At 59.5% G+C, this 57,671-nt stretch carries 41 protein-coding genes and 1 pseudogene (1 of these 42 running past the window's edge); 11 read left to right on the top strand and 31 right to left on the bottom strand.

What is annotated here, in order from left to right; genetic code table 11:
* From hldE to msbA, 4 genes are all read right to left on the bottom strand, one after another.
* Nucleotides 1-86, bottom strand: partial view of a bifunctional D-glycero-beta-D-manno-heptose-7-phosphate kinase/D-glycero-beta-D-manno-heptose 1-phosphate adenylyltransferase HldE gene (gene hldE, locus KGB25_RS18830; protein WP_008040393.1) — the start only. It extends 1,339 nt beyond the left edge of the window; the window shows 86 of its 1,425 coding nt (coding positions 1-86); it begins with the start codon at nt 84-86; the stop codon falls past the left edge of the window.
* 102 nt (nt 87-188) lie between these two features.
* On the bottom strand, nt 189-794 hold the full coding sequence (gene cysC, locus KGB25_RS18825) for an adenylyl-sulfate kinase (RefSeq protein WP_192226909.1): 606 nt from the start codon (nt 792-794) through the stop codon (nt 189-191).
* Entirely contained in the window at nt 787-1,491 is a 705-nt protein-coding gene (locus KGB25_RS18820; RefSeq protein WP_223436207.1) for a sulfotransferase family 2 domain-containing protein, read from the bottom strand. The genes cysC and KGB25_RS18820 overlap by 8 nt, the downstream gene beginning before the upstream one ends.
* 185 nt (nt 1,492-1,676) lie before the next feature.
* Entirely contained in the window at nt 1,677-3,476 is a 1,800-nt protein-coding gene (msbA, locus tag KGB25_RS18815; RefSeq protein ID WP_008040387.1) for a lipid A export permease/ATP-binding protein MsbA, read from the bottom strand.
* A 115-nt stretch (nt 3,477-3,591) separates the two neighbouring features.
* On the opposite strand from msbA, the gene KGB25_RS18810 reads away from it, so the two are divergent.
* Nucleotides 3,592-4,233, top strand: coding sequence for a hypothetical protein (locus KGB25_RS18810; RefSeq protein WP_008040384.1), 642 nt, complete (start codon nt 3,592-3,594; stop codon nt 4,231-4,233).
* 42 nt (nt 4,234-4,275) lie between these two features.
* On the opposite strand, the gene KGB25_RS18805 is transcribed toward KGB25_RS18810, so the two are convergent.
* The 17 genes from KGB25_RS18805 to KGB25_RS18725 all read right to left on the bottom strand — a co-directional run bounded on the left by KGB25_RS18805 (nt 4,276) and on the right by KGB25_RS18725 (nt 23,519).
* Nucleotides 4,276-5,427 carry an O-antigen ligase family protein gene (locus KGB25_RS18805; RefSeq protein WP_008040383.1) on the bottom strand — a complete coding sequence of 384 codons (1,152 nt, stop codon included), beginning with the start codon at nt 5,425-5,427 and terminating at the stop codon, nt 4,276-4,278.
* A 4-nt stretch (nt 5,428-5,431) separates the two neighbouring features.
* The gene (locus KGB25_RS18800; protein ID WP_008040375.1) at nt 5,432-6,199 is read right to left on the bottom strand and encodes a hypothetical protein; all 768 of its coding nucleotides are present in this window, start codon (nt 6,197-6,199) and stop codon (nt 5,432-5,434) included.
* Between the two features lie 38 nt (nt 6,200-6,237).
* Nucleotides 6,238-7,194 (bottom strand): glycosyltransferase, encoded by a 957-nt coding sequence (locus KGB25_RS18795; protein ID WP_008027864.1) that lies wholly within the window; start codon nt 7,192-7,194, stop codon nt 6,238-6,240.
* Complete coding sequence (locus KGB25_RS18790) at nt 7,191-8,621, bottom strand: PIG-L deacetylase family protein (protein ID WP_192226905.1); 1,431 nt, start codon at nt 8,619-8,621, stop codon at nt 7,191-7,193. The genes KGB25_RS18795 and KGB25_RS18790 overlap by 4 nt, the downstream gene beginning before the upstream one ends.
* A gap of 8 nt (nt 8,622-8,629) precedes the next feature.
* Nucleotides 8,630-9,526, bottom strand: coding sequence for an antimicrobial resistance protein Mig-14 (locus KGB25_RS18785; RefSeq protein WP_192226904.1), 897 nt, complete (start codon nt 9,524-9,526; stop codon nt 8,630-8,632).
* Complete coding sequence (locus tag KGB25_RS18780) at nt 9,526-10,656, bottom strand: glycosyltransferase (RefSeq protein WP_223436205.1); 1,131 nt, start codon at nt 10,654-10,656, stop codon at nt 9,526-9,528. Before KGB25_RS18780 ends, KGB25_RS18785 begins: the two co-directional genes overlap by 1 nt.
* Nucleotides 10,640-12,397 (bottom strand): carbamoyltransferase, encoded by a 1,758-nt coding sequence (locus tag KGB25_RS18775; RefSeq protein ID WP_008040362.1) that lies wholly within the window; start codon nt 12,395-12,397, stop codon nt 10,640-10,642. The genes KGB25_RS18780 and KGB25_RS18775 overlap by 17 nt, the downstream gene beginning before the upstream one ends.
* Nucleotides 12,398-12,571: 174 nt before the next feature.
* A complete protein-coding gene (locus KGB25_RS18770; RefSeq protein WP_223436203.1) occupies nt 12,572-12,907 on the bottom strand; it encodes a YceK/YidQ family lipoprotein in 336 nt (111 codons plus the stop codon).
* A gap of 237 nt (nt 12,908-13,144) precedes the next feature.
* On the bottom strand, nt 13,145-14,596 hold the full coding sequence (locus tag KGB25_RS18765; RefSeq protein WP_223436201.1) for a lipopolysaccharide kinase InaA family protein: 1,452 nt from the start codon (nt 14,594-14,596) through the stop codon (nt 13,145-13,147).
* The gene (locus KGB25_RS18760) at nt 14,596-15,348 is read right to left on the bottom strand and encodes a lipopolysaccharide kinase InaA family protein (protein WP_008040359.1); all 753 of its coding nucleotides are present in this window, start codon (nt 15,346-15,348) and stop codon (nt 14,596-14,598) included. Before KGB25_RS18760 ends, KGB25_RS18765 begins: the two co-directional genes overlap by 1 nt.
* On the bottom strand, nt 15,345-16,079 hold the full coding sequence (locus KGB25_RS18755; protein WP_008040356.1) for a lipopolysaccharide kinase InaA family protein: 735 nt from the start codon (nt 16,077-16,079) through the stop codon (nt 15,345-15,347). The genes KGB25_RS18760 and KGB25_RS18755 overlap by 4 nt, the downstream gene beginning before the upstream one ends.
* A complete protein-coding gene (rfaP, locus tag KGB25_RS18750) occupies nt 16,079-16,885 on the bottom strand; it encodes a lipopolysaccharide core heptose(I) kinase RfaP (protein ID WP_008040354.1) in 807 nt (268 codons plus the stop codon). The genes KGB25_RS18755 and rfaP overlap by 1 nt, the downstream gene beginning before the upstream one ends.
* Nucleotides 16,882-18,006 carry a glycosyltransferase family 4 protein gene (locus KGB25_RS18745; protein WP_008027854.1) on the bottom strand — a complete coding sequence of 375 codons (1,125 nt, stop codon included), beginning with the start codon at nt 18,004-18,006 and terminating at the stop codon, nt 16,882-16,884. Before KGB25_RS18745 ends, rfaP begins: the two co-directional genes overlap by 4 nt.
* A complete protein-coding gene (gene waaC / locus KGB25_RS18740; protein ID WP_223436200.1) occupies nt 18,006-19,067 on the bottom strand; it encodes a lipopolysaccharide heptosyltransferase I in 1,062 nt (353 codons plus the stop codon). Before waaC ends, KGB25_RS18745 begins: the two co-directional genes overlap by 1 nt.
* A gap of 1 nt (nt 19,068) precedes the next feature.
* Nucleotides 19,069-20,103, bottom strand: coding sequence for a lipopolysaccharide heptosyltransferase II (gene waaF / locus KGB25_RS18735; protein ID WP_008040346.1), 1,035 nt, complete (start codon nt 20,101-20,103; stop codon nt 19,069-19,071).
* Between the two features lie 282 nt (nt 20,104-20,385).
* Nucleotides 20,386-23,325, bottom strand: coding sequence for a bifunctional [glutamate--ammonia ligase]-adenylyl-L-tyrosine phosphorylase/[glutamate--ammonia-ligase] adenylyltransferase (gene glnE, locus KGB25_RS18730; protein ID WP_223436198.1), 2,940 nt, complete (start codon nt 23,323-23,325; stop codon nt 20,386-20,388).
* Complete coding sequence (locus tag KGB25_RS18725; RefSeq protein WP_223436196.1) at nt 23,322-23,519, bottom strand: hypothetical protein; 198 nt, start codon at nt 23,517-23,519, stop codon at nt 23,322-23,324. Before KGB25_RS18725 ends, glnE begins: the two co-directional genes overlap by 4 nt.
* Nucleotides 23,520-23,709: 190 nt before the next feature.
* On the opposite strand from KGB25_RS18725, the gene aceE reads away from it, so the two are divergent.
* From aceE to msrA, 5 genes are all read left to right on the top strand, one after another.
* On the top strand, nt 23,710-26,355 hold the full coding sequence (gene aceE, locus KGB25_RS18720) for a pyruvate dehydrogenase (acetyl-transferring), homodimeric type (RefSeq protein ID WP_008027850.1): 2,646 nt from the start codon (nt 23,710-23,712) through the stop codon (nt 26,353-26,355).
* An 11-nt stretch (nt 26,356-26,366) separates the two neighbouring features.
* Nucleotides 26,367-28,319, top strand: a complete 1,953-nt coding sequence (gene aceF / locus KGB25_RS18715) for a dihydrolipoyllysine-residue acetyltransferase (protein WP_207284710.1) — start codon at nt 26,367-26,369, stop codon at nt 28,317-28,319.
* Nucleotides 28,320-28,590: 271 nt separating this feature from the next.
* Nucleotides 28,591-29,985 (top strand): alkaline phosphatase D family protein, encoded by a 1,395-nt coding sequence (locus KGB25_RS18710; protein ID WP_223436193.1) that lies wholly within the window; start codon nt 28,591-28,593, stop codon nt 29,983-29,985.
* Between the two features lie 404 nt (nt 29,986-30,389).
* Complete coding sequence (locus KGB25_RS18705) at nt 30,390-33,083, top strand: GGDEF and EAL domain-containing protein (protein ID WP_207284708.1); 2,694 nt, start codon at nt 30,390-30,392, stop codon at nt 33,081-33,083.
* A 192-nt stretch (nt 33,084-33,275) separates the two neighbouring features.
* Nucleotides 33,276-33,923: a peptide-methionine (S)-S-oxide reductase MsrA gene (gene msrA / locus KGB25_RS18700; RefSeq protein ID WP_008040336.1), complete on the top strand. Its 648-nt coding sequence runs from the start codon at nt 33,276-33,278 to the stop codon at nt 33,921-33,923.
* Between the two features lie 286 nt (nt 33,924-34,209).
* Here msrA and KGB25_RS18695 read toward each other — a convergent pair whose 3' ends face one another.
* The 7 genes from KGB25_RS18695 to putP all read right to left on the bottom strand — a co-directional run bounded on the left by KGB25_RS18695 (nt 34,210) and on the right by putP (nt 45,667).
* The gene (locus KGB25_RS18695; RefSeq protein ID WP_008025084.1) at nt 34,210-35,046 is read right to left on the bottom strand and encodes a 23S rRNA (adenine(2030)-N(6))-methyltransferase RlmJ; all 837 of its coding nucleotides are present in this window, start codon (nt 35,044-35,046) and stop codon (nt 34,210-34,212) included.
* 117 nt (nt 35,047-35,163) lie between these two features.
* Nucleotides 35,164-35,487 (bottom strand): hypothetical protein, encoded by a 324-nt coding sequence (locus KGB25_RS18690; RefSeq protein ID WP_223436192.1) that lies wholly within the window; start codon nt 35,485-35,487, stop codon nt 35,164-35,166.
* Nucleotides 35,488-35,979: 492 nt separating this feature from the next.
* A complete protein-coding gene (locus KGB25_RS18685; RefSeq protein WP_263286276.1) occupies nt 35,980-36,396 on the bottom strand; it encodes a hypothetical protein in 417 nt (138 codons plus the stop codon).
* Entirely contained in the window at nt 36,396-41,195 is a 4,800-nt protein-coding gene (locus KGB25_RS18680; protein ID WP_223436191.1) for an RHS repeat-associated core domain-containing protein, read from the bottom strand. Before KGB25_RS18680 ends, KGB25_RS18685 begins: the two co-directional genes overlap by 1 nt.
* Nucleotides 41,195-41,932: a DUF4123 domain-containing protein gene (locus tag KGB25_RS18675; protein ID WP_223436188.1), complete on the bottom strand. Its 738-nt coding sequence runs from the start codon at nt 41,930-41,932 to the stop codon at nt 41,195-41,197. Before KGB25_RS18675 ends, KGB25_RS18680 begins: the two co-directional genes overlap by 1 nt.
* Entirely contained in the window at nt 41,922-43,838 is a 1,917-nt protein-coding gene (locus KGB25_RS18670) for a type VI secretion system tip protein VgrG (RefSeq protein WP_223436187.1), read from the bottom strand. Before KGB25_RS18670 ends, KGB25_RS18675 begins: the two co-directional genes overlap by 11 nt.
* A gap of 344 nt (nt 43,839-44,182) precedes the next feature.
* The gene (gene putP, locus KGB25_RS18665; protein WP_008042044.1) at nt 44,183-45,667 is read right to left on the bottom strand and encodes a sodium/proline symporter PutP; all 1,485 of its coding nucleotides are present in this window, start codon (nt 45,665-45,667) and stop codon (nt 44,183-44,185) included.
* 463 nt (nt 45,668-46,130) lie between these two features.
* Between putP and putA the strand changes: the two genes are divergently transcribed.
* The 3 genes from putA to KGB25_RS18650 all read left to right on the top strand — a co-directional run bounded on the left by putA (nt 46,131) and on the right by KGB25_RS18650 (nt 53,093).
* On the top strand, nt 46,131-50,084 hold the full coding sequence (putA, locus tag KGB25_RS18660) for a trifunctional transcriptional regulator/proline dehydrogenase/L-glutamate gamma-semialdehyde dehydrogenase (RefSeq protein WP_008025099.1): 3,954 nt from the start codon (nt 46,131-46,133) through the stop codon (nt 50,082-50,084).
* 258 nt (nt 50,085-50,342) lie between these two features.
* Nucleotides 50,343-52,145 (top strand): acyl-CoA dehydrogenase, encoded by a 1,803-nt coding sequence (locus KGB25_RS18655; RefSeq protein WP_223436184.1) that lies wholly within the window; start codon nt 50,343-50,345, stop codon nt 52,143-52,145.
* A gap of 198 nt (nt 52,146-52,343) precedes the next feature.
* On the top strand, nt 52,344-53,093 hold the full coding sequence (locus KGB25_RS18650) for a hypothetical protein (protein ID WP_223436182.1): 750 nt from the start codon (nt 52,344-52,346) through the stop codon (nt 53,091-53,093).
* Nucleotides 53,094-53,165: 72 nt separating this feature from the next.
* Here the strand turns inward: KGB25_RS18650 and KGB25_RS18645 are convergent, their stop codons facing one another.
* The 3 genes from KGB25_RS18645 to KGB25_RS18635 form a co-directional block, all read right to left on the bottom strand.
* Nucleotides 53,166-55,100, bottom strand: coding sequence for a methyl-accepting chemotaxis protein (locus KGB25_RS18645; protein ID WP_223436180.1), 1,935 nt, complete (start codon nt 55,098-55,100; stop codon nt 53,166-53,168).
* A 100-nt stretch (nt 55,101-55,200) separates the two neighbouring features.
* Nucleotides 55,201-55,503 (bottom strand): cell division protein ZapA, encoded by a 303-nt coding sequence (locus KGB25_RS18640; RefSeq protein ID WP_008025105.1) that lies wholly within the window; start codon nt 55,501-55,503, stop codon nt 55,201-55,203.
* Complete coding sequence (locus KGB25_RS18635) at nt 55,500-55,709, bottom strand: hypothetical protein (RefSeq protein WP_008025106.1); 210 nt, start codon at nt 55,707-55,709, stop codon at nt 55,500-55,502. Before KGB25_RS18635 ends, KGB25_RS18640 begins: the two co-directional genes overlap by 4 nt.
* A gap of 221 nt (nt 55,710-55,930) precedes the next feature.
* Here KGB25_RS18635 and KGB25_RS30630 point away from each other — a divergent pair.
* Nucleotides 55,931-56,767 (top strand): annotated as a pseudogene (locus KGB25_RS30630) (MCP four helix bundle domain-containing protein); the annotation flags it as partial.
* Nucleotides 56,750-57,622 carry a methyl-accepting chemotaxis protein gene (locus KGB25_RS30625; RefSeq protein WP_404943242.1) on the top strand — a complete coding sequence of 291 codons (873 nt, stop codon included), beginning with the start codon at nt 56,750-56,752 and terminating at the stop codon, nt 57,620-57,622. The pseudogene KGB25_RS30630 and the gene KGB25_RS30625, both read left to right, overlap by 18 nt.
* Nucleotides 57,623-57,671: the final 49 nt, after the last annotated feature.

Below are 57,671 nucleotides of genomic sequence, written 5' to 3'. Positions count from 1 at the left end.
GTACCACCATGCCAGTAACGGTCGAGCATGACATCGCCGACCACCAAGACAGGGGCTTGATCGAATCGCGGCATGGACAACTTCATGGAGCAACCCACATACAGAATGAACAGGGGCGGGATATTAACACAGGGTTGGCGTGGGCTTGTGTGACGGCTGCAACGGGATGATTTTGCAGGGTTTATTGCTCATTTATTGAGCAATAAACCCGATAACCGCCGGCAAGCGTCTGCCATCTCCAGCGTTTGCGTGTCGATTTCACACTCGGCGCACAACGGTGCCTCGTAGGGACTGTCGATCCCCGTGAAATCCTTGATCCGTCCTTGCCGGGCCGCCCGGTACAAGCCTTTTGGGTCGCGCTGCGCGCATACCGCGAACGAGGTGCTCACATACACCTCGATAAAATCGCCCTCGGCGAACAGGCGCCGCGCCGCTTCACGCTCGGCCCGAAACGGCGAAATCGCCGCAACAATCACGATCAGGCCGGCATCGACCATCAGCCTCGCCACCTCGGCCATGCGCCGGATATTTTCCCGACGACACTCAGCCCCCATCCCCAGGTCACGGCACAGACCGGCGCGCAGATTGTCACCATCGAGCACAAAGGTATGCCGCCCGAGCTCATTGAGTTGCAGCTCAAGGGCATTGGCCAGCGTTGACTTGCCCGCGCCGGACAACCCCGTCAGCCAGAGGCAGCGCGGCCGCTGCGATTTGATTGCGGCACGGTCGTTGATCGACAGCGACAACGCATAAGGCCTGATCCCGGGGACTGACATCGACAGCGCCTCATTCATAACCGAGCATCTCGTAATCGCGCTGGTACACCCGCCGTACCAACCGGCGGGTGCGCACCGAGCAGAAGTCACGGGCAGGCGCCGTGCGCCGCTGCTGCGAGCTGTTGATGTGCGGCAGCGGTACCGCGTCGCCCACCTGCTCGCACACCCGCTGAAAGTCGCGCTCCAGATGCTCCTGATAGCCAATGAAATCCAGCGCCAGGTGCCCGAAGGAATCGGTGAGAAAATCTGTTTGCGCAGCGAAATGCAGCTGCCGCTGGATCGTTTCCGGGTGCAGCCAGCGAGCGACGAAATCGTCGAAATCGCGGTAGTGGCTGACCAGTTTTTGCGCGGGCCGGTCGCGCAGGCTCAGCTCGTTGCCCCGCAGAAATGCGTAGGCCGAGTACGCCCTTTCCAGCGGATCGCGAACAAAAGCAAACTTGAAACTGCCGGCAAACTGCTCGGGAAATTGCTGTTCGTACCAGTACAAAGGCAAGTGCCCCGGGCTCCAACCATCGAACAGCGCCGCACAGACGCTGCTCCCGGCGCATTTGGGGACGTGAATGAACAGACAGGAACGCTGTGTGAAAGGCTGGGGATAACACAGGTTGGCCGACATCGACCGATTGACCACCTGACGGTCCACGACCGACAGACGCCCCAGCAAGAATTGCCGTTGCGCCTTGGGCAACAGCTTCCAGAGATAACGTTGCAACATTGCAGCACCCGCGCGAAGGGGATGGCCCCCTCGATTGAAGTCAAAGTTCGTTCAGGAACCTTAACAAGCGCGTTGCCGAGATTTATTCAGGTTTGGTCAAGAAAGGTAAAGGTCTGGATACAATTCACCGGACGCATTGCACGTCGATGAGCGCGAGGGTGAGCCAGGCTCACCCTCGCGTCGGGTCAGGCGATGTTTTCTGCCGGTGCATCGAGCCCCATCGCATGCAGGCGCGAGTAGTAGCCGTTTTGCGCCAGAAGCTGGGCGTGTGTGCCGCGCTCGACAATTTCCCCATGGTCCATGACCAGGATCAGATCGGCCTTCTCGATGGTCGACAAGCGGTGAGCGATCACCAGCGTGGTGCGACCTTTCATGACCTGATCCAGCGCCGCCTGAATGTGCCGCTCGGATTCGGTATCGAGCGCCGAGGTCGCCTCGTCGAGAATCAGCAACGGTGCGTTCTTCAACAAGGCCCGGGCAATCGCCAGACGCTGACGCTGACCACCGGACAGCAACACGCCGTTTTCGCCGACCTGAGTGTCCAGGCCTTGCGGCATTTGCGAGATGAAGTCCATCGCATAAGCGTCCGCGGCGGCCTTTTCGATGTCTTCACGCGGCGCACCGGCGAGGTCGCCGTAGGCAATGTTGTTGGCGATGGAGTCGTTGAACAGGGTCACATGCTGCGTCACTTGCGCCACATGGCGACGCAGATTACGCAGACGGTAATCTTCGATTTCAACGTCATCGAGCAGGATTTCGCCGGTTTCATGGTGATAGAAACGCGGAATCAGACTGGCCAGGGTCGACTTGCCGCTGCCGGAACGCCCCACCAACGCGATCATTTGCCCCGGCGCCGCGGTGAAGCTGATGTTCTTCAGCACTTCACGGTCGGTACCTGGGTAGGTGAAGCTCAGGTTACGCACTTCCAGGTGACCGCTGACGCGATCGCGCTCGACGGTGCCGGTGTCGATCTCAGGCTCGACGTCCAGTTGCTCGAAAATGCTTTCGGCACCGGCGACGCCTTTCTGGATGGTCGAACTGACTTCCGACAACTGGCGAATCGGTTTCGGCAACAGGCCGGCGGCGGTGATGTAAGCCACCAGGTCACCTGCGGTGGCATCGCCGCGCAGGAACAACACGAGGAACATCAGCACTGCCATGGCGGTGTAGATCACCAACTGCAGCATCGGCGTGTAGACCGCGCCGGTCTTGGTCATGCGCAATTGCTTGTCGGTGTTGCCCTGACTGGCTTCGGCAAAGCGCCGCTCTTCATAGCTTTCACCGCCGAAGCTGCGCACCACGCGATAGCCCTGAATGGTTTCGGACGCCACGTGTGTCACGTCGCCCATCGCCACCTGGATCTTCTTGCTTTGCTTGCGGAATTTCTTGCTGGCGCTGCTGACCATGATCGCGATGATCGGCAGGATCGCCAGCATCACCAGGGTCAGTTGCCAGTTCATCCACAACAGGTAGGCAAACAGGAACACCACGGTCAGGCCTTCGCGAATGACCACTTTGATGGCATCCGTGGCAGCACCGGTGACCATGGTCACGTTAAAGGTGATACGCGAAATCAGGTGCCCGGAGTTATGGGTGTCGAAATAGCGGTTGGGCAAAACCAGCAATTTGTTGAACAGCTCGACGCGCAGGTCATGGACCAGACCGAGGGAGACCTTGGCCAGGTAATAGTTGCCCAGGAACGACCCCAGGCCTTGCCATGCCGCGATCAGGATGATCAGCAGCGGCACGGCCATCAGCAACTGCAAGTCTTTTAGGTAGGGAACATTCGGGAACAGCACCGCTTCGGGGTTGCTCAAGCCGTCGACGAAGTATTTGAGAATCCCGGCCAGCATCGGCTGTGTCGAGGCAAAAATCACGAAGCCAATGATACTGATGGCAAACAGGCCCCAGTACGGGCGCACATACGACAGCAGGCGCAGGTAAATCTTCAAGCTCGACGGCGCAGGCGAATCAGGGCTAGTCATGAGAACCCGTTGTATGAGAAAAGAGCCCGCGAGTGTAACACAGGCCATTTTAGTCGCTGAGCTGCGGTAATATGGCCGGCTATCCATGCCTCACGGCGTCGACCCCGGAGTATTGATGCAAGCGCTTGACCACACCCGATACCTCGCCCTGCGCGAGGGTGCACAAGTCCTTGAAGCGGATGGTTCGGGAGACAAGGTGCTGCGGTTGACGGACGGCTCGATCCTCAAGCTGTTCCGCCGCAAGCGTCTGTTGACGTCGGCCGCCTGGTATCCGTACGCCAAACGTTTTGCCGACAATTGTGATGCATTGCGTGAACGGCACATTCCCTGCCCGTCGATTCGTCAGGTCTACCGCATCGCGAGTATCGAGCGCGATGCCGTGCACTACGATCCGTTACCGGGTCAGACCCTGCGCCAGTTGCTGGACGACGAAGGCGACGCTGATCCGCTGCGCGGCCAGTTGGGGGCCTTCATGGCGACCCTGCATGAGCGCGGGATCTATTTCCGCTCGGCGCACCTGGGCAACATCGTGCTGACGCCCGAGCATCAATTGGGTTTGATCGACATTGCCGATATGCGGGTCTATCGCCGTCCGCTGCGCAAGACCCTGCGGCTGCGCAACTTCAAGCATATGGTGCGTTACCCGCAGGATCGCCAGTGGTTGCTCGACGATCGCGGTGAGGTGTTCATGCAGAATTATGGCCAGACCCAGAGCGTTTGCTCTGCGGAAGAACTGAGCATCGCCCTGCAAAAATGATCTGGACACCTTCGCCTCCGGGGAGGAGGCGAAGGTCAGGCATTACGCCAGTGCCTGGCGTCGCGCTTTCAATACACGCGAGAGAATCATCGCCGAAGGCAGCAACACCAGTGGCCACAACTCGTCCGGGTTGCCGATCAGCAAACTTCCATCGAAGTTCAGCATCACCAACGCACACGCCAGGTAAACACCCCACGCATCGCGCAGACGCCAGGCTTGCCACAGCGAAGCCACCATCAACCCGACAAACAGCAGCAACGCCACCGCACCGCCGTAAAGCCCCATGGCCACGAAGATATTGTGCGGATGCTGGATCGGCATCGTGCCATCGAGCAACTGTTCAGTATGGAAACCGATGCCGCAGCCCAGCGCCCAACCGCAGTTGCGCCACTCGCCGATCATGATGTGGAAGATTTCGATGCGGTACGAATCACCCCGGTTCCACAGGGACAGGAACCAAAGCTCGTTGTGCACCATCCAGAACAACAGACCGAGAATCACCAGGCCAACCGCCATCGCACTGCCCACCAGCCGCGGCTTCTTGTAAAGCGCGTAAAGCAGCCAGGCGCCCAGCAGGAAGGCTCCGCCCACCAACGCGGTGCGTGTCTGCATGACAAAGACCACGGCGAACACCGCCAGGAAGACAGCCAGGCCACCTTCGATCAGCCTCCGCTCCTTGACCCACATCGGCAGCGCCAGCCCCAATGCGCAGAACAGCCAGATACTGGCATAGATGACATTTTCCAGACGCCCTGGAAGCAGTCCGACACGGATGCCGACGGCATACTCACCGGTCACCCAGGCGTAGATCGCCGAACTGAACACGTACAACGTCAGGACCCAGAACTGCGCACGAACGAAGGCCGAGCTGCGGAAAAACTGTGGATTGGTGAGGGCGCCCACGACCATCACGAACATCAGCACATAGAAAATGTGCTTGAAGAACTGCGCATGTCCGGCAATCGTCGCCGGAACCAGAAACCACAACAGGAAAGCCAGCCACCCCAGCGCCAACGGGAGCTTGAACAGGCCTGCCCCGCGCTCCTTGACCAGAAAGACCAGCCCAGGCAAAACCATCAGGCCGTAATACAGGTTGTTGGTCCACTTCGAAGACCAGCCCACCACAAAACTCAACAGGAACAAGCAAAGTGCTGCCCCGAAGTACGACGTGATGGTGATTTTTCCTGGCTTCATGCCGCTAAATTCCATTGACTACCCAACCTATTGCCACACCAAGAATCAGGGCCACGACCAGCTTGATTCGATCGAGACGTTTACGCCTTAACTTGTTTTGCCGCTCCTGTGGAACCACCACGTGCTCACCGAAACCGGTGTGCAGTACCGCGTCGTTCTCCAGAATCAGCGCATAGCGGTTTTCGCCGGCATACAGGCGCGACAGGTCTTTCTCTCCGGAAAAAGCGGAGTACGGTGCATGAATCAGGTAATCGGCACGGCGTCGCAAGCCCGGGTTCAGGGAGAAGCCCTGCCAGTCGGCCTTGTGCGAGCCCAGCACATAGAAAGGAATGCCGTGGCTGACTTTGCGCTCGTTCAAAAACACATAAGGACTGTGAACCTTGAGGTCATGATTGAAGCTGCGCAGCCACACCTGCAAGGCTTGCGGATCTTCTTCCAGCAAGCATTGGGACTCTTCGATAAAGCCTTCGCGGTAGAAGTCCCAGTCATCTTCGCAGTGGAAAATCCACGAGGTCTGCACCTCGGCATAGGCCGCATCGATGGATCGTAGCTGGCCCAGTCGCGGATTGTTGATGAAGAACCGGGTATGCGCCCGCCAGTGCTCCGGAATGCAGGCCTCGACGGCGCTGTCGCCGGAGTCCTCGGTAATGAATACCTTGCGGATGGGAGCCGTATTGAACCGGTCAAACGTCTCCAGGGTTCGCTTCAACAAATCGAAGCGACCGCAACTGGTGATGACGACCGAAATGTCGCTAGTCTCGCTGAACAGCATTTATTTACACCGCTCCATTAGTGGTTTGACCGCCGGCTTCACAGCCCGAGCGTTAAGCGTATTTTTTCTTTCCAGCCCAGCGGAACGTGCTCGCGTAGCGGCGCGCGCAGGGCGTCGACAATCGCATGCCCAACGGCGCGGAAGGTGTAACGCTGCTCTACCAGAGCCTGCCCGGCCAATGAAATGGACTCGGTCAGTTGCGGGGACTCACGCAACACCGCGAGTTTTTCCCTCAATTCATCGCGCGTTCGATAAAGCACAATGTTGTGCATATCGACAAAACCCAATGCGCGATTCTCTTCTTCGCCCTGATCGTAAGCAAACAACACACAACCACAGGCCATAGCCTCGAAATTCTTGATCATGTATTCGCCCATGCCGACATCGGCACTCACGAAATAACGGATCCGGCTCAACGTCTCGCAGTATTCCTCACCCGACTTGGTGCGCGTGATCAGCAGGTTTTCGACTTCGGCCACGGACTCGAGCATCGCCCTGCGTCCGGCATAGGCAACACTGTTCAGGCTGCCGACGAAACCCAGTTCGATGTCACGTTCACGCTGACGGTTCTGCAACAGCGCCTGATCGTAGCCCTTGGGCACGAAATGCGCGTCAAAGCCTTCATCGCACAGGCGCTGGCTGACCATGTAACCCGAGCTGATCACCCGCGCCCAGGGCAACTTGCGGTAATGGGCGCTGAACTTTCCGGTGTACTTGCACGGAATGTAATTCTGGTACGCATCGTGTTCCAGAATAACCAGATTGGGCAGGGTCTGTATGAACCTCACCTGTCTGATTTCTTTTTTGAAGCGCAGGAAGAACACGATCCGGTCATAGCGAGAGACATCTACGTGCTTGCGAAAGTAGCCACGCAAGTCGTCCTGTTCCTCACTGGTCAATTCGCGCTTGTCACACTCGCACTGCTCAGCGATACCGTCATACAGCCGGTCGAGGATCGCTCGCTGCTCTTTCTGCACCAGAAACAGAACTTTCAATTGGTCTCTCTCTTTCCCGACAGCTCATGGACCCAGAATAATTCATGGCGTCGCACCGCTTTACGGAAGAACTCGTTTTCGCCGAAAGCCGGCCATTGCCTGGCAGCCAGGCAACGTTGTATCGCCCGGCGGAGTAAACGCTTGAGGGGAAGTCGCGGCTGAAGGTCGTGCATCATGCCCAACGACATGGCCTTGTGCCACTGTTTTTCGGTCGACAGGCAAAGCGACCAGGGGCGCAATGGCTCTTCGGCACTGATCTGCGGAGGCATCGCCACACCCGCACCGGCATCGCCCATTGGCCAGCGATCGTTATCGTGCAGGTGATTGGCGTAATGCAACAAAGTCTCGGGCTGCCAGGCTGTACCGCCCAGCGCCTGCATCACTGCTTGTTGCGAACACAGGTGGTCCGGGTGCGGGTCAAAGCGCGGATGCGGCAAGACAATGACCTGGGGCTGAATGCGCTCGATCAGCTCTTTCAGGTCGGCCAGCAGGTTGTTCCAGGACGGCACGCCATCCACGTCACTGCCCAGGGCGAACGGATTGAATCGGCGAAAATAACGGGTATCGCCCAGTTGCGCCTCGCGGGACAACACGGCCTCGGCCGGCGCGTTTTGCATGGCAGGCAACTGCAGACAGAAGTAGCCCAGCTGGACACAGCGCTCCTGAGGTACGCCGCCCCACAATGGCACGCTGATACTGTCCCAGGCGCGAAGCGAACCTTTCAAGCGGGATGCTTCGACGCCTTTGAGCCCCATCTGCTGATAGTGTTCGGCCTCGATTTCACCGGCGGTCAAGGTCACGATCCAGCTTTCGCTGGCACTGCTGTACAAGCCGAACGCGGCCAATTCGGCATCGTCGGCATGGGGCGCGATCACCATCACCCGCCGATTGCTGTAATCCGGATGTTCGAACGCCCAAAGTACCGGTTCGCCGAGCAATCGGCAGAAACGCCCGCGCAAACGCAACTCGCCTTTGGACAGAACCTGCGCCTGGCCGCTGAGATTGAGGTAACGCAGACCGCTCACACCACGCTCAAAGACTTGCCGGTCCGGACTGTCGCCACCCGACAGCTCCACTATTGGATCGAGAAAGCGCCCCAGCCAGGTGCTTTTGATCCGTAACGCCAGCACCAGGGTCGCGTCGTCCACCAGCATGACGCCGTCATCCAGCCGCAAATGCTCACCGTCCAGGTGAACCTTGGGTTGTTGGGTATAGGGCGGGAAGCTGTACTCGTAATCGTCTTTGGGCGAATAAAACAAATGGTCGGCAAACCATGCTTCGTGAGCGATCCAGCCCAGGACCGCCAGAATCAGCGGCAACCACCAGGCCACCAGCACGCCGATGGCAATCAACAGCACCAGCGCGACCAGCAGGCCGATGCGTTTCTGGCGCCGATGGCGCTTGAGCAATTGCTGTTTACGGCTCATGGATTGGCTCATACGGTGAAGACTGGCACAGGATTGCACCAGCGATCCTTGTATTCACGATCGGCGCGACCGAAGGAGAAGCGCAGGGGCTTGTCCAGCGCTCGCGCATGCTCCCAGGCACTTTGCGTATTGAGAAAGCTCAGCACGCTGCCAGGGCTGAATTCACGGGTTTGCGGGTCCACGCCACCATTGATGTACTCGACACTGATCCATTGCGGCGCTTCGACACGGTAAACCAGCTGAATCGCGATCGGCGCGTCGTTGAGGAAAATCACCGAACCGATCAACAAATCACGCAGCAACTCGATCACTTCGCCCATGCGCTCGGCGCCGGTGGCCGCAAAGCCCCAGCGACGCTGAAACAGGTCGCAATAAATCGCGGCCAGTTCTCGGCTGGAAAACTCGCTGACCGGCCGCACCACGCCGCCCGCCTCCTCCAGCAAGCGCAATTCGCGGCGCTGGTTGTAGCGAAACTTCTTCGACAGCTCTTCCGGAGTGCGGGCCATGGCCAATTGTTCAGCCTGCAACCTGATGCCTGCGAAGCGGCCTTCATTCAGTGCTGACAGATAACGGGCGCGATGGCGCAGGGGCGCTTGGGTATCAGCAGCGGCTGGCAGGATGAGCTCGGCATTGCCGAGGTCGAACAGGCCTTTTTTACCGTTGCGCTTGAGCACGTCCTTGGACAAGGCAAGGTCGCGCCCCCAGGTCGGGATGGCTGCCTGGACGTCACCGTTTTGCGCCCAGGCCAGATAGCGCACGGGAATGCCGGCCAAATGAGCCAGTCGTTCGACGACCATCGGATGCGTCGCGACGCTGCCGCCATAACGGTGCCAGGCCTCGGCGTATGTCGAGGCATCGACCACCGCCCAGCCACGCTCGCGCCAGCCTTGTAGTCGGTTGAGCATCAGCCCCTCGGCGCCAGTTCGGTAACGTGTGGCAAACGCCAGAAAGCATCGCGTACGGCACGGTCGGAGAAGCGCTCACGCAGGCGGTCGAGCATCAGCTCGGCGCACTGGCGACGTTGTTGCTCATCCATTGCGGCCAGATGGTGCAGCCCTTGAGCCAGGTGCCCGGCATCGCCCAACGGGAACAGAATGCCAACGCCTTCCACCACTTCCTTCGCGCCGCCACACGCCGTGGCGAGCAACGGCACGCCGGCAGCCATGGCCTCCAGCAACACCATGCCGAACGGCTCGTGATCGGAACTCAGGGCAAACACATCGAAGGCACGGAAATAACGCCGAGCCTCGGGCACCTGCCCAAGGAACAGTACGCGATCGCCAATGCCCAACTCGCGGGCCTGGGCCTTGAGGTCCTGCTCCAGCCGACCGGTACCCAAAATGACCAGTTGGCTGTTAGCCGGCAAACCCGGCAGAGCCGTCGCAAAACCTTCCAGCAACGTGGCCTGATCCTTGTCCGGATGCAGCCGCCCGACGTTGCCGACAACCCAGGCATCCATCGACAACCCCAAGGTTTCCCGGGCTTCACGAGCGGACACCTGGCTGTCTTGCAAGGTTTGCACATCGATGCGGTTATAGAGTGTCTGAATCCGCCCGGCCGGCCATTTCGGCAAGCAACCGCGCATGTCATCGCGCACCGCGTCGGAAACCCCGAGCAGGCTCAGGCGCTTGCGGAAAATATGGGCGAAGAGCTTGCGAGTGCCGCGCTTGTAGTCATCAAACGCATGATGCACACCGATGACCGGCAACGAAGTGCCCAACAAGGCGATGTAGATCGGCTTGAAACGATGAGCGATGCAGAAGCTGAAGTTGCGCGAAGCGGCGATCTTGCGCAGATCGCCGATGGCACCCAGCTTCAGGCCACGAATGGCCTTGGAGCTGTATTCCATGAACAACACTTCATCGGAAGCACAGCCCGCGGCAACCTCGCTGTCTGCAACCCCGGTCAGAAACACCGTGGTCACTCGATATCCGGTCCCCGCGAACAGGCTGGCGTACTGCCGGGCGCAGTCCAGAAACGGCCCGTCATAGCCGTGACAGAACTGCAGCACATGGCGTTCAGCCGAGCGTGTCATATGCGTCCGCGCCCTCTTTGACCACCAGGATGTCTTCCATGATCAGATACTGCAGGTCGGAGCCGAAGAACATGTTCAGGGCATCCGTTGGCGAGCAGATCATCGGCTCGCCACGACGGTTGAGCGAAGTGTTCAGCGACACGCCGTTGCCGGTCAGCACTTCCAGCGCCTTCATCATGTCGTAGTAGCGCGGGTTGTATTCGCGCTTGAGCACCTGGGCCCGGGACGTGCCGTCTTCGTGGACGACTTCCGGCACGCGGGTTTTCCACTCTTCAGCCACTTCGAAGGTGAAGGTCATGAACGGCGCCGGGTGATCGATCTTGATCATCTGCGGTGCGACGGTGTCGAGCATCGACGGGCAGAAAGGCCTCCAGCGCTCGCGGAACTTGATCTGGTGGTTGATGCGGTCAGCCACGCCGGTCGCGCTCGGGCAACCGATTATCGAACGACCGCCCAAGGCACGCGGACCGAACTCCATGCGACCCTGGAACCACGCAACCGGGTTGCCATCGACCATGATTTTGGCAATGTTTTCCGGCATGTTATCGAGCTTGCGCCATACCGGCTTGCTCGGGTGACGGGCGCATGCTGCCAGCACGTCTTCGTTGCTGTACGACGGGCCGAGGTAGACGTGTTCCATCTTCTCGACCGGCACGCCACGGGCGTGAGACACGTAAGCCGCCGCGCCGACCGCAGTGCCGGCATCGCCGGACGCAGGCTGGACGAACAGCTCTTTGACGTCGTCACGGGCGATGATTTTCTGGTTGAGCTTGACGTTCAACGCACAGCCGCCGGCGAAGGCCAGCTTGCCGGTTTCCTTGAGTACGTCGCCCAGGTAATGGTCGATCATCTGCAACGCCAGTTTCTCGAACAGCGCTTGCATGCTCGCGGCGTAGTGGATGTACGGCTCGTCGGCGATGTCGCCTTCGCGCTTGGGACCCAGCCACTCGATCAGCTTCGGCGAGAAGTAGAAACCCTTGCCCTTCTCTTTATAACGGCGCAGGCCGATGACGTTGGCGTAGTCGGTGTTGATCACCAGCTCGCCGTTCTCGAACGAGGCCAGGCGGGAGAAGTCGTACTTGCTGGCGTCGCCGTACGGCGCCATGCCCATGACCTTGAACTCGCCGTCGAGCATCTCGAAACCGAGGAACTCGGTGATCGCACCGTACAGGCCGCCGAGGGAATCCGGATCGAAGAATTCCTTGATCTTGTGGATCTTGCCGTTTTCGCCGTAACCGAAGAAGGTCGTGGCGTACTCACCCTTGCCGTCGATGCCGAGGATCGCGGTTTTCTCTTTGAAACCGGAGCAGTGGTAAGCGCTGGAAGCGTGAGCCAGGTGATGCTCGACGGGCTCGATCTTGATTTTCTTCGGGTCGAAGCCCAGTTGCTCCAGGCACCAGACGATCTTGTTGCGATAGCGCTTGTAGCGACGGTTGCCCATCAGGATCGCGTCGAGGGCGCGGTCCGGGGCGTACCAGTAACGCTTGGCGTAGTGCCAGCGTGCCTTGCCGAACAGGCTGATCGGCGCGAACGGAATCGCAACCACGTCAACGTCGGACGGCTTGATGCCCGCCTGCTCGAGGCAGAACTTCGCCGATTCGTATGGCATGCGGTTCTTTGCATGTTTATCGCGCACAAAGCGCTCTTCTTCAGCCGCCGCGACCAGCTTGCCGTCGATGTACAAGGCTGCGGAAGGATCATGGCTAAGGGCGCCGGACAGGCCAAGAATCGTCAATGCCACAGGGGTCTAGCCTCTTTAGTCTGCATGCAGGCGCAACGCGCCTCAAAAATTAATGTGCCCTCGCAAGGGGCGAGAGACAGCTAAAGGGCGGGATTATAGCGTAAACATGCCGGGAATGACCCTACGGTTATCAGCGGCGTAAACATGACCCAAGGCCAGGACGCACGGCCAGGATCATCCGCGCCCCGGCCGCCAGTAAATCCTGAGATTGCCATCGGTCCCCTGCCGGTAAATCGTGTACGGCAAGGCAACGGTGTCCAGTGCACCGGACAACGCCAGGTCCAGCAAAACCAGTGGTACAAGAAAACCCGTGGGGTCCGGCGGTGCATTCAGCACACAAAAATCGTAGGCCATCCCGCTGTAGATTCGCGGGATGGACTGGCAGTAGGTTTTTTGTTTGCGCAGGTCACGCGCCGCGTCTTCGTCATTTTGCAGGACGGTGACGGCGGTGCCGCAGCCAGATAGCGCCAGTGAGAATGTGCCGAGCAGAACAGCCGTTTTGATCGTCAAGATTTGCCCTCCATGAACGTCAGGCAAACTAGCATTGCGGCTATTCAGGGCACAGTTCATGGGGTCTGGGGATCATGTAGGACATTTCATAAGAACTTGTCCGCCTGATCTCCGGTGGCTGTGCCGGCCCCATCGCGAGCAGGCTCGCTCCCACAATTGATTTACTGTGAACACAAATCCAATGTGGGAGCGAGCCGGCTCCGGGCGGCGTTCCGACGATAGGACCGAAGGTCCGATTCAGGCAGCGCTGGCGATTTCTTTGGGCAGCCGCTGATCGATAACCTGATACAGCGCGCTGCTCTCAGGCCAATTGCGCATGAACCGCGCCCGGTCCCGCGCATACGCCGGGGCGAAGCTGGCGAGCGAGCCGTGCTGACGCATCGCGTCCAGATCGATCAGCGCCCAGCGATCTTCCTGCCAGAACAGGTTGTGGCCCTTGAAGTCGCCATGACTGATCCGCTCGCGAATCAGTTCTGCAAACAACTGATCCAGTGCCACCAGCTCTGCCTCGGGCGCTTCACCGCTTTCAACGTACGGCGCAAACCGCTCGATGATGTCCGGGCCCGGCAAATGCTCGGTCACCAGATACGCCCGGCTGCGCAACCAGAGAAAACGTTTTTCCAGCACGGCCAGCGGTTTCGGCGTGGCGATACCGAGGAATGCCAGCCGATTGCCTTCGCGCCATGAGTGCCAGGCACGGCTCGGGCGCCAGAAGCGCTTGAGCCAGTGGGCAAAGCCTTTGATGTTGTAGCGTTTGATTACCAGCGTCCGACCGTCCACCGCGACTTTTCCGACACTCGCCGCGCCGCCGGTCTTGTACAGATGGCCCTGATCGAGCAATGCATCGGCCCGTTCCAGCACCGGCAACATCGCCGCTTCTTCCTCGCGACGAATCGCCCGCAACCCGAAGGCCCCGCGCTGCACACTGAACAGCGTGCATTCGCGTCCGACCTTGATCAGGAAGTCTTTCAGGCGCCAGCTGCGGACCTTGTCGATCTGTTTCTGCAACGCTTCCATGGGCAAGGCATGCTCGCCATTGCTCAGCAGGTAATAGACCAGCAATTCTTCGGTGAAAGGCTCCAGCGCCTTGGGCAACTGGGCGAAAAACACCCCGAGGTTTTCCAGGACTTTCTGCCGCGACAATGGCTGGCCGGGGGTTTCGCTACAGATCCCGGCGCCGTCGATCAGATACAGTCGACCGCCCTGGCGCAGCAGGTTGTCCAGGTGCAGGTCTTCCTGCCACAGCCCTTTGCGGTGCATCTGGCCGATCGCGCCCAACGCCTCGGCCAACACGGCCCCTTGCCCATCCGCGAGCACCGGCAAGTGCTCGACCTGTTTCCAGGTATCCCCCAGGCTCTCGGCGCCTTCAAGGAAATCGAACAGCAGCCAGCCGCCCTCGCCGTCCTTCAAGCCGTCGGCCAGCAGCTGCGGCGTGGTCAGACCTTGAGCGGCGAGCAAGCGCACACCGTCCAGTTCTCGCTGAAAATGCCGGGCCGCCTTGGTGCCGACCAACAACTTGGCCAGCACCGGACGGCCACGCCAGACACCGGCGCCGACATAACGCTGGCCCGGCAACACCCGCAACAGACTCAACAATTGCAACTCGGCAGGACCGGCGGCATCGGCCAGTGAAACGCTCAGCGGCAGAGCCGGGCTACGGCCGGTGTTTTTCAGTTCGGACAAACGCATCAGCGCGCCTCCTTGTGGCTGCGCCGCGCGGTCAGTCGCGCCAGCCAGCTGTCGATCAGCGAACTGTCCTGCGATTGATCCAGGTAAGCGGCCAGCAATTCACGTACCTGCGCATCGCTCCACTCGGGCGCCCGCCGCGTCAACGGCTCCAGATCCTTGACCCGGTCACGTCGGCCCCACAGCAGCGGCCGGGTTTTCTCCAGGTCGATCAATTGGGCCTGGTAACCGTCGCCCGTGGCCCGCAGAAAAATGTGTTTGGGATAGAAGCAGCCATGAACCTGACGCGCCGCGTGCAGGCGCCGAGCCAGCTCGCCACACGCCTGCAAAATCGCCGAGTGCTGCGCGCCACTTAACTCCGACCAGCGCTGCAACAGCGAATCCAGGTCATCCCAACCGTCCAGCGCACGGGTCAGCAGAATCGCCCTGACTTCGCCCTCGACTTTGCGCTCACCGAAGAACGCCGCTTTCAGCGCCGGAATGCCAAGCTTTTCATAACGACTGATGTTGCGAAATTCCCGGGCAAAACTGGGTTCGCCAAACGGCGCATGCAACGTGCGCATCTGGTAGTTGCTTTGCCGCTTGAGGTAGAAGCCGTGACCTTCAAGATCCAGCCGAAACACGCTGCTCCAGCCACCGCGCACGGTGTTGGGCTCATCCACAGCATCAAGCTGCCTGGCCCAAAGCGCATCGAAGTTGCCGAGGCCGTGGCGCTCCAGTAGCGCACGGTCTTCAGCAGCCAGAAAATCAGTCATTCGCGTCCCTCGAAAAATCTAACCACGTGCCGGATCCGTTTTTTGTCGGCGGCATTGAGTCGTGTCCGTTGGCTGTATTGCAGGTAAAAGCGCAGGCGTTGAGTCGCCGACAGCTGATACTTGGCGACCTTGTCCAGGCACGCCAGATCCTTGGTGATACGGTACTTGAGCCAGAAGCCGCGCCAGAAATTACCGTTGGGGCAATCGATCAGGAACAGCCGGGCCTGGTCGTCGATCAACAGGTTGCGCCACTTCAGATCGTTATGGGTGAAGCGGTGGTCGTGCATGGTCCGGGTGTAACCGGCCAATTGCCGACTGACATGATCGACCCAGGCGCGGTCCGCCAATTTCGGATCATGCCGTTCAGCCAGGATGGACAGGTCCACGGTTTGCGGCAGTTCAAGGGTAATCATCGCCCCGCGAGCGTACGCCGCACCGCGCCGCTCCAGGCCCCAGGCCACCACTTCAGCAGTGGGAATGCCCCATTTGGCGAAGCGCTTGAGGTTCTGCCACTCCATTTTCACCCGCGGCTTGCCCAGATAACGGCGCAAGCCCTTGCCCGCGCCGACGTAACGCTTGACGTAATAGTTGACGCCATTGCGATTGACGCGGATGACTTCGGACAATGGGTCGTGAGTCAGTCGCTCGCCCTTAAGCGCAAACACCGCTTCGAGGCTGCCGAAATCTTCTGCCAGCTCGCTATAAGCAGGTTCCAGTTTCCAGCCCGACATCAGAGCGCATCCCCGTATCGCTGTTTACGGTCGTAGAGTTTGTTGGCCTTGCCTTCCAGCCAGGCGAGCAGCCCCGCTTCTTCCGACAGAACCTGGCGCAGCGGTTGCTGGAAGTAGCCCTTGAGGAAACGCAATTTGTCGCGCTGGGTCAAGCCGATGTCCAGGGCCGAGAAGTACAGAGCCGCCAGATCCTTGTTACGCCAGCGCTGGGTAATCGTCGGGCGGGTCTGGGCGCGGTGCAGGTCGATCACCGAAAGTTTGAAATCGTCGGCGGTCACCGGTTTATCGGTATGCAACAGGAAGTGGCAGATGTAGCAGTCGCGATGGTTGACCCCGGCGCGGTGCATCATGCCGGTCATGCGCGCGACTTCGGCGATCAGCGCGCGCTTGAGTTTGGGCTCCGGCGGTTGCTTGACCCAGTCGATACTGAAATCTTCGAGGCTGACGGTCGGCGCCAGCTCTTCGGTAACGATGAACGAATGCTGGTCCGCCGGGTTGCTGCCCTTTTCACCGTAGGCGACGGCGGTCATGGTCGGTACACCAACTTCCTGCAGGCGCTGAATGGCTTTCCACTCCTGGCCCGCACCGAGCACCGGCAGTTTGGCGGTCAGCAGGTTCTTGAAGATCTCGCCCCAGCCAATGCCACGGTGGATCTTCACGAAAAAACCATGGCCGTTCACTTCGGTGCGCAAGGTCCGGCGCGCTTCCAGCTCGCGATAAACCTCGCCCTGCAAGCCTTCGACTTCGGCGAACGGGTCGCGTCCGGCCCAAAGGCTCTTGAACGGTTCAGCCAGCATCAACTTCATTTAGCGTGCTCCGCCAGAATCACATCGGCCGCGTGTTGCGGCATGCTGTAGAGGTCGGCCGTTTCGGCGAAGGCCAGACCGTTGCGGCTCCAGGCCGCCCGTGCTTGAGCGTCGTTCAACATGCTGGTCAGGTATTGCGTCAGTTGCGCCTGATCGAAGGGTTCATCCAGCACCAGGCCGGCGTCGGCCTCGGCGATGTAATGAGCGTAACCGCACACGGCGCTGACCAGTACCGGCAACCCGGCCACCAGGGCTTCGAGCAACACGGTCCCGGTGTTTTCGTTGTACGCCGGGTGGATCAACAGGTCGGCACCCAGCAGAAAACGCGGGATATCGCTGCGCCCCTTGAGGAACGTCACGTTGTCACCGAGCCCCAAGGTGGCGCTCTGCACCTGGAATAACTTGGGGTCATCCTGGCCAATTACAAACAGCCGGGTGCGTTTCTTCAGGTCAGCGGGCAATGCGGCCAGTGCCTTGAGGCTGCGATCCACGCCCTTGGTCTTGAACCCGGAGCCGATCTGCACCAGCAACAACTCGTCGTCCTGCAAGTTGAATTCACGACGGAACCCGGCACGAATCTCAGCCGCATTCGGTGGCGCGCGACGGTCCTGAGAAATGCCCGGCGGCAGCAAATGGAAGCGCTCCAGCGGCGTGTCGTAATGCTTGATGAACAGCGGCTGCTGGACTTCGGAGATCATAAGCACTTCAGTCTTGGCGTCCTTGGCGAACACCGCACGCTCGTACTCGGCGAAGTGCCGGTAGCGGCCCCAACGACGGTACAGCGAGTTGCGCAGGTTCTGCGCCTTGTCTTCGAAGCAGCCGTCGGCGGCGTAGTAGACGTCCAGGCCTGGCATTTTGTTGAAACCGATCAGACGGTCCACCGGACGCTTGGCCAGATCGGCCTCCATCCACTCGCTGAGTTTCTCGTTGCGACGATGATTGAAGAACGCCTTGACCGGCGCCACCAGCACTTCGAAACCCGGCGGGATATCGCCCTCCCAGATCAGCGTGTAGACACGAATCTGATGACCGCGCTGCTGGCATTCCAGGGCAATGCGCATGAAATCGCGCTGCAAGCCCCCGAACGGAAAGTACTTGTACAAGACGAATGCCAATTGCATCAGCGCAGCTCCTCAGCCAGTAACAACGTGCTCAGTCGGGTCGCGACACGCTCGGGATTCAAACGCGTGAAGCACAGCGGCGACTCGCGCTTCAGGTCAAACCGGCGGGCATCTTCGGCCGTCGGTTGATAGGTGCATTTCTTTTGCAGGCAGGGTGCGCAGGGGAAATCGCTGGCCATGTGAATCTGTGCCTTGCCATACGCGCCGGTCAGGCCAGGGTTGGTCGGACCGAACAGCGACAGCGTTGGCACATCGAGTGCGGCCGCGAGGTGACCGAGACCGGTGTCCACCGCCACGCACGCTTGCGCACCGGCCAGCACTTTGCCGATGCCCGCCAGGTTCAACTTGGGCAGCACTTCAACGTGACGCATGTCTTTGGCGATGCGTTCGGCCCGGGCCTTCTCGGCCGGACTGCCCCACGCCAGCTTCACGCCGACGCCCAGATAGCCAACGCGCTCGGCCAGTTCGCGCCAATAGGCTTCAGGCCAGTGTTTGGTGTCCCAGGTGGTGCCGTGCAGGAACAGCACGTAAGGATTCTTGCGCGGCAATTCCACCAGGCGCTCGACGTTCAGGCCGTAATCGCCCAGACCTTTTGGCAAGTCGTAGCCCAAGGCGATGGCGAACAGCTGACGCACTCGTTCCACCGCGTGTTGACCACGGGCGACCGCCAGGCGCCGATCATAGAAACGCGCAGCGATCGGCTCCCGCGCCGAACCTTTATCCAGGCCCGCCACCGGCGCCTTGACGTAGCGGGTCAGCAAGGCGCTTTTCAACAGGCCTTGCGCGTCAATCACCAGATCATATTTCGTGGCGCGAACGCTTTGCTTGAAGCGCTTCCACTCGCCACTCTTGATGGTTTGCCAGATGTTCTTGCGCCAGCGACGGATCGCCACCGGAATCACCTTGCCCACGGCCGGGTGCCAGGTCGGGATCTCGGCGAAACCTTCTTCCACCACCCAGTCGAACGTGATGCCGGGAATCGCCCGGGATGCGTCGGTCAACGCCGGCAACGCATGAATCACGTCGCCCAGCGAAGAAGTCTTGATCAGCAGAACCCGCAAACTATTTGACCTCGACCACAGTGCCCTGCAACCGCTGCAAGGCTTCGTTCACTGCTTGCGGCATCAGCTGGCGCAGGCAGTTGTAATGACCAAAGCGGCACGTGCGATCAAAGCACGGGCTGCATTCGATACCCAGGCGCACGATCTCGACATGTTCGGCCAGCGGCGGCGTGAAGCCCGGCGACGTCGAGCCGTACACCGCCACCAACGGGCGATTGAGTGCCGCGGCGACGTGCATCAGACCGGAATCGTTGGACACCACCGAGTCCGCGCAGGACATCAGGTCGATAGCCTCGGCCAGGGACGTGCCACCGCTGAGGTTCACCGACTCTTCACGCAGGCCGGGAATCAACCGCGCGCGAATGTCTTCGCCAACGGCGTGATCGTTTTTCGAACCGAACAGCCAGACTTGCCAGCCTTCGCGAATCTTCGCTTCGGCGACCTGGGCGTAATGCTCGGACGGCCAGCGCTTGGACTCGCCAAACTCGGCCCCGGGGCACAGCGCCAACACCGGACGGTCGAGGCTCAGGCCGAATTTGGCCAGCGCCGCTTCACGGGTGACCGGATCGATCTGCAAGCTCGGGCGCGGATACGGTTTCGGCAGATCAAGGCCGGGCTCGTACGCCAGCGCCATGAAGCGCTCGATCATCAGCGGGTAACGTTCTTTGTCCAGCGTGCGCACGTCATTGAGCAAGCCGTAGCGAAATTCGCCACGCCAGCCGGTGCGTTTCGGGATACCGGCGAAGAACGGCACCAGCGCCGACTTCAGGGAATTGGGCAGCAGGATCGCCTGGTCGTACTGACCGGCCAGGGATTTGCCGATGCGCCGACGCGTCGCCAGTTCCAGCGCGCCGTGGCCGAGCGGAAAGCTCAAGGCCTGGCGAACTTCGGGCATGCGCTCAAGAATCGGCCGGCTCCACTCGGGGGCCAGCACGTCGATTTCGCATTGCGGGTGGCGTTGCTTGAGACACTGAAACAGTGTCTGCGCCATCACCATGTCACCGACCCAACTGGGCCCAACGATCAGAATTTTCATGTGGTTTCCAAAAACGAACCGGGGAGGCATACGCCTCCCCGCCTCGAGAATTCTACAAAACACTGCAGATCTACTGTGGGAGTTTGCTCCCACATTGGGTATTGGTGCACATCCAGTGCGGTGCAGCTTAGCTGCCTCAATTTACAAAACAACGCAGATCTACTGTAGGAGCAAGCTTGCTCGCGATGAGGCCATCACATCCAGCATTGGTGGTGACTGACACTCCGCCATCGCGAGCAAGCTTGCTCCTACAGGGGTATTCGGTGCTGCCACTGTCCGGTTTCAGCTTAGTCCCAGCTCGCGCCAGATCCGCAATACCTGCCGCCGCTCGTCCGCGAACTGGTCGCCCGGTATCACCCCGGCGTCCTTCTGCAAGGCCTGCCGGTGCGCGGCGGAGCGGTAGGCTTTATAGGCCTCGCGCAACAGGCTGGCGTCTTCGGCAGGCATCAGCCCTTCGTGTTCCAGCTCTTCCAGAATGCGGATATTGTCGGTCCAGCGCAGCAATGGCGGGTGTGTTTCGGACCACGCCAGAGCCGCGTATTGCACCATAAATTCAATATCGACGATACCTCCCGCGTCCTGCTTGAGATCGAACGGCGCCGTGGCTTCGAAGGCATTCGCCCCGGTGCCGGCCGCGGTGCTCTTGCTGCCAAGGTTATCGCGCATCTTCGCGCGCATCTCGCTGACCTCCTGACGCAAGGTCGGCAAATCCCGAACTTTGCCCAATATCGCCGCACGAACCTTCTCGAACGCCTGGCCGACATCCTGACTGCCCACCAGCACCCGCGCCCGTACCAGCGCCTGATGCTCCCAGGTCCAGGCTTCGTTTTCCTGATAACGGGCAAACGCCCCGAGCGAACTCACCAACAGGCCCGAAGCACCGGATGGTCGCAGACGCATGTCCACCTCATACAGCTGACCGGAGTTGGTCTGGGCCGTGAGCAAGTGAATGATCCGCTGCCCCAGCCGGGTGAAAAATTGCGCGCCGTCGATCGGTTTCGGCCCGTCGGTTTCTGCCTGCGGATCGCCATCGTGAATGAACACCAGGTCCAGGTCCGAACCATGCCCGAGTTCTAGACCACCGACTTTCCCGTAACCGACAATGATGAAGCCTGGATCGCACAAGGTGCCATCGGTGCGCTGCGGCGTGCCGTACTTGGCCACGGTCTGGCGCCAGGCCAGGGCCAGCACTTGTTCGAGGATCGCCTCGGCAAGCCAGGTCAGGTAATCGCTGACTTTCATCAACGGCAGGCTGCCGGCGATTTCCGACGCGGCGACGCGCAAGCGGTGCGCCAGTTTGAAATGGCGCAGGGCTTCCATTTGTTGTTCGAGGTCATCCTCGGGGATTCGTGTCAGGCGCTCGCGCAACTCGGCGGCCAGTTCCGGCGCCAAGGGCGGTTTGAACAACCGGCCTTCGTTGAGCAATTCGTCGAGCAGCAGCGGGAAGCGCGTGATCTGTTCAGCGATCCACGGGCTCGCGGCGCACAAGGTCAGCAAACGTCGCAGCGCGCCGGGGTTTTCAGTCAGCAGCACCAGGTACGCGGAGCGTCGGGCCACCGCTTCGACCAGTGGCAGCACGCGCTCCAGCACCAGATCCGGGTTGGCGTGTTCGACCGCCTGGGCCAGCAACCGTGGAATGAACGCATCAAGGCGTTCGCGGCCCAAACGCTGCATCGCGCGCAATTGCGGGCTGCTGCGCAGGCTGGCCAAGGCCTTCAGCGCTTTGGTGGCATCGACGAAACCGCCCTCCTCCAATTGGCGACAAGCGGCCTCTTCGTCCTGCGCCTCCTCCCACAATGGCAGCCATTCACCGCCGACCACCACTTCGCTTTCGGTGCCTTCCTCTTCATCAGGGTCGGCGATCACCTGGCCAAAGTGCCAGGCCACGCGACCGCGCCAATACATCAGCTGCTCATGAAAGGCGTCCCAATCGGCGAAGCCCAACATAAAGGCAATGCGCGCCTGATCCTGCGCCCCGTCCGGCAACATCTGCGTCTGGCGGTCGGCAATCGCCTGGATCGCGTGCTCGGTGTAACGCAGGAATTCGTAGCCTTCGCGCAGCTCGCTGACCACCGCCGGCGGCAGGTAACCCTGACCTTCCAGCGTGCTCAGTACTTTTAATAGAGGACGTTGTTGCAGGCTCAGGTCGCGGCCACCGTGGATCAGCTGGAACGCCTGGGCGATAAACTCGACTTCGCGGATGCCGCCGGAGCCGAGCTTGATATTGTCGGCCATGCCCTTGCGCCGGACTTCCTGCTGAATCAGCTGCTTCATCGTGCGCAGCGCTTCGATGGCGGAGAAGTCCAGGTAACGCCGGTAAACGAACGGGCGCAGCATGTCTTGCAGCTGTGCGCCGGCCACTTGGTCGCCGGCCACCACCCGCGACTTGATCATCGCGTAGCGTTCCCAGTCACGGCCCTGATCCTGGTAATACTGCTCCAGCGCGTTGAAGCTCAACACCAGCGCACCCGACGAACCGTAAGGGCGCAGGCGCATGTCGACGCGGAACACAAAGCCGTCAACGGTCATCGGGTCCAGCGCCTTGATCACGCGCTGACCGAGGCGGATGAAAAATTCCTGATTATCCAGCGAGCGTTTCACGCCGACGGTTTCGCCACCCTCGGGGTAGGCGAAGATCAGGTCGATGTCCGACGACAGGTTCAGCTCGACCGCGCCGAGCTTGCCCATGCCGAGGATGACCATCTGCTGCGGCTCGCCGCTGCGCCGGCCGGTGGGCACGCCGAACTGCTGGCAATGCCGCGAGTACAACCACTGATAGGCCTGATCGATGCTCGCATCGGCCATGTCCGAGAGGTCGCGGCAGGTCTGGACCAGATCGGCCTGACGGGTCAGGTCGCGCCAGATGATCCGCACTTGATGGCGGGTGCGCTGGCGACGCAGGGCGCGACCGAGCTCGTCTTCGGTTTCAGCCGCGTTCACCGCTGCCGCAATCTGCGCGCACAGTTCGCCGGGAGCATAGCCACGGTCCAACTCACCGGACTGCACCAGCGCCAGCAACATCAAAGGGTCACGTGCGCTCTGTTCAATCACGAAGTCGCTGGCGGCGGTGACGCGGGCGAATTGCGCCCAGCGCTCAGGCGTCCAGGCGGACAGGCCTTGATCATCATCAAGAGCCTCGACGGCCGTACGGAACGACTGCTCGGCGCGGGTGACAAACGGCAGGAGAATGCCGGGCAGTTCAGCAAGCGTAGGGAGGCTCATGGTCTATCCTTGATCGGCGTGTAGGAGGCTGCATGTAGTGAATTTTCAAATTGCACTACCTGATCGACTGTCGAACAAAGGTTAGAAATAGCTGAAATTTCTTTATTTTTGGCAGGCAGCATCAAGCTTTCACCTTTTTCGGTTGGCAAAAGACCAACCTTAACGATTATTCTCACAACGTAGCCGGAGGTCACAAGCCGCTCATCTGTAGTTTTACTACTCGTATATACATTCGAATAGCTGAAATGCCCGATGATTTGTAGTAAAACTACACGCCGCCGAATCCTACCTCTCGGCAATCCAAGAATTTATATCGTCTGCCCACAAGGCCAGTCGCAAACTCAGGCAACCGATTCTGGAAGCCTTTCCGCCCTGGAGCAAGCCATGCAAGACCTCGATCCCGTCGAAACCCAGGAATGGCTGGACGCCCTGGAATCGGTTCTCGACAAAGAAGGCGAAGACCGTGCTCACTATCTGATGACCCGTATGGGCGAACTCGCAACCCGCAGCGGTTCGCAATTGCCTTACGCCATCACCACGCCATACCGCAACACCATTCCCGTTACCCACGAAGCACGCATGCCTGGCGACCTGTTCATGGAACGCCGCATTCGCTCGCTGGTACGCTGGAACGCGATGGCCATGGTGATGCGCACGAACCTGAAAGATTCTGACCTGGGCGGTCACATCTCCAGCTTCGCCTCCAGCGCAACCCTGTACGACATCGGCTTCAACTATTTCTTCCAGGCCCCGACCGACGAACACGGCGGCGACCTGATCTACTTCCAGGGCCACACCTCGCCAGGCGTTTACGCCCGTGCGTTCATGGAAGGCCGCATCACCGAAGACCAGATGAACAACTTCCGCCAGGAAGTGGACGGTCAGGGCCTGTCGTCCTACCCGCACCCTTGGCTGATGCCTGATTTCTGGCAGTTCCCGACTGTATCCATGGGTCTGGGCCCGATCCAGGCGATCTACCAGGCGCGCTTCATGAAGTACCTGGAAGCCCGTGGCTTCATTCCGGAAGGCAAGCAGAAAGTCTGGTGCTTCCTGGGCGACGGCGAGTGCGACGAGCCGGAATCCTTGGGCGCGATCTCGCTGGCTGGCCGCGAGAAGCTCGACAACCTGATCTTCGTCATCAACTGCAACCTGCAGCGCCTCGACGGCCCGGTTCGCGGCAACGGCAAGATCATCCAGGAACTCGAAGGTGTGTTCCGCGGTGCTCAGTGGAATGTGACCAAAGTCATCTGGGGCCGTTTCTGGGACCCACTGCTGGCCAAAGACGTCGACGGTATCCTGCAACGTCGCATGGACGAAGTCATCGACGGCGAGTACCAGAACTACAAAGCCAAAGACGGCGCATTCGTGCGTGAACACTTCTTCAACACGCCAGAACTCAAGGCGATGGTTGCAGACCTGTCCGACGACGAGATCTGGAAACTCAACCGTGGCGGCCACGACCCGTACAAGGTCTACGCGGCGTACCACGAAGCGGTCAACCACAAAGAACAACCGACCGTCATCCTGGCCAAGACCATCAAAGGTTATGGCACCGGTGCCGGCGAAGCGAAAAACACTGCGCACAACACCAAGAAAGTCGACGTCGACAGCCTGAAGTTGTTCCGTGATCGTTTCGACATCCCGGTCAAAGACGACGAGCTGGAAAACCTGCCGTTCTTCAAGCCAGAGCCAAACAGCGCCGAAGCCCGCTACCTGAGCGAGCGCCGCACTGCACTGGGCGGCTTCGTGCCACAGCGCCGCGCGCAGAGCTTCAGCGTACCGACGCCATCGCTGGATACGCTCAAGGCGATCCTCGACGGCTCGGGCGACCGTGAAATTTCCACCACCATGGCCTTCGTGCGGATCCTCGCGCAGCTGGTCAAGGACAAGGAAATCGGCCCGCGCATCGTTCCGATCATCCCCGACGAAGCCCGTACCTTCGGTATGGAAGGCATGTTCCGTCAGTTGGGCATCTACTCGTCCGTCGGCCAGCTCTACGAGCCAGTCGATAAAGACCAGGTGATGTTCTACAAGGAAGACAAAAAGGGCCAGATCCTCGAAGAAGGCATCAACGAAGCGGGCGCCATGAGCTCCTTCATCGCTGCCGGTACTTCGTACTCCAGCCACAACCAGCCAATGCTGCCGTTCTACATCTTCTACTCGATGTTCGGCTTCCAGCGTATCGGCGACCTGGCCTGGGCTGCCGGCGACAGCCGTACCCGTGGCTTCCTGATCGGCGGCACCGCCGGCCGGACCACGCTGAACGGCGAAGGCCTGCAACACGAAGACGGTCACAGCCACATCCTGGCTGCCACCATCCCGAACTGCCGCACCTATGATCCAACCTACGGCTACGAGCTGGCGGTGATCATTCAGGACGGCATGAAGAAGATGACCGAAGAGCAGCAGGACGTTTTCTACTACATCACCGTGATGAACGAGTCCTACCAGCAGCCAGCCATGCCGGCCGGTGTCGAGGAAGGCATCATCAAGGGCATGTACCTGCTCGAAGAAGACACCCGCGAAGCGGCGCACCACGTTCAGCTGATGGGCTCCGGCACCATCCTGCGTGAAGTCCGTGAAGCGGCGAAGATCCTGCGCGAGCAGTTCAACGTTGGCGCCGACGTGTGGAGCGTTACCAGCTTCAACGAACTGCGTCGCGATGGCCTGGCCGTCGAGCGCACCAACCGTCTGCACCCTGGCCAGAAGCCTAAACTGAGCTACGTCGAAGAGTGCCTGAACGGCCGTCAAGGTCCGGTCATCGCGTCTACCGACTACATGAAGCTGTTCGCTGAGCAAATTCGTCAGTGGGTCCCGTCCAAGGAATTCAAAGTCCTGGGCACCGACGGTTTCGGCCGCAGTGACAGCCGCAAAAAGCTGCGTCACTTCTTCGAAGTCGATCGTCATTTCGTGGTGTTGGCAGCCCTGGAAGCACTGGCTGACCGTGGTGACATCGAACCTAAAGTGGTGGCTGAAGCCATCGCCAAGTTCGGTATCAACCCGGAAAAACGCAACCCACTGGACTGCTGAGGAGAGATTCTGTGAGCGAACTCATTCGCGTACCTGACATCGGCAGCGGTGAAGGTGAAGTAATTGAACTGTTTGTGAAGGTCGGCGACCGTATCGAAGCCGACCAGAGCATCCTGACACTTGAGTCGGACAAGGCGAGCATGGAAGTGCCTGCGCCGAAGGCCGGTATCATCAAGAGCCTGAAAGTGAAGCTGGGCGACCGCCTGAAAGAAGGCGACGAACTGCTGGAGCTGGAAGTCGAAGGTGCCGCTGCTGCGGCTCCTGCGGCTGCCGCGCCTGCAGCCAAAGCCGCAGAGAAACCGGCCGCTGCTCCAGCGCCGGCCGCTCCTGCTGCTGCGCCAGCTGCCGCTTCGGTTCAGCAAGTGCACGTGCCGGACATCGGTTCGGCAGGCAAGGCCCAGATCATCGAGATCCAGGTCAAGGTCGGCGACACCGTCGAGGCTGATCAGTCGCTGATCACCCTGGAATCCGACAAGGCGAGCATGGAAATTCCATCGCCTGCCGCTGGCGTGATCAAAGCCATCAGCGTCAAGCTCAACGACGAAGTCGGCACCGGCGACCTGATTCTGGACCTGGAAGTGGCAGGTGCTGCGGCACCGGCTGCGGCCGCGCCAGCTCAGGCGGCTGCTCCTGCCGCTGCACCTGCGCCAGCCGCTGCCGCCCCTGCTGCACCGGTTGCCGACAGCGTTCAGGACATTCACGTCCCGGACATCGGTTCGGCGGGCAAGGCCAAGATCATCGAAGTACTGGTCAAGGCCGGTGACACCGTCGCCGCCGACCAGTCGCTGATCACCCTGGAATCCGACAAGGCGAGCATGGAAATCCCATCGCCTGCCGCTGGCGTGGTGGAAAGCATTTCCATCAAGCTGGATGACGAAGTCGGTACCGGCGACCTGATCCTGAAGCTGAAAGTCAAAGGTGCTGCGCCTGCTGCTGCCCCGGCTGCTGCGTCGGCTCCAGCCGCTGCGGCACCGAGCGCTCCTGCGCCAGCCGCCGCTGCTCCTGCTGCTCCAGCACCTGCGGCGGCCCCGGCCAAATCGGGCGCCAAGGTTCACGCAGGCCCTGCAGTACGCCAACTGGCCCGCGAATTCGGCGTCGAGCTGAGCGCGGTCAGCCCAAGCGGCCCGCACGGTCGTGTGCTGAAAGAAGACGTGCAGGTTTACGTCAAAGCCATGATGCAGAAGGCCAAGGAAGCACCGGCCGCTGCTGCCGGCGCAACCGGTGGCGCGGGCATCCCGCCGATTCCGGTCGTGGACTTCAGCCGCTTCGGTGAAACTGAAGAAGTGCCGATGACTCGCCTGATGCAAATCGGCGCGTCGAGCCTGCACCGCAGCTGGTTGAACATCCCGCACGTGACTCAGTTCGATTCGGCTGATATCACCGAGCTGGAAGCGTTCCGTATCGCTCAGAAAGCCGTTGCAGAGAAGGCCGGCGTCAAGCTGACCATCCTGCCGCTGCTGCTCAAATCCTGCGCGCACATGCTCAAGGAACTGCCGGACTTCAACAGTTCGCTGGCACCAAGCGGCAAGGCGATCATCCGCAAGAAGTACGTGAACATCGGCTTCGCCGTCGACACCCCTGAAGGCCTGCTGGTTCCGGTCATCAAGAACGTCGACCAAAAGAGCCTGTTGCAACTGGCAGCCGAAGCCGCTGCGCTGGCTGCCAAAGCCCGCGACAAGAAGCTCACCGCTGACGACATGCAAGGCGCCTGCTTCACCATTTCCAGCCTCGGCCACATTGGCGGCACCGGCTTCACGCCGATCGTCAACGCGCCGGAAGTGGCGATCCTCGGTGTTTCCAAGGCAACCATCCAGCCAGTCTGGGACGGCAAAGCCTTCCAGCCGAAACTGATGCTGCCGCTGTCGCTGTCCTACGATCACCGTGTGATCAACGGCGCCGCTGCTGCACGCTTCACCCAGCGTCTGAGCAGCCTGCTGGCGGACATCCGCACCATCTTGCTGTAACACCGGCCAGCCCTCCTTCACCGGAGGGCCGTTCGCGTTTCACGTTTTCCGAGCGCCACGCTCGTACCTCAACCCCGCCAATTTGGCGGGGCTTTTTTTGACTTGAAGAAAGTCACTTTCCTACGTTCGTGGTTGAGTTAGCCCACAACTCGAATCCACTTCGGCACGATATTTTTTGCCGGTCTCCCACTAGGCTTGGCTATACAAATGACTAACTAAAGGTTTAGTCGGCTTACTTATTTAGTTAATACCCCTTCGAATGGATTCGAATATGTTTAAACCTACAGTCGGCCCGATTATTGGCCACACTACAACTCAACATGCCCGTATTTTTTTACGTGGCGACTTACAAAAAGACACTTTGGCGTTTGGTGGAATTCGTTATCGACGCAGCGGTGATACACCGTGGTCCAAAGCAATATTCAAACAACTGACAAGCGCGCGAGACATGTGCGACGTCTTTGCCCTCAACGATCTCGCCACCGATACCGAGTACGAATACCAGGCAGGCTGGTTCAGCCCCATGAGCCCCGTGCACACCGTGGAGACGGTTCAGGAACTGCCGCTGCAATGGCCCAGGCATGTCTACCGTTTCAGCACCCAGTCCGACAATCCCGCAGCGCCACGGGCTTACATCGTCGGGTCATGCCGTTACCTGCGGATGACGGTCGGCGCACCTTCGTTCCCGCACCTGGGCGACCGGATCTTTGCCTCCATCACGAACCTGGCGCAGCGCGCCGAAACGCCCATCAGCGCCCTGTTGATGACCGGCGACCAAGTCTATATCGATGACTTGAACATCATCGCCCCTGATCGGGAATACAAAGAAATACTCAGCAAGTACCGCATGGCTTTTTCTCAGCCGCATATTTCAAAGTTAATGTCTGGCACGCCGACTTACATGATCCTCGACGACCATGAAATCGAAGACAACTGGCCCGCCAATAAAAACAAAAACGATGACCTTCTCTACAACAATGCCATCGCCGCTTATGAGTTATATCAAGCCAGCCATAGCCCGGCCCATGAGTTGCTTGAAGATGGAAACATCCGTCAGCACTTGGAGCGCTATTGGTATCAATTCACCAACGGGGATATCGAATGGTTTGTCACTGACAGCCGGACCCGACGCAACCTGTCGGCCGGCGACCGGCGCATTCTCGACGAAGAGCAGGAGCAGGCCCTGTGCGAATGGCTGATCCACAGCCCGGCACGGGTCAAATTCGTGGTCACCAGCGTGATGTTCTACCCCGACCGAAAACGCCTGGGCGATGACGCCTGGAAAGCCTTTCCGGAGCAACGACTACGGTTGCTGGAGACTATTCGTACACGCCGCATCAAGAACGTGTTCTTCGTGTCCGGTGATGTGCACGGCTCCCTGACCAGTCGGTTGACCCACAGCGAAGACCCGGACTTCGAGGTGCACACCATCGTCTCCTCGCCGCTGTGCAACAGCAAATTGCTGCCCTACGCCAAGGCCTCCACCTTCATCCTTGATCAGCCATTGGTGCGGACTGCCGCCGGAGATTATCGGCATGAACTGACCAGCCAGGTCATCAGCCAGGACAATTTCGCGCACCTGATCGTTGAGCCAGAACAGATCCGCGTCAGTTATCACGACCGCGACGGCAAACTTTTACAGTCGACGAGCATTACGTTGCGGTGATGCCGAAAACATCACCAGCAAGCCGGCTCCTACAGAAATTACGCGACCCCCTGTAGGAGCCAGCTTGCTGGCGATGGCGGCCTCAAACTCTGCGCCGCCCTTCAGGCCGCCATCGCTGGCAAGCCAGGCTCCTACAGGTCCGGCGTCGCTCCGCAGATCGAGAAATCACGCAAACCTCTGTAGGAGCCAGCTTGCTGGCGATCAGCCGTAACGCTTTTTCCAGCGAAATACGTTAGTTTTCAGCCATTACTGAAGAAATGTTCACGCCGGCCGACATATTCTTATAGCACTTGGCCTTCATGTCTCTTGTCAGTCGGTGTCGCAATGATGCAACCTTGCCGCAGGCAACAGTAAAGAGGGCGAGAGCCCAGCGCGATCAGCACATTCGAAGCGAGTTACCCTCCATGAAAAGCCAACCCGATGCCGCCAGCCGTATGGTGGCCGAGGTAGTGACGCAGTTGCCGGTGCCCTCGCGGCTCGGCATGCTGCGTTTCGAACGGCTGAATGAACCCAGCTGGGCGCTGCTGTTTCTCGATCCCAATTGCGAGCGACAGTTCGGCCTGCCCGCGGTGGAACTCTGTGCGCTGGTCGGTTCGCCCTATGCCAGCCTGATGGAGCCCGAAGCGCGCTATCAGCTGCATGACGCGGTCCAGCAACAACTCACCGATAGCCCGCATTACCTGATCCGCTACACCTTGCACACCGCCGCAGGCACCCTGAGCCTGCTGGAACTGGGCGAAGCCTACAAACAACACAATCGACACTTGCTGCGCGGCTACCTGCTGGTGGTCGATGGCATGTTCCAAGGCGATCCGCTGCTGCCGGCACTGGACCTCGAAACCCAGAACTCGCGCTTGCAGATCGCCCTGGAACTCAATCAGCGCGCCCAACAGGAGCAGCTCCTGCACCTGGACCGCGTGCGCGCCCAGCAAGACTTGATCCTGCTGCTGACCCGCCAGCGCTACAGCACCGGCAACTCCCTGCAAGAAGCCGCCGAGCTGATCACCCGCAGCGCCTGTGACATCTACGAAATCGACTGCGCCAGCCTGTGGAACCTCGACGGTTCGATGTTGGTGCCGATCTCGGCGTATCACCGCGCCACCCAGGAATACGCTCTACCGGAGCCGATCGACATCAGCGGCTTCCCCGATTACATGGACGCGCTGCACGGCAGCCGTGCAATCGATGCCCACAATGCGATTCGCGATCCGCGCACCCGGGAAATGGCCGAAAGCCTGCGCCCGCGCGATGTGAACGCGATGCTCGACGCCAGCATTCGTGTCGATGGCCAAGTGGTCGGCGTGCTCTGTCTGGAGCAGACCGGTGCGACCCGCGCCTGGCAGTCCGACGAAATCGCCTTCGCCGGCGAGCTGGCCGACCAGTTCGCCCAGGTCATCAACAACCACAACCGTCGCACCGCCACCAGCGCCCTGCACCTGTTCCAGCGTGCGGTCGAGCAAAGTGCCAACGCCTTTTTGCTGGTCAATTGCGACGGCGTGGTGGAATACGTCAACCCGAGTTTCACCGCGATCACCCAGTACTCCACCGAAGAAGTCCACGGCCAGCGACTGTCGGAACTGCCGGCCCTGGAAAACCTCAGTGAACTGCTGTTCGACGCGCCCTCGGCGCTGGCCAAGAGCAACAGTTGGCAGGGTGAATTCAAGAGCCGCCGCAAAAACCTCGAACCCTACTGGGGCCAGTTGTCGATTTCCAAGGTGTACGGCGACAACCGCGAGCTGACGCATTACATCGGCATCTACGAAGACATCACCCAGACCAAACTCGCCCAGCAGCGCATCGAGCGCCTGGCCTACACCGACAACCTGACCAACCTCGGTAACCGCCCGGCGTTCATCCGTAATCTCGATGAGCGCTTCGCCCGAGACAGCGATACCCCGATCAGCCTGCTGCTGGTGGACATCGATAATTTCAAGCGAATCAACGACAGCCTCGGCCACCAGACCGGCGACAAACTGCTGATCAGCCTGGCCCGACGCCTGCGCAACAGCCTGATCCCGAGCGGCAGCCTGGCGCGCTTCGCCAGTAACGAATTCGCCGTGCTGCTGGACAACACCGACCTCGCGATGGGTCAGCAAGTCGCCAACCAACTGCTGGCGACCCTCGACAAACCGATGTTCGTCGACAACCAACTGATCAGCGTCACCGGCTCCGTGGGCCTGGCCTGCGCGCCGCTGCACGGCCGCGACCCGCAAACCCTGATGCGTAACGCCGGGCTCGCGCTGCACAAGGCCAAGGCCAACGGCAAGCATCAGGTTCAGGTGTTCACCGAAGCGCTGAACGCCGAGGCCAGCTACAAGCTGTTCGTCGAGAACAACCTGCGCCGCGCCCTGACGCAGAACGAGCTGGACGTGTTCTACCAGCCGAAACTGTGCCTGCGCAGCGGTCGCCTGCTGGGCATGGAAGCGTTGCTGCGCTGGAACCATCCGGAAAAAGGCATGATCCGCCCGGACCAGTTCATCAGCGTCGCCGAAGAAACCGGGTTGATCATCCCGATCGGCAAATGGATCGCCCGTCAGGCCTGCCGCATGAGCAAAGACCTGACGGCCGCCGGCCTGGGCAATCTGCAAGTGGCGATCAACCTGTCGCCCAAGCAGTTCTCCGACCCGGACCTGGTGTCCTCGATTGCCAACATCCTCAAGGAAGAAGCGCTGCCGCCGAGCCTGCTGGAGCTGGAACTGACCGAAGGCCTGCTGCTGGAAGCCACCGAAGACACCCACTTGCAGCTCGACCAGCTCAAGCGCCTGGGCCTGACCCTGGCCATGGACGACTTCGGCACCGGTTACTCGTCGCTTAGTTACTTGAAAAAATTCCCCATCGACATCATTAAGATTGATCGAAGCTTCATTCACGAAATCCCGGACAACCAGGACGACATGGAAATCACCTCCGCAGTGATTGCCATGGCCCACAACCTGAAACTCAAGGTCGTGGCTGAAGGCATCGAGACGGCCGAACAGCTGGCTTTCCTACGCCGCCACCGCTGCGACGTCGGCCAGGGCTACCTGTTCGACCGACCGATTCCGGGCTCCGAGCTGATCGAAAAGCTCAAGCGCTACCCACGCGGCCCAATCGCCTGACTGCACACCGCAATCCCTGTGGGAGCGAGACCGGCTTGCCGGCGATAGCGGTGCATCATCCAACGTAGATGTTGGATGTGCTGGCCTCTTCGCGAGCAAGCCCGCTCCCACAGAGGTAGTGCGTTACCGGGCGGCATTGGGCAAACTGGCGGTCTGACTACCTACATTTCAACCTGACTGAGAGGACTGATCATGGTTCTGCGCTCGGAAATTCTGGTGAACAAAAACGTGCTACCGACTAAAGAACAAGCTCTGCCTGGCCGCGAATCCCCGATGACCGTGCCGGAAAAACACTTCGTGCACGACGCGCCGCTGCTGGGCCCGTTCGCCATGGACGTGGATTTTGCGATCTTCGGCCTGGGTTGCTTCTGGGGTGCGGAGCGCAAGTTCTGGCAGCGCGAAGGTGTGGTGAGTACGGCGGTGGGTTACGCCGGTGGCTTCACGCCGAACCCGACGTATGAAGAAGTCTGCTCGGGCCTGACCGGCCACAGCGAAGTGGTACTGGTGGTCTACGAGCCGGCGAAAGTCAGCTATGAAGAACTGCTGAAAATGTTCTGGGAACTGCACAACCCGACTCAGGGTATGCGCCAGGGCAATGACATCGGCACTCAGTACCGCTCGGTGGTCTACGCCACCAACCCGACGCAACTGGAAGCGGCCAAGAACAGCGAAAAAGTGTTCCAGGCCGAACTGACCAAGGCGGGTAAAGGCACCATCACTACCGAAATCGAAGAAGCGCCGACGTTCTACTTCGCCGAGGCCTATCACCAGCAGTACCTGGCGAAAAACCCTGAAGGCTACTGCGGGATCGGCGGCACCGGCGTCACCTGCCCGATCTGACCTGACGCAGAGTCAATTGTAGGAGCCAGCTTGCTGGCGATGGCAGCGGGAAATCTAGCGTTGATCTCTCGGCCGCCATCGCCGGCAAGCCGGCTCCTACAGGTTTCGTGTCAGACACAATATTGAGCTCGGCACACAACTGATTGGCGTTACGCACCCAATCCGATCTGACACAGATCCAATTGTAGGAGCCGGCTTGCCGGCGATAGCGGCGGAAAATCCAGCGCAGATCTCCCGGCCGCCATCGCCGGCAAGCCGGCTCCTACAGGGTTTGGGATTACCGTGGTTATTCGGCGATCAACCAATCCATCTGCCACCCACCCTGGGTTTGTCCCAACTTCTTGGACAACCACGGCAGCAGCTCACGCAATTCCTCTTCCAGCCCCCACGGCGGGTTCGCGATCGCCAACCCGGAACCGTTCAGACTGTTCGGCGTATCCAGCGGATGCACCAGCAACTCCACCCGCAACAACTTCGGCGCGCCAGTACCGGCCAGATCCTGATAAAAACGTCGCAACATGCGCTGGTCCTTCACCGGGTACCAGATCGCCGCCACGGTTTGACGCATCCGGCCAATCGCTTCTTTCAGCGACGCCGCGCAACGCTGCATCTCATCGAGCTGTTCAAACGGCGGATCAATCAACATCACCGCGCGCTTCTCCTGCACCGGTAACATCGCACGCGGCACATGCCAGCCTTCGCCGAGGTGAACCTTCACGCGACGGTCACCGGCCATGTTGTCCTTGAGCAACACACCGTCTTCGGGGTGCTTCTCGTTGAGCATCACCCGATCCTGCGGCCGCGTCAGACGGCGCGCCAGCTCCGGCGACCCCGGGTAATAGCGCAACTGGCCATCCGGGTTCATGTCGTGCAGCACCTTCATGTAATCGGCGGTCAGTTCCGGCAGATCCGGCTGATCCCACAACCGCGCGATGCCTTCCAGGTACTCACCGGTACGGCTCGCCTGATCGCCTTGCAGGTCATACAGACCAATGCCGGCGTGAGTGTCGAGATAGGCAAACGGCTGCTCCTTGCGCGACATCAGGGCGATGAGGCGGGTCAAGGTCAGGTGTTTGAACACATCGGCGTGATTGCCGGCATGGAAGGCGTGACGATAATTCATGATTGCTCCTGCGAAGGCCGGGAAGTTTACCTTGTACCGAGGCGAACGTCAGGGCTTCGCGGCTGAGCGGGCAGTGATCGTTCCCACGCAACGCATGGAAACGATCATTCAGCGGCGTTACGCGGAAGGCCGAGCCTTCAACCGCCGCCCCAACACATCCAGCACATCACACCCGTCCCGCAACGGAATGGCGCAGAGCAAGGCAAAGTCACTGAGGATGAAGGACTGGCACTCGATAGAGCCACGCATCGACAGGTTTTCGAGCACTTGGGTGACAGCGCGGATTCGATAGCTGGCGGCGTCGTATAAAACGTCGAGTGGTGCGAGGGTATCGACGAACAAGGTGGGCATGTCGTCGCAGTTACTGGTCAGAGCCATGAAACGGCTTTTGGGTGGAGGAGTTGGTTTTTCGTAGGGTGGATCGGGGTGAAGATTAGTCATTTTTAAACCTCTGGTAAGAAGGGAAGCTACCATCGGCCTTCCTACAGGCTTGGGTGGCAGCTATACGCGGGGTAGGAATATCGAGACCAGAGAACTCGACCACGCCGAAGCGTGCCCGCGCAGAGCTGCCGCAACTGATCTTACGGACGCACGTTGCCGGCCGCAAATACAGGTGACGACGCCAAAGCGTCCTCTCTAGTCTTGAAGGGTTCCTACACCCTGCCACTGAATTTTCAGTGACCACCAGAGACTATCGATGGAATGCACTTCCCACCAGTTCATGCAAACCGCTACAACTTGAAGGAAACTTCCGACGACCTTGCCCAGAAATTTCGCAGCCTGTAAGACCGCCTTCGCGGGCAAGCCTCGCTCCTACAGAATCGAGGCACACCGCCAAAAATGGGAACAACCCCAATCCTGTAGGAGCGAGGCTTGCCCGCGAATTGAGCGCGAAGCGCTCATAAAATCTATCTGTCTCAGAGATAACAAGCCTTACCAGGTTGATTGATCTTCGAGGCTGGCTTTATGAAGGTCGTCTTTCCAAACTTCTTGCGCTAATACGTAGACATCCTGAAGAAATTCCCGAGGGTTCTCCAGTTCGTACCACTCGCCACGTGGCCAACTCGCAGCCTCATCCTCGTCAATATCAAACAGTCGCTGAAAGTCATAGTTTTCATCATTCAGTTTATTTGCAAGATACTCCACCAAAACAAATTTATGCCTATAAGACAAATAGTTTAAATTCAAACCGCGCTTTCTAATCAGCTCAACCCTGTCTTCTTTATTATTAGGATCATAGACCTCAAGTTCTGCACCTAAAGTTTCTTCGCGATCATAAACACTAAAAACTCCGATAAACCACATTAAATCCGGTTTGAATTCTTCATCTAAAAATGGGTCGCGCAACATTATTTTTTCTCCGACGGAAAGCCTGTATAAGGCCGAGTCACATCGTCCTTATCAAACTTAACTTCAAACCAATTCAGATCTTCATTTAGTTTAGGATCATTTATGTTCTGTCTGTTTGGCTTGTAACCACGACCAGCTCCAGGAAGCTCCAACCGTACAATCGGGTCTTGGTTGTGGTCTCTCCCCGTATGAGGGCTCAGTCCCAATGCCTCCCTAGTCAATGCCTTGTTTAAAGCATTGAGATGAACCCTCCAGTTACTGAACTGAGAGCTCGGATTACCTCGTGCACCTCTTGGGATTCTTCCAGTGTGAGGATCCGCTCCGTTAATGGCCCGCTGCTTAAGCGCCGCATCAGATATTTCTGAGCTGTGCTTTTTAACGGTGTGCATGTCGTACTTATGTTCCATCGCCTCGACCCTTCCCCTGGCATTAGCTTCCGCCAACTCATCAATCCTTGCCCGCCGCTGATCAGCCGTCATTTTCGGCAGCGGCGGCTCACCCTCATCAACCTTAGCGCCAGACGTATCATCCGGCGCCCCACACCCAGGCTTGTTCGGTGGCGGACAATTCCCGCTCAACCCCAACGGATCAACCCACCCCGTCGGATTCAGCGCGTACCGATACCCGTTCAGCCCACCCGCCAACTTGACCGGATCCGGCGTCAGGTACCGCCCCACCTCCGGATCATAGTACCGATGCCGGTTGTAATGCAGGCCGCTCTCGACATCGAAGTACTGCCCTTGAAACCGCAGCGGCTGCTCAAGTTGCTCGCCCCCACCGAACGCCAACCGCGTAACTTTTCCGTAGGCGTTGTACTTCGCCGACCAGACAATTTCACCGCCGTAATCGGTCAGTTCCTGCGGCGTACCCAGGTGATCGAGTTGGTAGTAAAACGGGCAAGCCTTGCGCGGGCCTTTGCCGTCGAGCATGGCCAATGGGCGGAAGGTGCCGGGTTCGTAAACATAGCTGCGGTAGTGCTCGCGGCTGCTTTCAGCGACGAGGTTGTCGCCCTGCCAGAAGAACTCGGTGGTTTTGCCGTCGACGGTTTTAGCGATGCGGCGGCCAAAAGCGTCGTAGCGGTAACTCGCGCAACGTCCGTCCGGGGTCGTGACGCTGACCAAGCGATGCTGGCAGTCGTAGGCATATTCGGTGACGAGTTTTTGCCCAGTGCCGCGACGTTCGCGGATGAGGTTGCCGAAGGCGTCGTAGTCGTAATGCCGGTCGCCTTGCATGAGCAGGCGATTGCCTTTTACGGCAGCCACACCGGCGCGGTTTTGCATCAGCAGGTTGCCGGCCGGGTCGTGGGCGAAGCTTTCCGGTGGGTCGTCGCGGGTGTGTCGCACGCGGGTCAGGCGGTTGAGGGCGTCGTAGTAATAACTGCGCTGGCCGTGGCGGCTGTCGGCGACGGTCGCCAGGTTGCCGTTGACCGCGTAGGTGTAGTGGCGCAGGTACAGCGGCCGGGTTTGTTGATTGATCGCGTGTGCTTGCAGGCGGCCCTGTTCGTCGTAGTGGTAGCGGCTGGTGAGCTGGCCTTGTTGGCGCTGCTGTTCGCGGCCAAACGTGAATTGGTGGGCGGTGAGCGGCGCGCCGTTGAGGTCGATGGCGGTCAGCGCGCCACCCTTGGCGTGGTGGTAATCGAGCTTGCTGCCGTCCGGCAGGCGCATGCGGTTGAGTTGGCCGCAGGTGTCGTAGCCGTAGCGCAAGGTGCCCCAGCCTTGGTGCTCGGTGATCAAACGGTCTTGTCGGTCGTACTCGAACTCCAGCGGATGATCGTGACCGTCGTCGACGCTGATCAGTCGGCCGAGGTCGTCGTAGCGGTATTTGACCTTGATGTCGTCGGGCAGCGTTTTGACCAGCAACCGCCCTGCCGAATCTCGCTCATAAGCGGTAACCCGCTGCGAGCCGTCGTCGCCGAACTCGGTTTTTTCCAGCAGGTTTCCATTGAGGTCGTAGCTGTACGCCGTGCGCTGGCCATCGAATCCGGTTTCCTGTCGGATCAATCCGCCAGGTGTGTAGTCCAGGCGATATTGTTCGCCGGATTCGTTTTCGATTTCTGTGAGCAACAGCTGCGCGTTGTCGTAGCGATAGCTGAGCTGCGTGCCGTCAGGGTTGATCCGGCGGCTGACCAGATGCAAACCATCGACGTATTCGTAGCGGGTAACGAGGCCAAGCTCGTCGCGTTCGGCGGTGATTTTTCCGTAGGCGTTGTAGCTGAAGGCGCGCGTGGTCCCCGTAGGAAGTGTCGTCTGAACCAATCGCCCAACGGCGTCCCACCCGTAGTGAGTGAGCGATCCGTGTTCATCCTGATCGGTAATCCGTCGACCCAGCACGTCGTAGGAAAACCGCCGCAACCCACCGTCCGGCAAAGTTTCTTCAACCAGTTGCCCCAAAGCATTGCGGACGAAGAGATGGCGACTGCTATCCGGGTAACGGATCGACAGCAACTGTCCTTTTTCATCGTAGTGATAGTGGGTGATCTGGCCGTCGGGATCAGTCTCTTCGGTGATGTCGCCCTGAGCATTGCGCTGATATTTCCAGACCGCTTTGCCGCGATACCGGGCATGCAGGAAACCGTTGCGATACTCGTAGGACGTGGGCTCGTCTTCTGACGGAATCTGCGCCACCAAGCGTCCGACTTCGTCGTAGTGGTATTCGGTGACGGCGCCGAGCGGATCCTGTTCGGCAATCAATCGACCTTTATCGTCGTAGGCCTTGAGGTGTTCGCCGCCATCCAGCTCGACCTTGCGCACCAGTCGCGCCCGGTCGTCGTGCTGGTAAACCTCTTCGCTGCCGTCGATGTTGAGGACGGTGACACTGCCCTCGTCATCCCAGACATAACGAGCTTCCATCTGCGCAAACGACGCCCAATGCCGGACGCATCGCGCAGCCTTGCCGGACCTTTCCCACTCCCAGAAGAAACTCGCCCCACCGGCCAGCTGCCGTTGCTGGATGACGTGCTGGTCGTCGTAGTCGTAACGCTCGCTTTCCCCGGCGGCGTTGGTCGCTTCGATCAGTCGCGCGCGCTCGTCGTAGCGGTAACTGACCAGTGTCTGTTCGGTTATCCAGCCTTCGTCCGACGTGTCTGCCGGGACAAAACGCTGGTAGTCGACGGCAATCAAATGGTGCTGGTCATAGCGCAACAGCAAGGCACGACCGGCACCGTTGTCGAGGCGCTGGATACGGTCGCGGCGGTCGTGAGTGATGCGCAACCGGTTGTCGTAACCGTCGCTGATCGCAGCCAATCGACCGTTGATGAAATGGTAGAAGCGCGTGTCGTCGCCAGCCTGGGCGAGGATCAGTTCTTCCGGGGCATCGCCCAGGTAAATCGCTGCACGCGAGAGGCTGTTGTGGATCGCCGGGCGCTCATTGTCAGGCAGCGGAAAGGCGGTGCGACGGTTTTCGTGGTCAATCCAGACGACGCCATCGCCATCGATTTCCAGTCGGTGCGCAAGGCTGTGACTCCAGCCAAAACCTAGGCCGCAATCAATCTCGACGGCGCTGGTGCGATAGAGGCGCGTGAAGTCGAACGGCAGGATTCCATTCAAGGAACCGTCGGTGAGGGTCAGCAGTTCTTCACCGGTGACCATCGACACCGGGCATTTGTTGGTGGCGGTTTTATCGGCGGAATCGGCGCTGTCGCCGTTGGGATTTGTGGCCTGCTTCGAAGCGTCGTCGTGGTGTTCGTTTTGCTTGAGCGTGGTATTGCGTCTGGCGTCCCAACGCAGGTGCAATCCGCCTTTTTTCACACCCGCTGCCACGCCCCGTGCGGCGACCTTTTTGTACTGGTCGACGTAGGTCATGAAGTTGTTGATGAGGGTGAAAATCGCTTTGACGAAACCCTGCACGGCGCTGACGATACGGGCGCCGTAGCTGGCGAGACGCATACCCAGGTAGGCGATGCCCGCCCCCGCACCGGCGAAGGTCAGGACCACGCCAATTAGAATGTCGATGAGCAACTGAACCACCACCGTCGACAGTGCTTCGGCGGTTTTTCCAGCGATCTCGCTGGGCGGCAACATCTCCAGCCAGAGGCTGGCGGTTCGCAACAACAAACACCGCGCCGCTTCGTCACTGGCCAGCAGTTGGACCTTGGCCATGACGTCCGGAGCGGTTTTGGCGAGCGTGGCCAGTTCATCCGCACTGCTACCCAACCGCTCAACGAACTTGCCGGGATCCTGGAGAATGTCCGAGAGCAGGCTGATGCTGTCCCACACACCAATGACCGCCGCCCAACTTCCCGCCAGCAGGCCATTACCCGCAGCGGCAAACGCCGACTGCGACCACTGCGGTTTGAAGCCTTGCCACTCAATGCGCAGCCAGTCTTCCAGCTGTCCGGTCAGGCCGTCGTAAGACTTGAAAAGCTCATCAACCTGATCCGAAGTCACCGCGCTGTGGACATGCACGCGGTAGAACTTCCCGGCAACGCCCCTGAATTGCCCCTTGCCGTTTTCATCGAGCGTGACAGTGGTTCTTTCGCCGCCATCAACGGCAATCACATCAACATCAATGTTCCCCAGCGCAACGTCATAAACCGATTCGAACTTGCTCTCGATCTGCAGAATTCCGTTTAGCGGACACTGCGCAACACTGGAGAAAAAGTCGTCATCACTGCGGCTCACCGATGTAGTGGTGTTGCCCAGTTTGATCTGCCGGTCCATGTCCATCAGCGAGGGCAGGTCCATTGCCCGGCTGACCTTGTCGGCATTGCGACTTAAAAAGCCCTTGAGTTGCTGGCGATACACACTCAGCGTGTCCTTGAAACCGTCGAGCTCCTGCTCGATCCGTACGATCTGATCCATCAGTCCAGCTCCATCGACAGGTAATCCACCAAGGCTGATTTCGGGGCTGGCGGCAGGCCCGGCTCTTCCAGAAAGATCGCGACTTTGTGCCGCAACACGCTTTCGGAAAATGCCTCGAAAAGATCAGGACGGTCCTCGCTCAACCACGTGAGCAAGTTGTTCAGCCGAGTGGTGTTTGAGTGTTCGCAGAGTTGCTTCAACAGCGTTGTGGAGATTTCCCACCATGGAAAAACCCTGGCGGTTTTCAGTGCAGTTCCACCGATGTCGAGCGGCTGACCATTAATCAGGCACCGCCCCACGACCGGTAACAGTTGAGCAACTTCGACATCCGCAGACTGAAGAATCGGCAGCAAGTAATGCCCATCCCAAAAGCGGAAAAACACCGCGTTGCCATTGGGCAAAAACACTTGCGTGAGGCTGCGCAGATGCTCGATCAACACGTCTTGAGGCGAAGAAGAAACTGCCAGCCAGCCCCAGTCGCGAGACTCGGTAGTGGCGACCCAGTCCAGAAACTCACTGCCAGCAGCGACGATTCCGACATAGGGCATGACCGGTTCCCACTCGGCGTAAGGGGTGTCGGCCCAGATCGGGCTTGGCGCATGGAACGGACTTGATCTCTGCCAGGCTTTGAACGGTTCGGCGGAGCTTGCATTGCCGAACACAGCGAACAACTGCTCGGAAGGCTCGAGTGGTTGGCGCTCCAGCCAAGCGAGGGGTGACAAGCACTCAAGCTGCACAGACACCACCCTTGCAGCGTTCACATTCTTCGCAGAATGGGGCGTCGCTTTTCAGGGTCAGAATCTGTGCTGTGCTGAGTGCCAGAAGTGTTCGTTGAGTGGTCGCGGCGCCCATGGCCGGCATCGGTGCACCGCCCAATTCAATCGGAACGCTGCTGAAGATCCCGGCGGGGCCGATGTTGATCCAGTGGCCGCCCGCCTGAATGGTCGCGTTGGCACCACCGTCGATGACAATTTGCTGGCCGGCGCTGGCGTGAAATTGCCCGCTCGCCTTGAGGGTCTGGTTGCTGACGGTGATGGAGCGGTCACCGTGAACGTGCAGGTTATCGTTGGCACCAATCACCGCACTGCGCTGATTTCCGACCTGGACGTGCAGGTCGTTCAACACGTGTTGAGTCCAGTTTCGCTGGGCCCGCAGGTAGATTTCCTCGGCGCCTTTGCGATCCTCGATGCGTAATTCGCTGTAACCACCGCCACCGGGACTACTTTGGCTGCGGAAAATGCTGCGGGTTTTGTCGGCGGGCAGATTCAGCGATATCGAGTTGGCGCCATTGGGTACGCAGCCCATGACCATCGGTTTATCGACGTCGGCATCGAGGAACCCCACCAACACTTCCATGCCGACCCGAGGAATCAGTGCGACGCCGTAGCCGTCATGCGCCCAGCCGGTGGCGACGCGCAACCAGCAACTGGAATGTTCATTGCGCTTTGCGTCACGATCCCAGGCGAGCTGAACCTTGACGCGGCCGTACTCGTCGCAGTGGATTTCACTGTCGGTCGGGCCAGTGACTACGGCGGTCTGATAACCGGTGAAAGAGGGTTTCCCGATCAGGGGTGGGCGAAACGAAACATCCCACGGCGTCGCCAGAAAGGTATTGCGATAGCCCTGGAAATCATCCGCCCCGTCGCTGCTGACTGACTCTTCGAGCACTTGCGGCTGACGGCCATGGTGTTCGATTTTGGTGATCAGCCACAGGTCATTCCAGGCCTGGCGTGGATGTTCCGACAACGCCAGGAAGTGGCCTGCCACCAAAGCGGGCTCATCGCTGCGACCTTCAGCCTGACGGTAGTCTGCGTTGTGGCGTTCCAGTGTTCGTTGAGCCAGCGCCCTGCCAGATTCGCGATCCGTGAACTGGCCGGGAAAGTGATAATCCTCAAGCGTCGGCAGTTGCCCGTTGTCGCTTCGGCTTTCAAGTTGCAGCCCGGGTTTGTGGAAGTCGTAGTCGCGACGGGCTACCGAAGTGGTGCGGGTTTCCAGCCGCACGTTGAAGCGATTGATCGCAGGCGCGTCGGCCGCCATTCCCGTGTCAGGCGAGAAAAGTGTCGGTTTGTCGATCAGGGGGAAAACCGTCTGGTCATCACCAAACACCAGCAAATGCCCGTCAGGGCTGTGCTGAAAGTGGTAGTGAATGCCGATTTCGGCGCACAAGCGCTGGATGAACGCCAGATCGCTTTCCGCGTATTGCACGCAGTACTCGCGATCGGGGTAATCGCTGCCGAGCTGAAAGGCGAACGCATCGCGCTGGATGCCATGATCCTCAAGGATTTGCGCAATGATCACTGGCACGCTTTTGTGCTGGAAAATCCGCTGATTGATGCGCTGGTCGAGGTAGGTCAAACGCGGGACCAGACTGACTTGATAGCGCGTCAGACGCTTACCGGAATCGCCCTGGCCAACCCGAAAAATCTGACCGTGAATACCGCTGCCTTGTGTATCGAAACTCAGAAATGCCTGACGATGCAGAAGGCTTTCGAGCTCGATGTCCGGCCGTTCACTGACCAGTTCCAGGTCAAAGCGGTAAGGCTGGCTGATGGCTTCCTTGCCGGTGAACTCAAGCACCTTGAGGTCATGCTGGTCACCGTCGACGGTCAGCGTAAAGCGCGGTTGATTAGCAAGAGCGAACATCCGATGTGTCTCTGCAGAGTGAAGGCGGGCGATTCTGCATGAGCGGCAAGGGGTGTTGACGAAGGGACAGGAAACTCAGATTTGTCGTGCTTTTTTAAAGATTCTTCCTTCAAAAATCGGGATGTTTGGCTACAGACATTCCTTTCAAAACCACCACTGCCCTCCTGTGGGAGCGAGCCTGCTCGCGATGGTGTATCAGTCGAAACCTCTTTGGCTGACACACCATCGCGAGCAGGCTCGCTCCCACAGAGGGCTTTTCTAACGCCCAATAAAAACGGCCCGCCTCCAAAGGAAGCGGGCCGTTTTCATGTTCGGCGAAAGGGTTGAGCCTCAGCTCATCCCGATCACTTGTTCAGGCGGAAATCAGCCTCGGCAGCGGCGAAACGCTGCAGCATGCCGTGCGTCGGCGCGCCCAGTTTGCTGACGATGTAGATCGCCAGGCTGGCGAAGATGAAACCAGGGATGATTTCGTACAGGCCCAGCAGTTCGAAGTGTTTCCACACGATCACAGTGATCGCGCCGACCAGGATGCCGGCCAGTGCGCCGTTGCGGGTCATGTCTTTCCAGATCACAGAGATCAGGACCACTGGACCGAACGCAGCACCGAAACCTGCCCAGGCGTAGCTGACCAGACCCAGCACACGGTTTTCCGGGTTGGCGGCCAGTGCGATGGCGATCAGGGCAACCAGCAGCACCATGGCGCGACCGACCCAGACCAGTTCCACCTGGGAAGCCGATTTACGCAGGAAGGTTTTGTAGAAGTCTTCGGTCAGGGCGCTCGAGCACACCAGCAACTGGCAGCTCAGGGTACTCATCACCGCAGCCAGAATGGCCGACAGCAAAATACCGGCGATCCATGGGTTGAACAGGATTTTGGCCAGTTCGATGAACACGCGCTCGTGGTTTTCGCTGACAGGCATCGCCACGGCAGGGTTGGCCGAGAAGTAGGCAATACCGAAAAAGCCTACAGCCACGGTGCCGCCCAGGCACAGGATCATCCAGGTCATGGAAATGCGACGGGCATTGGCGATCGACTTGACCGAATCCGCGGCCATGAAACGCGCCAGGATGTGCGGCTGGCCGAAGTAGCCCAGGCCCCAGCCCATCAGCGAGATGATGCCGATGAAGGTGGTGTTTTTCAGCATGTCGAAGTTGGCTGGATCTTGCGCTTCGATGGCCAGGAACGCGGTATCGACGCCGCCGGTCGCCAGCAACACGATGATCGGCGTGAGGATCAGGGCGAAGATCATCAGCGTGGCTTGTACGGTGTCAGTCCAGCTGACTGCCAGGAAACCACCGACGAAGGTGTAGGCAATCGTCGCCGCAGCACCGGCCCACAGCGCGGTCTCGTAGGACATGCCGAAGGTGCTTTCGAACAGACGGGCGCCAGCGACGATGCCGGACGCGCAGTAGATGGTGAAGAACACCAGGATCACAACCGCCGAGATGATCCGCAGCAGGCCGCTTTTGTCTTCGAAACGGCTGGAGAAGTAGTCCGGCAGCGTCAGCGCATCGCCGTTGTGCTCGGTCTGCACGCGCAGACGGCCGGCAACGAACAGCCAGTTCAGGTAAGCACCGACGATCAGACCGATGGCGATCCAGCTTTCGGACAGACCGGACATGTAGATGGCGCCCGGCAGCCCCATCAACAACCAGCCGCTCATGTCGGAGGCACCAGCGGACAATGCAGTCACGACGCTGCCCAGGCTGCGACCGCCCAGAATGTAGTCAGAAAGGTTGTTGGTGGAGCGATAGGCCATGAAGCCGATCAGCACCATTGCTGCGATGTAGATCACGAACGTGATCAGGGTTGGATTGCTAACGCTCATTAAGTGATGCCCTGGCTTTGTTTTTATGTAGCGGCAGAGTGTGAAAACGCCGACAAACGACAATGTTTGATCAAACGATTTGCGGGTCCGCGCATTTAGGACTGATGTTTCCCCAGGAAAGCCATCAGCCGGTGCACCTGTCTTTTTAACCGGTTGCACCTTGGGCGCGAATCCTATTCAACAACGCAAATAAGGTGCAACCCATTTTTTGAGAATAAGTTGCACCTAGTCGGATTTAGCTTGAAAAGCTCTGTTTTTGCTCCCTTTTAGAGCAGTCACGAGGGTTTACTAGAAGCAAAAGCACCAAGCAGGAGCGGTACGTTCGTACCGGAATTTAATTCCTGACGAGCTGCCTATTATTCCGACAAAAAAAGGGTTGCACCCGGTTGCACCTCGGAGAGCGCGCAGCTAATCTTGCCGCCAGCTGATGCCACGCGGTCGTGGCAAACATGAGGATAAAAATATGGCTACCACCACCCTTGGGGTCAAACTTGACGACCCGACCCGCGAGCGCCTCAAGGCCGCCGCGACTTCGATTGATCGCACGCCGCACTGGCTGATCAAGCAGGCAATTTTCAATTACCTGGAAAAACTCGAGGGTGGTGCAACCCTGACCGAGCTCAACGGCCTGACGGCCAAAGAAGCTGACGACAGTGGCGACGTCCACGTCGACCACGCGCACCAGTGCTTCCTTGAGTTCGCCGAAAGCATCTTGCCGCAATCGGTGCTGCGCGCCGCCATTACCGCTGCTTACCGTCGCCCTGAGCCGGAAGTGGTGCCGATGCTGATCGAACAGGCTCGCCTGCCGGTCGCCATGGCTGACGCCACCAACAAGTTGGCTGCCTCGATTGCCGAGAAACTGCGCAATCAGAAGAGCGCCGGTGGCCGTGCCGGAATTGTTCAGGGCCTGTTGCAGGAATTTTCCCTGTCGTCCCAGGAAGGCGTGGCACTGATGTGCCTGGCCGAAGCGCTGTTGCGCATCCCGGACAAGGGCACTCGTGACGCACTGATCCGCGACAAAATCAGCACCGGTAACTGGCAGCCACACTTGGGCAACAGCCCGTCGCTGTTCGTCAACGCCGCCACTTGGGGCTTGCTGCTGACCGGCAAACTGGTCGCCACCCATAATGAAGCGGGTTTGACTTCGTCCCTGAGCCGCATCATCGGCAAGAGCGGCGAGCCGATGATCCGCAAGGGCGTCGACATGGCCATGCGCCTGATGGGCGAGCAGTTCGTGACCGGCGAAACCATCGCCGAAGCCCTGGCCAACGCGAGCAAGTTCGAAGCCAAGGGTTTCCGTTATTCCTACGACATGCTCGGTGAAGCAGCCCTCACCGAGCATGACGCGCAGAAGTACCTCGCGTCGTACGAACAAGCCATCCACTCGATCGGCAAAGCGTCCCACGGTCGTGGGATTTATGAAGGCCCGGGCATTTCCATCAAGCTGTCGGCACTGCACCCGCGTTACAGCCGTGCGCAGTACGAGCGCGTGATGGACGAGTTGTACCCGCGCCTGTTGTCGCTGACCCTGCTGGCCAAGCAATACGACATCGGCCTGAACATCGACGCCGAAGAAGCCGACCGCCTCGAGCTGTCGCTGGATCTGCTGGAGCGCCTGTGCTTCGAGCCGCAACTGACCGGCTGGAACGGCATCGGTTTCGTGATCCAGGCGTATCAGAAGCGTTGCCCGTACGTGATCGATTACGTGATCGACCTGGCTCGCCGCAGCCGTCATCGCCTGATGATCCGCCTGGTGAAAGGCGCGTACTGGGACAGCGAAATCAAGCGCGCCCAGGTCGAAGGCCTGGAAGGCTATCCGGTCTACACCCGCAAGGTGTACACCGACGTTTCCTACATCGCTTGCGCCCGCAAATTGTTGTCGGTGCCGGAAGTCATCTACCCGCAATTCGCCACACACAACGCCCACACTCTGTCGGCCATTTACCACATCGCCGGTCAGAACTATTACCCGGGCCAGTACGAGTTCCAGTGCCTGCACGGCATGGGCGAACCGCTGTACGAACAGGTTGTAGGTAAAGTTTCCGAAGGCAAGCTGAACCGTCCGTGCCGCGTGTACGCACCAGTCGGGACTCACGAAACCCTGCTGGCGTACCTGGTACGTCGTCTGCTGGAAAACGGCGCGAACACCTCGTTCGTGAACCGTATCGCCGACCAGTCCATTTCGATTCAGGAGCTGGTGGCCGATCCAGTGGCCAGCATCGAGCAGATGGCGACGCTGGAAGGCGGCTTCGGCCTGCCGCACCCGCGTATCCCGCTGCCGCGCGATCTTTATGGTGCCGAGCGCGCCAACTCCAGCGGCATCGACATGGCCAACGAACATCGCCTGGCTTCGCTGTCGTGCGCTCTGCTGGCCACTGCTCACAACCACTGGAAAGCCGCGCCGATGCTCGGCTGCGTCTCCAGCACCGAAACCCCTGCGCCTGTTCTGAACCCGTCCGATTTGCGTGACGTGGTCGGTCACGTACAGGAAGCGAATGTCGAAGACGTCGACAACGCAATCCAGTGCGCCCTGAACGCAGCGCCGATCTGGCAGGCCACCCCGCCGGCCGAACGTGCTGCGATTCTGGAACGTGCCGCCGATTTGATGGAAGGCGAGATCCAGCCGCTGATGGGCCTGTTGGCTCGCGAAGCCGGCAAGACCTTCGCCAACGCCATCGCCGAAGTGCGTGAGGCCGTGGACTTCCTGCGTTATTACGCGGTGCAGGCTCGCAACGATTTCACCAACGACGCCCACCGCCCATTGGGTCCAGTGGTGTGCATCAGCCCGTGGAACTTCCCGCTGGCAATCTTCAGCGGTCAGGTTGCCGCTGCATTGGCCGCCGGTAACCCGGTACTGGCCAAGCCTGCGGAACAAACCCCGCTGGTCGCCGCCCAGGCCGTGCGCCTGATGCTCGAAGCCGGGATTCCGGAAGGCGTGCTGCAACTGCTGCCGGGCCGTGGCGAAACTGTGGGTGCCCGTCTGGTCGGTGACGATCGGGTCAAAGGCGTGATGTTCACTGGTTCCACCGAAGTCGCTCGTTTGCTGCAACGCAACGTCGCTGGCCGCCTGGATGCACAGGGCCGTCCGATTCCGCTGATCGCTGAAACCGGCGGCCAGAACGCGATGATCGTCGACTCCTCGGCACTGACCGAACAAGTCGTGATCGACGTGGTGTCGTCGGCCTTCGACAGCGCCGGTCAACGTTGCTCGGCTCTGCGTGTACTTTGCTTGCAGGAAGATTCCGCTGACCGTGTCATCGAAATGCTCAAGGGCGCCATGGCTGAATGCCGTCTCGGCAACCCTGAGCGCCTGTCCGTGGACATCGGCCCGGTGATCGACGCCGAAGCCAAGGCGGGCATCGAGAAGCACATCCAGGCCATGCGCGACAAAGGTCGCAACGTGTACCAGGTGGCCATCGCCAACAGCGAAGAAGTCAAACGCGGCACCTTCGTGATGCCGACGCTGATCGAGCTGGAAAGCTTCGATGAGCTGCAACGCGAAATCTTTGGTCCGGTGCTGCACGTGGTGCGCTACAAGCGCAAAGACATCGACCAGTTGATCGGCCAGATCAACGCTTCCGGCTACGGCCTGACGCTGGGCGTGCATACGCGCATCGACGAGACCATCGCCAAGGTGATCGACAACGTCAATGCCGGTAACGTCTATGTGAACCGCAACATCGTTGGTGCTGTGGTTGGCGTGCAACCGTTCGGTGGCGAAGGCCTGTCGGGCACCGGCCCGAAAGCCGGTGGTCCGTTGTACCTGTACCGCCTGCTGTCGACGCGTCCTGCCGATGCAATCGAACAATCCTTCGCTCGTGGCGACGCCGCCACTGCACCGGATGTTCGTCTGCGCGATGCCATGAGCAAACCGCTGACCGCCCTGCAAACCTGGGCCGACAGCAACAAGTTTGCCGACCTGAGCGCCTTGTGCGTGCAGTTCGCAGCGCAATCGCAAAGCGGCATCACCCGTGTTCTGGCAGGCCCGACCGGCGAGCGCAACAGCTACGCCATTCTGCCGCGTGAGCACGTGCTGTCCCTGGCCGAAGCTGAAGGCGACCTGCTGACGCAACTGGCGGCGGTATTGGCTGTCGGCGGCTCAGCGGTATGGCCGGAAGCTGACCTGACCAAAGCCTTGTTCGCACGCCTGCCGAAGGAAGTTCAGGCGCGTATCAAGCTGGTTGCCGACTGGAACAAGGACGAAGTGGTGTTTGATGCGGTTCTGCATCACGGCCATTCCGATCAGTTGCGTGCGGTGTGCCAGCAAGTGGCCAAGCGTGCCGGGGCGATTGTCGGGGTTCACGGGTTGTCGCTGGGCGAGACCAACATTGCGTTGGAGCGCCTGGTGATCGAGCGAGCGTTGAGCGTTAACACCGCTGCGGCGGGTGGTAATGCGAGCTTGATGACCATCGGCTAAAACCGATAAGCCGGGCTGCCGCAATAGCCGCCCGGTACGCAATACCCCTTGTGGGAGCGAGCCTGCTCGCGATAGCGGTGTGTCATCCGACACATGTATTGGATGAAACACCGCTATCGCGAGCAGGCTCGCTCCCACATTTGTTTTGTGGTGCCTGTTAAGTCGTCGCTCTGCCCTACCATCACGCTCATCAATCATCCTGTTCAGCCTCTATCCCCACGCCTAGACTCGGTCCATTCCAAAAAAAGGTAGGCCGCCATGTCCGAGACGTTGCTCAGTTCCCGCAATCTGGCTTTCGAGCTGTATGAAGTCCTCGACGCCGAAGGCCTGACCCAGCGTGAGCGTTTCGCCGAGCACAATCGCGAGACCTTCGACGCCGCCATCGGCACCGCTCGCAGCATTGCCGAGAAGTTTTTCGCCCCGCACAACCGCAAGGGCGACGAGAACGAGCCTCGCTATGAGAACGGTCAGGCGATTCTGATTCCGGAAGTGAAACCAGCGGTGGATGCCTTCCTCGAAGCCGGTTTCCTCAACGCCGCGCGCAGTTTCGACGCCGGTGGCATGCAACTTCCTACGCTGTTGTCCCAGGCGTGTTTCGCGCACTTCCAGTCAGCCAACGCGGCCTCGACTTCGTATCCGTTCCTGACCATGGGTGCGGCGAACCTGATCGAAAGCTTCGGCACCGAGGAACAGAAGCGGCGCTTCCTGCAACCGATGATCGACGGCCGCTTCTTTGGCACCATGGCCCTGACCGAGCCCCATGCCGGTTCGTCGTTGTCGGATATTCGCACACGCGCCGAGCCTGCTTCTGACGGCACCTATCGACTCAAGGGCAACAAGATTTTCATCTCCGGCGGCGATCACCCGCTGTCGGAAAACATCGTGCACATGGTGCTGGCCAAACTGCCGGACGCACCGGCCGGGGTGAAAGGCATTTCGCTGTTTATCGTGCCCAAGTTTCTGGTCAACGATGACGGCAGCCTCGGCAAGCGCAACGACGTGTTGCTGGCCGGGCTGTTCCACAAGATGGGCTGGCGCGGCACGACGTCCACGGCGCTGAATTTCGGTGATAACGGTGAGTGCGTCGGTTATCTGGTGGGCAAGCCGCACCACGGTTTGAGCTACATGTTCCAGATGATGAACGAAGCGCGAATCGGCGTCGGCATGGGCGCGGTGATGCTCGGTTACGCCGGCTACCTGTATTCGCTGGAGTACGCCCGCGAGCGCCCGCAAGGCCGCGTGCCGGACAGCAAAGACCCGAACACCGCGCCGGTGGCGATCATTCAGCACGCCGACGTCAAACGCATGTTGCTCACGCAAAAAGCCTACGTCGAAGGCTCGTTCGATCTTGGGTTGTATGCGGCACGATTGTTCGATGACACCACGACGCTTGCGACCGAAGCCGAGCGCAAACAGGCGCATGAGCTGCTGGATTTGCTGACGCCAATCGTCAAATCCTGGCCGTCGGAGTTTTGCCTGAAGGCCAACGAACTGGCGATCCAGATTCTCGGCGGCCACGGTTACACCCGCGAATACCCGGTTGAGCAGTATTACCGCGACAACCGTCTGAACCCGATTCACGAAGGCACCCACGGCATTCAGTCACTGGACTTGCTGGGCCGCAAACTGGCGCAGAACGGTGGTGCGGGACTGAAACAATTGATCCGCCTGATCGCCGACACTGCCGAGCGGGCGCAAGCGTACGAATCGTTGAATGCGCTGCGTGAACCGCTGGAGAAATTGGTGGCCCGCCTGCAAACCGTAACCCTCGGTTTGCTGACCGACCTGGCTCAAGGCAAGGTCAACAGCAGCCTGGCGAATTCGGCGCTGTACTTGAAGGTGTTTGGGCACACAGTGATTGGCTGGCGCTGGCTGGAACAGGCGATTCGCGCCGAAGAAGGGTTGGCCAAGGGGAATGCGGCGGATGTGAGCTTCTATAAAGGCAAGCTGCAGGCGGCGCGGTATTTCCTGACCTGGGAAGTGCCGGGTTGCCACCATGAATTGGCGATTCTTGAGGCTCGGGATGATGTGTGTTTGAACATGCAGGATGAGTGGTTCTGAGCAACTGATTCAGTGCAGAGTATTGGTAATACATTGAGTGTTCATTTTTGAAACACGCCAACTCTGCACTCGACACACCTGTTATTTCTGACAGCTGTGTAATCAAGGCAGCTCCGATAGGCTGGATTCCCGACGTCACACTATTTGTCGGCAACGACGGACATCACCCTGTCCGTCGGTCCTCCTATATGAGAGAGCATGATGAATACGCCAAACACACTTGCAGACAAAACAATCAAACTCCCAGGACTTGTCAGCCGTGACTATTGCGTTCTGGCATCCATTTCAGCTGGGCCTGGAAGAGCGGGAACGATTTGGACCGATTCCAAAGGGATTGAATACATCGTCCTCGACAAGAATCATCACAGGCCGTCAAACGAACAGTCCCTTATCACTATTGAGATGGTTTCCGTTGGCGCCACCGGTGAGAAGAAAGCTTCGGAGAGTACTGAAACAACGGCTGTCGGTATGATGGAAATCGTTTCGCCCGACGAGCGATATGAGTGGGACTACCTCGTCGGGTACAAGGACTACGAGGCCATGTCTGCCAACGAGTGGCTAAGCGTTGTCTATGGCTTCCCTGCCGCAGAACGCACACCAAAAATAGACCCTTATATACGGCTCACCCACGACCAATTCATTCTGGCCACCAGAGTGGGTGACAAGGTAAGAGGTAGTCGCAACAGCACCGTCACAGGCAAAGAGTATCGCTGGCAAATCGATAACGGCTATCGCGTAACCGTCAAAACAGAGGGTGATACCCAAATTGGTAATCGGTTGTTTAACCGCGATGACATGTTCAGATCAATGACCAGTGGCGACACCTATATCGATGAACAACAACGTTCCTGGGTCGTGAGAGAGAAGCGGGTTTTTTATATCGATACCGTCAATGGTGCAGAGGTATACGGGAAAGAGCTTTTGGTCTCGTCATTCGTTTCTGACTGATCATCAGCGCCCCGAGAGCGCACAAACTATCGTCGCGCTCTCGGCCAGCCTGTGCCGCCTGGGACTCGAAACTCAGCTCAACCGAAACCCACCCATCTGCCGCGCCAAATCATCCGCCAACCGCTGCAACGTCTGACAATCCTCTCGGCAAGCCCTGACCTCCCCTGCCGTCGCCCGAGCCAAGTCGGAAATCCCCTGCACGTTGCGGTTGATCTCTTCGGTTACCGCCGACTGTTCTTCCGTCGCGGTCGCGACTTGGTGGTTCATGTCGCTGATGCGCTCGATCTGCCCGGTAATCGCGGTCAGCGACGTCCCGGTGCGCTGGCTCGATTCGACACCGGTGCCGGTCGCCGCTTGACCGGTGTGCATCGACGACACCGCGTTCTCCGCGCCTTGTTTGAGGCTGCCGATTATTTGCTGAATTTCATCGGTGGACGTTTGAGTTCGCCGCGCCAGCGTCCGCACTTCATCTGCCACAACGGCAAATCCACGACCCATGTCTCCAGCCCGCGCCGCTTCGATAGCCGCGTTAAGCGCCAGCAAGTTGGTCTGCTCGGAAATCCCGCGAATCACCGCCAACACCTGATCGATCGACGCCACCTGATCAGCCAGTTCGCCCACCGCACTGGCGGCGACACCGATTTCATCGGACATGCTTTCAATATGCCGAATCGACCCACCGACCACTTCCCGCGCCTGCATCGCCTCATCGCGAGCATCCTGCGAGGCAACCGCCGCGTTACCGGCGTTCTGCGCGATTTCCTGCACGGTCAGGCCCATTTCGTGGACGGCGGTGGCGACCATGTCGGTCATTTCCTGCTGACGCCCGGAGCGTTCGGCGGTGTTGTCCACAACCTTCGCCACCTGGCTGACGGCGGTGCGTAAACGCTCACTGGTGGTCAGCACTTCGCCGATCATCTCGCGCTGACTGTCGAGGAATCGATTGAAGCCGCGCGCCAGGTCACCCAGTTCATCGGCGCGGCTGGAATCTAACCTGTGGGTCAAATCTCCACCACCGCTACCGATGGCAACCAACGCTGCTGTTACCTGACGAATCGGCCGCACCAACCCACGAGCCAGCAACACCACCAGCAACAGGCACACCAACGCCACCGCCAGGCCAATGCCGCTGCTCATCCACATGGCGCGGCGGGCTTCGGCGTAGATCTGCGACTGTGGCACTTCGGCCACCAGGGTCCAGCCCAGATCCCTCAGCGGCAGACTCAAGGCCAGGAAGTCTTCGCCATCACGCACGAAGCTGCTGCTGGCAGCTTTTTGACCCATGACTGCCTGCGTGGCCGACGCACCGATTTGCTCGACCAAGGTGCGCTTGCCACTGAATTGCGCTTCGGGGTGAACCTGGATCAAACCGTCGGAACGCACGAGATAGACCTTGCCGCGCTCACCGAAGGTGAAGTTGTGAATCAGCTCCGACAGCTCTTTCATGCTCAGGCCAAGCCCGGCAACGCCCACGACTTTGCCGGCCTGCTCGACCTTGAGGTCGATGAACAGCGCCAATTCTCCGGTGGCTGTGTCGTTGTCGATATTGAGGGTGCGCGGCTGGTTGCTGTCGAGGAACGAATAGAACCAGGCGTCTTTGGGATTGGAACGGCTAAGGCTGCGGTCCAGGCCTTTTTCAGTGAAATAGTGGTTTGAAGCCGTACCGACAATTAACGCGGTAAAGGCTTTGTGTTCGGCGCGGATGCCTTCCAGATACTGCACGAACGCGGCGGTCTGGTCACTGTTTTCACCCCCGGCCAACCAGTCGCGCACCATGCTGTTGCTGGCGATGTCCTTGGCGGCGGTGAGGGGTTGCACGAGGATGCGCTCGATGTCGTTGCGCATCGCTTCGATGCTCGACGGCAGCGCTTGTTCGACCAGGTAGCTCTGGGCGAGACGGTTGACCACGAGGGTATAAACGCCAACCACGATCAGAATACTGACCAGCAGGGCGGTGCCCATACTGAGGATCAACTGCCATTGAATACTGCGACGCCAGAACTGCATGGAGCACCCCCAAAGAATAAGAGGCTGAAACACTGCAATAGCCGTGCCGATTGTATACAACTCAATCGACAATTTATTCTTTGGTTGTGCGCAAAGCCGATCAGGCTTGATTGATCGTCTTGGAGATCACTTCAACCGTGGCGCTGACTTGCTCTTGGTAACGGTCGAGTTCGAGCTTGTGCTGCTTTTTCATTTCGATCTGCTGAGAACACAGATTCATCGCGGCCAGCACCAGCAGGCGGTCACCGATCAGGGTCGGGTACTTTCTTTTGGTGTCGGCCAAAGCAGCCTTCAACATCAATGCGGCGTCCAGCAGGGTTTGCTCTTCCCCGGCCGGCGCCTTGATCGAATAGTCCTCCCCCAGGATCGAGACGACTTTTACCCCTGCGGCGCCGACACTCATGCGCTGACCGGGCCGGCGCTGACGCGTTCAACCAGGGCCTGGATGCGGGCGGCGGTGGCGCCTTGTTTCTCTTCCTGTTCCATCAGGCTCAGTTGCAGGCTTTCGTTTTCATCCTTGGCCTGGGCCAGTTCTGCACTCAGGGTCTGGTTCTGTTGAACAAGGTCGCTGACCAGTTGTTCCAATTGGCTTAGGGATGCTTCCAACATTTTGATTTTCCAAGCATTTTCAAGGGGCGCGTACGATAAAGAAAAGTCACCACGGATGCCAGGGTTAATGGGGCGCAAGGCCTTGATTTTCCTGGCGGGCGACCTTCCTCGCGAACTTTAAAGACTGTGATTGGCGGATCTGGTTCCTGCACTTCGTCGCCATAGTTTCTGTAACGGTCTGACTGCGACAAATACGCGCAGCCCCTCAAGACTTTAGTCGTATGACCGATAAGTCATCCATACGTCAGTCTCAGCGCCGCACAGGTGCGCTCTTTTCGGTAAACACCATGTCCCTTCGTAATATGAATATCGCTCCGCGGGCGTTCCTCGGTTTCGCCCTGATTGGCGGTCTGATGCTGGTTCTGGGGGTGTTTGCCTTGAACCAGATGAGCAAGATTCGCGGTGCTGCCGAGGAAATCACCTTGAGCAGCGTGCCGAGCATCAAAAGCCTCGACGAGTTCACTCAACTCACCTTGCGCCTGCGAGTGCTGTCCTACCGTTTGCTGGTGAACCGCGAGCCCGACGTTCAGCAGAAAACCATGGAGCTGCTGGAGTCGCGCAACCAACAGATTCGTGCGGCTCAGGCGACCTACGAAAAGCTTATCAGCAGCCCGCAGGAACGTGCAGCCTACGATCAATACGTGCAGTTGCTGGGGCAGTACCGCCAGATCGAAGACCGGATGAAAACCCTGTCGCGCAACAATCAGGTCGATGAACTGCGCACCTTGCTCAACACCGATCTGCTGACCAACTCCGAAGCGGTCAACGCAGTGCTCAATCGCTTGCTGGAGATCAACACCCAGCAGTCCCTCGACACCAATCAGCGCGCCGCCGATCAATACGATTCGGCCTTCAATCTGGTGATCACCTTGCTGGTCATCGCCACCGGCCTGACCGTGCTGTTTGCCTGGCTGCTGACCAACAGCATCACCAAGCCAATCGCCAATGCCTTGAGCGCTGCCGAACAAATTGCCGAAGGTAACCTGACTCGCCCGATAACCGTTGATGGCGAAGACGAAGCCGGCCGTTTGCTGCTGGCCATGTCGAAGATGCAAGACAAGCTGCGTGACACCCTGCAGCGGATTTCCGGCTCGGCCACGCAACTGGCCTCCGCCGCTGAAGAGCTCAACAGTGTCACCGACGAAAGCGCCCGTGGCCTGACCCAGCAGAACAACGAAATCGAACAGGCCGCCACCGCTGTCAACGAAATGACCAGCGCCGTGGAAGAAGTCGCGCGCAACGCGGTGAGCACCTCGGAAGCATCGAAGAACGCCACCACGTCGGCCGGTGACGGTCGTGATCTGGTGCAGGAAACCGTCAGCGCCATCGAACGCATGAGCGCCGATGTGCAGAGCACGGCGACACTGATCGGTGATCTGGCCAATGAATCCCGCGACATCGGCAAGGTACTGGACGTGATCCGTGGCCTGGCGGACCAGACCAACCTGCTGGCCTTGAACGCCGCCATCGAAGCGGCCCGTGCCGGTGAAGCCGGGCGCGGTTTTGCGGTGGTGGCGGACGAAGTGCGTGCGCTGGCGCACCGCACTCAGCAATCGACCAGCGAAATCGAACGCATGATCGGCAGCATTCAGACCGGCACCGAGCACGCGGTGGATTCGATGCGCAACAGCACCGAGCGCGCCGAGTCGACCTTGAACATCGCTCGCGGCGCAGGGATGTCGCTGGACACGATCAACAGCGCCATCGTCGAAATCAACGAACGCAACCTGGTGATCGCCAGCGCGGCCGAAGAACAGGCCCAAGTGGCCCGTGAAGTGGACCGTAACCTGGTGAACATTCGTGATCTGTCGGTGCAATCCGCCACCGGCGCCAATCAGACCAGCGCGGCGAGCAACGAGCTGTCGCGACTGGCAGTGGACCTGAACACAATGGTTGGACGGTTCAGCCTCTAACCCGCCCCCCCTGTAGGAGCCGGCTTGCTGGCGATGGCGTCTGTGAAAT

The sequence above is a fragment of the Pseudomonas sp. BF-RE-21 genome, from assembly GCF_019947305.1.
In the GTDB taxonomy this organism is placed as follows: Bacteria; Pseudomonadota; Gammaproteobacteria; order Pseudomonadales; family Pseudomonadaceae; genus Aquipseudomonas; species Aquipseudomonas migulae.
Note: the sequence above shows the minus strand (reverse complement) of the source record. Positions and strands in the feature narration are given on the sequence as shown.

Excerpts from the sequence above, each read along its gene's own strand:
- msbA (WP_008040387.1), bottom strand. The coding sequence starts at position 3,476 with ATGACTAGCCCTGATTCGCCTGCGCCGTCGAGCTTGAAGATTTACCTG.
- KGB25_RS18745 (WP_008027854.1), bottom strand. The coding sequence starts at position 18,006 with ATGCAATTGGCATTCGTCTTGTACAAGTACTTTCCGTTCGGGGGCTTG.
- KGB25_RS18655 (WP_223436184.1), top strand. The coding sequence starts at position 50,343 with ATGTCCGAGACGTTGCTCAGTTCCCGCAATCTGGCTTTCGAGCTGTAT.
- KGB25_RS18705 (WP_207284708.1), top strand. The coding sequence starts at position 30,390 with ATGAAAAGCCAACCCGATGCCGCCAGCCGTATGGTGGCCGAGGTAGTG.
- KGB25_RS18695 (WP_008025084.1), bottom strand. The coding sequence starts at position 35,046 with ATGAATTATCGTCACGCCTTCCATGCCGGCAATCACGCCGATGTGTTC.
- KGB25_RS18760 (WP_008040359.1), bottom strand. The coding sequence starts at position 15,348 with ATGACTGATTTTCTGGCTGCTGAAGACCGTGCGCTACTGGAGCGCCAC.
- KGB25_RS18805 (WP_008040383.1), bottom strand. The coding sequence starts at position 5,427 with ATGAAGCCAGGAAAAATCACCATCACGTCGTACTTCGGGGCAGCACTT.
- KGB25_RS18800 (WP_008040375.1), bottom strand. The coding sequence starts at position 6,199 with ATGCTGTTCAGCGAGACTAGCGACATTTCGGTCGTCATCACCAGTTGC.
- putA (WP_008025099.1), top strand. The coding sequence starts at position 46,131 with ATGGCTACCACCACCCTTGGGGTCAAACTTGACGACCCGACCCGCGAG.
- KGB25_RS18680 (WP_223436191.1), bottom strand. The coding sequence starts at position 41,195 with ATGGATCAGATCGTACGGATCGAGCAGGAGCTCGACGGTTTCAAGGAC.
- KGB25_RS18785 (WP_192226904.1), bottom strand. The coding sequence starts at position 9,526 with ATGCTCAACCGACTACAAGGCTGGCGCGAGCGTGGCTGGGCGGTGGTC.
- KGB25_RS18790 (WP_192226905.1), bottom strand. The coding sequence starts at position 8,621 with ATGAGCCGTAAACAGCAATTGCTCAAGCGCCATCGGCGCCAGAAACGC.
- cysC (WP_192226909.1), bottom strand. The coding sequence starts at position 794 with ATGAATGAGGCGCTGTCGATGTCAGTCCCCGGGATCAGGCCTTATGCG.
- KGB25_RS18710 (WP_223436193.1), top strand. The coding sequence starts at position 28,591 with ATGTTTAAACCTACAGTCGGCCCGATTATTGGCCACACTACAACTCAA.
- rfaP (WP_008040354.1), bottom strand. The coding sequence starts at position 16,885 with ATGAAGTTGATGCTGGCTGAACCGTTCAAGAGCCTTTGGGCCGGACGC.
- putP (WP_008042044.1), bottom strand. The coding sequence starts at position 45,667 with ATGAGCGTTAGCAATCCAACCCTGATCACGTTCGTGATCTACATCGCA.
- KGB25_RS18685 (WP_263286276.1), bottom strand. The coding sequence starts at position 36,396 with ATGTTGCGCGACCCATTTTTAGATGAAGAATTCAAACCGGATTTAATG.
- KGB25_RS18670 (WP_223436187.1), bottom strand. The coding sequence starts at position 43,838 with ATGTTCGCTCTTGCTAATCAACCGCGCTTTACGCTGACCGTCGACGGT.
- KGB25_RS18650 (WP_223436182.1), top strand. The coding sequence starts at position 52,344 with ATGATGAATACGCCAAACACACTTGCAGACAAAACAATCAAACTCCCA.
- KGB25_RS18820 (WP_223436207.1), bottom strand. The coding sequence starts at position 1,491 with ATGTTGCAACGTTATCTCTGGAAGCTGTTGCCCAAGGCGCAACGGCAA.
- KGB25_RS18635 (WP_008025106.1), bottom strand. The coding sequence starts at position 55,709 with ATGTTGGAAGCATCCCTAAGCCAATTGGAACAACTGGTCAGCGACCTT.
- KGB25_RS18780 (WP_223436205.1), bottom strand. The coding sequence starts at position 10,656 with ATGACACGCTCGGCTGAACGCCATGTGCTGCAGTTCTGTCACGGCTAT.
- KGB25_RS30625 (WP_404943242.1), top strand. The coding sequence starts at position 56,750 with ATGTCGAAGATGCAAGACAAGCTGCGTGACACCCTGCAGCGGATTTCC.
- glnE (WP_223436198.1), bottom strand. The coding sequence starts at position 23,325 with ATGAGCCTCCCTACGCTTGCTGAACTGCCCGGCATTCTCCTGCCGTTT.
- aceE (WP_008027850.1), top strand. The coding sequence starts at position 23,710 with ATGCAAGACCTCGATCCCGTCGAAACCCAGGAATGGCTGGACGCCCTG.
- waaF (WP_008040346.1), bottom strand. The coding sequence starts at position 20,103 with ATGAAAATTCTGATCGTTGGGCCCAGTTGGGTCGGTGACATGGTGATG.
- KGB25_RS18645 (WP_223436180.1), bottom strand. The coding sequence starts at position 55,100 with ATGCAGTTCTGGCGTCGCAGTATTCAATGGCAGTTGATCCTCAGTATG.
- KGB25_RS18755 (WP_008040356.1), bottom strand. The coding sequence starts at position 16,079 with ATGTCGGGCTGGAAACTGGAACCTGCTTATAGCGAGCTGGCAGAAGAT.
- KGB25_RS18690 (WP_223436192.1), bottom strand. The coding sequence starts at position 35,487 with ATGACTAATCTTCACCCCGATCCACCCTACGAAAAACCAACTCCTCCA.
- KGB25_RS18640 (WP_008025105.1), bottom strand. The coding sequence starts at position 55,503 with ATGAGTGTCGGCGCCGCAGGGGTAAAAGTCGTCTCGATCCTGGGGGAG.
- msrA (WP_008040336.1), top strand. The coding sequence starts at position 33,276 with ATGGTTCTGCGCTCGGAAATTCTGGTGAACAAAAACGTGCTACCGACT.
- KGB25_RS18810 (WP_008040384.1), top strand. The coding sequence starts at position 3,592 with ATGCAAGCGCTTGACCACACCCGATACCTCGCCCTGCGCGAGGGTGCA.
- KGB25_RS18765 (WP_223436201.1), bottom strand. The coding sequence starts at position 14,596 with ATGCGTTTGTCCGAACTGAAAAACACCGGCCGTAGCCCGGCTCTGCCG.